The sequence below is a fragment of the Streptomyces sp. SYSU D01066-1 genome (assembly GCF_054956795.1).
In genome coordinates this window covers 1-42,474 of record NZ_JBUDHV010000051.1, presented here as the reverse complement: position 1 = coordinate 42,474, position 42,474 = coordinate 1, and the positions used below count along the sequence as shown (strand labels likewise).

The 42,474-nt window shown below is 74.6% G+C and carries 31 protein-coding genes and 1 pseudogene; 18 read left to right on the top strand and 14 right to left on the bottom strand.

The window, feature by feature from the left end; all coding sequences use genetic code 11:
- The 6 genes from ACY1JF_RS30240 to ACY1JF_RS30215 form a co-directional block, all read right to left on the bottom strand.
- The coding region (locus ACY1JF_RS30240) for a beta-ketoacyl synthase N-terminal-like domain-containing protein (protein ID WP_462708460.1) at positions 1–4,893 on the bottom strand (4,893 nt) is incomplete at its 3' end.
- 510 nt (positions 4,894–5,403) lie between these two features.
- On the bottom strand, positions 5,404–6,597 hold the full coding sequence (locus tag ACY1JF_RS30235) for a cytochrome P450 (RefSeq protein WP_462708459.1): 1,194 nt from the start codon (positions 6,595–6,597) through the stop codon (positions 5,404–5,406).
- A 97-nt stretch (positions 6,598–6,694) separates the two neighbouring features.
- Positions 6,695–7,330: an FMN-dependent NADH-azoreductase gene (locus ACY1JF_RS30230; protein WP_462708458.1), complete on the bottom strand. Its 636-nt coding sequence runs from the start codon at positions 7,328–7,330 to the stop codon at positions 6,695–6,697.
- A gap of 225 nt (positions 7,331–7,555) precedes the next feature.
- Positions 7,556–8,788, bottom strand: coding sequence for a helix-turn-helix transcriptional regulator (locus ACY1JF_RS30225; protein ID WP_462708457.1), 1,233 nt, complete (start codon positions 8,786–8,788; stop codon positions 7,556–7,558).
- Positions 8,789–9,944: 1,156 nt separating this feature from the next.
- Positions 9,945–11,474, bottom strand: coding sequence for a cellulose binding domain-containing protein (locus ACY1JF_RS30220; protein ID WP_462708456.1), 1,530 nt, complete (start codon positions 11,472–11,474; stop codon positions 9,945–9,947).
- A 188-nt stretch (positions 11,475–11,662) separates the two neighbouring features.
- Positions 11,663–12,982 carry a radical SAM protein gene (locus tag ACY1JF_RS30215; protein ID WP_462708455.1) on the bottom strand — a complete coding sequence of 440 codons (1,320 nt, stop codon included), beginning with the start codon at positions 12,980–12,982 and terminating at the stop codon, positions 11,663–11,665.
- Positions 12,983–13,128: 146 nt separating this feature from the next.
- Here ACY1JF_RS30215 and ACY1JF_RS30210 point away from each other — a divergent pair, with 146 nt between their 5' ends.
- Positions 13,129–14,382, top strand: a complete 1,254-nt coding sequence (locus ACY1JF_RS30210) for an FAD-binding protein (RefSeq protein WP_462708454.1) — start codon at positions 13,129–13,131, stop codon at positions 14,380–14,382.
- On the opposite strand, the gene ACY1JF_RS30205 is transcribed toward ACY1JF_RS30210, so the two are convergent.
- From ACY1JF_RS30205 to ACY1JF_RS30190, 4 genes are all read right to left on the bottom strand, one after another.
- Positions 14,351–15,613: an MFS transporter gene (locus ACY1JF_RS30205; RefSeq protein WP_462708453.1), complete on the bottom strand. Its 1,263-nt coding sequence runs from the start codon at positions 15,611–15,613 to the stop codon at positions 14,351–14,353. The two genes, ACY1JF_RS30210 and ACY1JF_RS30205, sit on opposite strands and share 32 nt — an antisense overlap.
- 113 nt (positions 15,614–15,726) lie before the next feature.
- On the bottom strand, positions 15,727–16,248 hold the full coding sequence (locus ACY1JF_RS30200; protein WP_462708452.1) for a hypothetical protein: 522 nt from the start codon (positions 16,246–16,248) through the stop codon (positions 15,727–15,729).
- Entirely contained in the window at positions 16,245–17,951 is a 1,707-nt protein-coding gene (locus ACY1JF_RS30195) for a PHP domain-containing protein (protein ID WP_462708451.1), read from the bottom strand. The genes ACY1JF_RS30200 and ACY1JF_RS30195 overlap by 4 nt, the downstream gene beginning before the upstream one ends.
- Positions 17,952–18,815: 864 nt before the next feature.
- The gene (locus tag ACY1JF_RS30190) at positions 18,816–19,871 is read right to left on the bottom strand and encodes a rhamnogalacturonan acetylesterase (protein ID WP_462708461.1); all 1,056 of its coding nucleotides are present in this window, start codon (positions 19,869–19,871) and stop codon (positions 18,816–18,818) included.
- Positions 19,872–19,988: 117 nt separating this feature from the next.
- Here ACY1JF_RS30190 and ACY1JF_RS30185 point away from each other — a divergent pair, with 117 nt between their 5' ends.
- Together ACY1JF_RS30185 and ACY1JF_RS30180 are read left to right on the top strand one after the other, a co-directional pair.
- Positions 19,989–20,249: a hypothetical protein gene (locus ACY1JF_RS30185; RefSeq protein WP_462708450.1), complete on the top strand. Its 261-nt coding sequence runs from the start codon at positions 19,989–19,991 to the stop codon at positions 20,247–20,249.
- A gap of 135 nt (positions 20,250–20,384) precedes the next feature.
- Positions 20,385–20,924 (top strand): hypothetical protein, encoded by a 540-nt coding sequence (locus ACY1JF_RS30180; RefSeq protein ID WP_462708449.1) that lies wholly within the window; start codon positions 20,385–20,387, stop codon positions 20,922–20,924.
- Positions 20,925–21,122: 198 nt separating this feature from the next.
- Here the strand turns inward: ACY1JF_RS30180 and ACY1JF_RS30175 are convergent, their stop codons facing one another.
- The gene (locus ACY1JF_RS30175) at positions 21,123–21,965 is read right to left on the bottom strand and encodes a class II glutamine amidotransferase (protein WP_462708448.1); all 843 of its coding nucleotides are present in this window, start codon (positions 21,963–21,965) and stop codon (positions 21,123–21,125) included.
- Positions 21,966–22,058: 93 nt separating this feature from the next.
- Between ACY1JF_RS30175 and mmuM the strand changes: the two genes are divergently transcribed.
- The 5 genes from mmuM to ACY1JF_RS30150 all read left to right on the top strand — a co-directional run bounded on the left by mmuM (position 22,059) and on the right by ACY1JF_RS30150 (position 29,295).
- A complete protein-coding gene (mmuM, locus tag ACY1JF_RS30170) occupies positions 22,059–22,973 on the top strand; it encodes a homocysteine S-methyltransferase (protein ID WP_462708447.1) in 915 nt (304 codons plus the stop codon).
- Between the two features lie 801 nt (positions 22,974–23,774).
- Positions 23,775–25,478: a M48 family metallopeptidase gene (locus tag ACY1JF_RS30165; RefSeq protein ID WP_462708446.1), complete on the top strand. Its 1,704-nt coding sequence runs from the start codon at positions 23,775–23,777 to the stop codon at positions 25,476–25,478.
- Entirely contained in the window at positions 25,475–26,620 is a 1,146-nt protein-coding gene (locus ACY1JF_RS30160) for a hypothetical protein (protein ID WP_462708445.1), read from the top strand. The genes ACY1JF_RS30165 and ACY1JF_RS30160 overlap by 4 nt, the downstream gene beginning before the upstream one ends.
- Before the next feature lie 841 nt (positions 26,621–27,461).
- Positions 27,462–28,514, top strand: a complete 1,053-nt coding sequence (locus tag ACY1JF_RS30155) for a LacI family DNA-binding transcriptional regulator (protein ID WP_462708444.1) — start codon at positions 27,462–27,464, stop codon at positions 28,512–28,514.
- 250 nt (positions 28,515–28,764) lie between these two features.
- The gene (locus ACY1JF_RS30150) at positions 28,765–29,295 is read left to right on the top strand and encodes a DUF3291 domain-containing protein (protein ID WP_462708443.1); all 531 of its coding nucleotides are present in this window, start codon (positions 28,765–28,767) and stop codon (positions 29,293–29,295) included.
- 300 nt (positions 29,296–29,595) lie between these two features.
- On the opposite strand, the gene ACY1JF_RS30145 is transcribed toward ACY1JF_RS30150, so the two are convergent.
- The 3 genes from ACY1JF_RS30145 to ACY1JF_RS30135 form a co-directional block, all read right to left on the bottom strand.
- Positions 29,596–30,201, bottom strand: coding sequence for a DUF4232 domain-containing protein (locus tag ACY1JF_RS30145; protein WP_462708442.1), 606 nt, complete (start codon positions 30,199–30,201; stop codon positions 29,596–29,598).
- 533 nt (positions 30,202–30,734) lie between these two features.
- On the bottom strand, positions 30,735–31,421 hold the full coding sequence (locus ACY1JF_RS30140) for a helix-turn-helix domain-containing protein (RefSeq protein ID WP_462708441.1): 687 nt from the start codon (positions 31,419–31,421) through the stop codon (positions 30,735–30,737).
- A 320-nt stretch (positions 31,422–31,741) separates the two neighbouring features.
- Complete coding sequence (locus tag ACY1JF_RS30135; protein ID WP_462708440.1) at positions 31,742–32,884, bottom strand: YihY/virulence factor BrkB family protein; 1,143 nt, start codon at positions 32,882–32,884, stop codon at positions 31,742–31,744.
- A 285-nt stretch (positions 32,885–33,169) separates the two neighbouring features.
- Between ACY1JF_RS30135 and ACY1JF_RS30130 the strand changes: the two genes are divergently transcribed.
- The 10 genes and pseudogenes from ACY1JF_RS30130 to ACY1JF_RS30085 form a co-directional block, all read left to right on the top strand.
- Complete coding sequence (locus ACY1JF_RS30130) at positions 33,170–34,813, top strand: acyl-CoA dehydrogenase family protein (protein ID WP_462708439.1); 1,644 nt, start codon at positions 33,170–33,172, stop codon at positions 34,811–34,813.
- 319 nt (positions 34,814–35,132) lie between these two features.
- Positions 35,133–36,422: a sigma-54-dependent transcriptional regulator family protein gene (locus ACY1JF_RS30125; protein WP_462708438.1), complete on the top strand. Its 1,290-nt coding sequence runs from the start codon at positions 35,133–35,135 to the stop codon at positions 36,420–36,422.
- Positions 36,423–36,880: 458 nt separating this feature from the next.
- Positions 36,881–38,185 carry a hypothetical protein gene (locus tag ACY1JF_RS30120; protein ID WP_462708437.1) on the top strand — a complete coding sequence of 435 codons (1,305 nt, stop codon included), beginning with the start codon at positions 36,881–36,883 and terminating at the stop codon, positions 38,183–38,185.
- A 43-nt stretch (positions 38,186–38,228) separates the two neighbouring features.
- Positions 38,229–38,801 carry a GNAT family N-acetyltransferase gene (locus ACY1JF_RS30115; RefSeq protein WP_462708436.1) on the top strand — a complete coding sequence of 191 codons (573 nt, stop codon included), beginning with the start codon at positions 38,229–38,231 and terminating at the stop codon, positions 38,799–38,801.
- A gap of 127 nt (positions 38,802–38,928) precedes the next feature.
- Positions 38,929–39,012 carry a putative leader peptide gene (locus ACY1JF_RS30110; protein ID WP_310887545.1) on the top strand — a complete coding sequence of 28 codons (84 nt, stop codon included), beginning with the start codon at positions 38,929–38,931 and terminating at the stop codon, positions 39,010–39,012.
- 179 nt (positions 39,013–39,191) lie between these two features.
- Positions 39,192–40,889: a nitrite/sulfite reductase gene (locus ACY1JF_RS30105; RefSeq protein ID WP_462708435.1), complete on the top strand. Its 1,698-nt coding sequence runs from the start codon at positions 39,192–39,194 to the stop codon at positions 40,887–40,889.
- Entirely contained in the window at positions 40,886–41,065 is a 180-nt protein-coding gene (locus ACY1JF_RS30100; RefSeq protein ID WP_462708434.1) for a hypothetical protein, read from the top strand. The genes ACY1JF_RS30105 and ACY1JF_RS30100 overlap by 4 nt, the downstream gene beginning before the upstream one ends.
- Positions 41,062–41,772 (top strand): phosphoadenylyl-sulfate reductase, encoded by a 711-nt coding sequence (locus ACY1JF_RS30095; RefSeq protein ID WP_462708433.1) that lies wholly within the window; start codon positions 41,062–41,064, stop codon positions 41,770–41,772. Before ACY1JF_RS30100 ends, ACY1JF_RS30095 begins: the two co-directional genes overlap by 4 nt.
- Before the next feature lie 23 nt (positions 41,773–41,795).
- Entirely contained in the window at positions 41,796–42,332 is a 537-nt protein-coding gene (cysC, locus tag ACY1JF_RS30090; RefSeq protein ID WP_462708432.1) for an adenylyl-sulfate kinase, read from the top strand.
- Positions 42,329–42,474: pseudogene (locus ACY1JF_RS30085) on the top strand (sulfate adenylyltransferase subunit CysD); the annotation flags it as partial. The gene cysC and the pseudogene ACY1JF_RS30085, both read left to right, overlap by 4 nt.

The following is a 42,474-nucleotide window of genomic DNA, read 5'->3' as shown; positions in this document are numbered from 1 at the left end:
GCGCAGGACCGCCTTCAGGTCCCAGTCCGTCCAGGGCTCCAGAGCCCGGGCACACTCCTCGATCCGCTCCGCGAACACCGGAGAGGACTCCAGCAGTTCACGGCCCATACCGGTCCACTGCGAACCCTGACCAGGAAAGACCAGCACCGTCCGCCCATCGGACTGACCACCCCCGGCCACCAGACCGGCCGTCGACTCGCCCCGGGCCAGCGTCCCGAGCCCCGCCACCGCCTCCTCACGCGAACCGGCCACCACCACCGCCCGCTCCGACAGCACAGCCCGCCGGGAGACAAGCGCACCCGCCACCTCCGCGAGCGGTGCATCGGTGTCGGTGACGAACGCCGCCAACCGCTCCGCCTGCCCCGCCAACGCCCCCACCGACGCGGCCGACACCACCAGCGGTACGTCCCCGTCGGGGACCGCCGGCCGGCCGGCCGGCTCGGGGTCGGGCCCCTGCTCCAGGATCACGTGCGCGTTCGTACCGCTGACGCCGAAGGAAGAGACACCGGCCCGGCGCGGACGGCCGGTCTCCGGCCACTCACGGGCCTCCGTGAGCAGTTCCACCGCCCCCGCCGACCAGTCGACCTCGGTGGACGGCTGGTCGACGTGGAGCGTGGCCGGCAGCACACCGTGCCGCATCGCCTGCACCATCTTGATCACACCGGCGACACCGGCCGCGGCCTGCGTATGACCGATGTTCGACTTCAACGACCCCAGCCACAACGGCCGCTCACGGTCCTGGCCGTACGTGGCCAGCAGCGCCTGCGCCTCGATCGGATCACCCAGAACCGTGCCCGTGCCATGCCCCTCCACCGCGTCCACGTCGGCCGTGGTCAGCCCGGAGTCGGCCAGCGCCCGGCGGATCACCCGCTGCTGGGCGGGGCCGCTCGGGGCGGTGAGGCCGTTGGAGGCGCCGTCCTGGTTGATCGCGCTGCCGCGCAGCACGGCGAGGACGCGGTGGCCCTTGCGGCGGGCCTCCGAGAGCCGTTCGAGGACGAGAATCCCGGCGCCCTCGGCCCAGCCGGTGCCGTCGGCGGCTTCCGCGTACGACTTGCAGCGGCCGTCGGGGGCGAGCGCCCGCTGGCGGGAGAACTCGACGAAGGTGCCCGGGGTCGCCATGACGGTCGCGCCGCCCGCCAGGGCCATCGAGCACTCGCCGCCCCGCAGGGCCTGGGCGGCCAGGTGGATGGCGACCAGGGAGGACGAGCAGGCCGTGTCCACGCTCACCGCGGGGCCCTCGAGGCCGAGGACGTAGGCGATCCGGCCGGAGGCGACACTGGACGCGGTCCCGGTGGTCACGAAACCCTCGAGTTCCGCGGGGAGTCCGCCCCCGGAGCCGTAGCCCTGGCCCATGACCCCGGCGAACACGCCGACGTCCGTGCCCTTCAGCGTGTGCGGGTCGATGCCCGCCCGTTCCAGCGCCTCCCAGGATGTTTCGAGGAGCAGGCGCTGCTGCGGGTCCATGGCGAGGGCCTCGCGCGGTGAGATGCCGAAGAGGTCCGCGTCGAACTGGCCGGCGTCCGGCAGGAAGCCGCCCTGGTCGACGTAGGACGTGCCGGTCTTCTCCGGGTCCTGGTCGAACAGGCCGTCGAGGTCCCAGCCCCGGTCGGTCGGGAAGTCCGAGACGGCGTCCCGGTCCGCGGCAAGCAACCGCCACAGTTCTTCGGGGGTGTCGACGCCGCCGGGCAGCCGGCAGGCCATGCCGACGATGGCGAGGGGCTCCTGGGGGTCCGTGTCCGCGGCCGGCCGCTCGGGACGCGCCGGGGTGTCGTCCAGGCCGAGGACGGCGGTGCGCAGGTGGGCCGCCAGCTCCCGCGGGGTCGGGTGGTCGAAGGTCACGGTGGTGGGCAGGCGCAGGCCGGTGTGCTCGGTCAGCCGGTCGCGCAGGGCGACGACGGCGACCGAACTCAGGCCGAGGTCGCGGAAGGAACGGCCGGCCGGGAGGGGTGCCGCGTCGGGGCCGTGCAGGACGGCGGCGGCCTGTTCGCGCACCAGCCTTTCGAGGAGCGCCAGTTGGGCCCGCTCGTCCAGGTCGGTGAGGCGGGCGCGCAGGGCCGCGGTGACGGCCGTGTCGGGGCGTGCCCGCCGGGTCGGCGGCTCGGTCAGGGCACGGAGGAGCGCGGGCACCGGCCGGGACGGGTCGGGCGGGGCCGGGCGCGGGGCGAAGAGGGCCGGGTGGTGGCCGGCGAGGAGCGCGTCGAATCCGGCGAGCAGGTCGGCGGGCCGGGCCGTTCCGCCGTCAGCGGCCCAGACGAGGTGGGCGGCCGGGCCGCGCGGCCGGCGGGCGCGGGTGACCGCCTCGGTGAGCGCGCCTCGCACCGCCCGGTCCGGGTCGCCGGGAGCGCCCAGGGTCGCGGAGTGGTCGGTGACGGTGATCAGCCACTGGGTCTCGTCGAGGAGTCCGTCGAGCGTGCGGGCCAGGGCGGGGTCGTCGGCGGTGTGCGCCGCCAGGCCGACCGGGGTGCCGGCCAGGGCGGCGGGCAGGCCGGACGCGTCGGTGGTGAGGGTGCGGACGGTGGTGCCGGCGGGCCAGGCGTCCGGGTCGGTGCGGTCGGTCGTGCCGGGCGCGTGGACCAGCAGCAGGTGCGGGGCCTGGTGCACGGTGGCGAGGTGGTGGGCGAGCGCCGCGCCGGCGGGCGTGTCCGTGCCGGTGACGACGACGGCTCCGGCGGGGGCAGCGGGACGGGGTCGGCCGTCCACGGGGGTGGGCAGCAGCCGGGGAACCAGTACCTCGCCGTCCCGGACGGCGGCCTGGGGTTCGCCGGAGGTGACGGCGGTGAGCAGCGCCGCCGCGTCCGGGCCGGTCGTGTCGAGGTCCACGACGGTCAGCTCCCGGTGCCCGGCCGCCTGGAGCGACCGTACGGCGGCCCACAGCGCGGCGCCGACGGGGCCGGGCGCGGTGTCGCCGGCGGGGGTGGCCGCCCGGGTGAGGACCACCAGGGGTCCGGGGACGTCCGCTCCGGTCACCTGTTCGGTGAGGCGGCGGGCCTGGGTGAGGGGGTCGGCGGAGGCGGACGGCGGCAGGAGGAAGGTCGGGCCGGGAACCGGGACCGCGGCCGAGGCCACCTCCGCCGCCGCCTCGGCCTCCGAGGCCGCCTCCGCCGCCGGAACCTCCCCGGCCGCCGCACCAGTGTCCGTACCCGTACCCGTACCCGTCGCCGCACCCGCCACCGACGCCAGATCGGCATGCGGCTGCGCACGCACCCCCGCCGCCCGCAGCGCGGCGACGAGCCCTATGGTGTCCTCGCCGACCACGGCGCACGCGGCCGGGTGCGCGTCGGCGCCGTTGCCGGCCGGTGCGGGCAGCCACGCGGACCGCAGCAGCGCGTCGTGGTGGCCGTCGGCCGTGTGGCGGGGCCAGTACGGCTGATCGGCGAGGAGCCGGCGGACGATCTTCCCGGAGGCGGTGCGCGGGACGTCGGCCACCTCGTGGATCCGCTCGGGGATCTTGTAGGCGGAGAGCCGGGCGCGGCAGTGGTCGAGCAGGGCGGGGATGTCGAGGCCGTCGGGGCCGGGGACCAGCCAGGCCACCGGCACCTCGCCGAGGGTGTCGTGCGGGACCCCGGCGACGCCGGCGTCGGCGACCCCCGGGGCGGTGCGCAGTACCGCTTCGACCTCGTCGGGGTGGATGTTCTCGCCGCCCCGGATGATCAGGTCCTTCAGCCGGCCGCAGACGGTGAAGTAGCCGGCCGCGTCCCGGCGGGCCAGGTCGCCGGTGCGGAACCAGCCGTCGCGCAGCGCGGCCCGGGTCGCCTCGGGGCTGTTGTGGTAGCCGACCATGACGTTGGGTCCGCTGACCCAGACCTCGCCCTCCTGTCCGGTGGGCACGTCCAGTCCGCTGTCGGGGTCGACGACGCGGACGTCGACGCCCGGTACCGGCAGTCCGCAGGAGCCCTCGACACGGGCGCCGTCGGGCGGGTTCATGGTGATCGCGCCGCAGGTCTCGGTGGAGCCGTAGGCGTCGACCAGCGGGACGCCGAAGGTCTCCTCGAAGGAGCGGCGCAGCTCGGAGCCGGTGACGGCGCCGCCGACGAGTCCGATCCGCAGGTGGGGCAGGGACAGGCCGGTACGGCGGGCGGTGCTGACGAGGTGGTGGTAGGTGGTGGGGACACCGGCGAGGAAGGTGGCCCGTTCCGTGCGCGACAGGTCGAGGACGTCGTCGGCGGAGGCCCCGTCCGTGATGCGGGCGGTGGCCCCGACGGCGGTCACGGACAGCACGCAGGCGATGTGGGACAGGCTGTGGAAGAGCGGCAGCGGCCACAGCACCCGGTCGTCCGGGCGCAGGTCCGGGACGGGTACGTAGCTGGCGGCGACCGACCAGAGGCAGTTGCGCTGGGTGGACAGCACGCCCTTGGGCCGCCCGGTGGTGCCGGACGTGTAGAACATCCAGGCCACCTCGTCCAGACCGAGGTCGTCGGGGGCGGGCGTGCCGGGGTCGGTGACCGCGAGCTCGTCGTAGGCGTGGGCGCCCGGTGGCACGTCGGCGGCGCCGGCCACCAGGACGGTCGTGTCCGGGGCGGTGGCCGTCACCACCTCCAGGAACGTTCCCGCACCGCCGGCCGCGGCGAGGACGAACCTCGCGCCGCTGTCGGCGAGGAGGTACTCCAGTTCGGCGGGCGCGGACCGCGGGTTCACCGGCACGCCGACACCGCCGGCGCGCACGACCGCGAGGTACCCCTCCACCATCGCGACCGAGTTGCCGAGGCAGAGCGCCACCCGCTCGCCGCGGCGCAGCCCGAGGCGGACGAGGTGTCCGGCGAGCCGCCGGGTGCGCGCCTCCAGCTCCGCGTAGCTGACCGCGCGCCGGTCGTCGGCGAAGGCGGCCTTCTTTGGAATGCGGCGGGCGTGCTCGTGCAGCGTGACCGCGAGCGGTGTGACCAGGTCGGGACGCACGCCTCGGACTCCTTCCACAGGACGGCAGCGGGTACCGGGAGCAGCGGGTCGGGGTGGTCTCCGGACGCGGCGCGGACGGCTGTACGACGGTGGACAGCCGGCCGTCGTCCGGAACGACGGGAGCAGACGTCCCTGTGCCGCGGTGGTGCGTCGCGGTCAGGCGCCCGGAAGGGCCGGGAGCGGCCGGGTCCGCCGCGCGGGCGGGCGGCGGGCCGTTCCCGTCGCCCCGGACGGCCGGGAAGGCCGGACCGGGGCAGCCGGAGCGGGCGGTCGCGACCGGCCCGGCGCGAGGTCGCGCACAGGGCCGCCGTACCGCCGTACGTGGTCGGAGGGGGGCGGACATGCTGCCGGAACGCCGGCAGGGTCAGGAACGGGCGGTCGCCCAAAGGCTCACCGGGAGACCGGGAGGAACATCGGAGGACCCGGAGGCTCTTCAGAGGACCGGGAGGAACATCGGAGGACCGGAAGGATCACCAGGGTACCGGGAGGATCACCAAGGGACCGGGAGGATCACCAGGAGACCGGGAGGCTCTTCAGGCAGAAGACGGATCCGCGGGTGCGCAGCGGGACCTCTTCGGCCGGCGTGGCCGCCCGCAGGTCGGGGAAGGCCCGCAGCAGCGCGCGCAGGCCGGTGCGGAGTTCGAGGCGGGCCAGGTTCTGGCCGACGCACTGGTGGATGCCGTGGCCGAACGCCAGGTGGCCGGCGGTGTCCCGGCCGAGGTCCAGCTCGGCGGGGCAGCCGTACTTCGCGGGGTCGCGGTTGGCGGCCGGCAGGGACACCGTGACGGTCTCCCCCTTCTTCACCAACTGGCCGTCCAGCTCGACGTCCTCCAGCGCGGTACGGAAGATCTCGTACTGGTTGACGGTGACGTAGCGGAGGATCTCCTCCACCGCCGGATCGATCCGGGTCAGGTCGGCGCGCAGGGCGGCGAGCTGCTCGGGGTGGTGCAGCAGGGCCATGACGCCGACGCTCAGAGCGCTCTCGGTGGTCTCGTAGCCCGCGAAGAGCAACAGGGCGACGATGTTGCCGAGTTCCTCGTCCGTGACCTCGCCCGTGGCCAGGAGCCGGCTGATGATGTCGTCACCGGGCTGCTTGCGCCTGCGCTCGACGCACTCGCCGATGAGCGCGCCGACCTCCTGGTAGACCGCCATCGACTCCTCGGCGTCCCCGTCCGGGTCGTGGCTGATGGCGGGGGCGTCGGCGTACCGCTCGCGCTCCTCGTACGGCAGGCCGACCAGGTCGGACAGCACGCGCAGGACGAGCGGCTTGGCGAAGGTGGTGAGCAGGTCGGCGGGCGAGCCGTGCGCGCGCATCTCCTCGATCTGCTCGGCGGCCACCGACTCGACGAGCGGGGCGAGTCCGGCGATCCGCCGGACGGTGAACTCCCGCGCCAACAGGCGGCGCAAGCGGGTGTGGTCCGGCGGGTCCATGTGGATGAACATGCCGGGCATCGCGGGGAACTGCGGTACGGGAGCGCCGTACTTGGTGGTGGGGAAGTGCCCGATCTCCAGGCTGTGGCTGAACCGCGGGTCGCTGAGGACCTCCCGGACGATCCGGTGGCTGGTGGCGAACCAGCCGATGTGACCGTCCGGGTAGGCCATTCTCGCGAGCGGGCGTTCCTCCCGCAGTTTGTCGAAGATCGCGGGAGGGTCGAAGTGGTGGGTGCGTGACCAGACTTCTTCGAAGGACAGCATCTCGCTCATGGAGCACCTTCCCCACAGTGTGTAAGAACGTGTCTGTCCGCGGAAATCCGCACCCCCGCGCCTCGGATGCGCCCGCCCGCGATGGTGGTGCCGGAGGTCAGACGGCCAGCTTGCGCAGGGTCTCCCGGGCGTCGGCGAGGGACTTCTCGCCGAGCGGCTTCAGCTGCGCCATGGCGGGCACGATCGCCGCGAACGTGAGTTCGGCGTGCACGAACTTGAGGTTGCCGGCGAGGCCGATGGAGCTGAGCACGGCCTTCAGGTAGGGCTCCTGGTGGTCCCAGCCGTCGCGCGGGGTGCCGGGGGCGTAGGAGCCGCCGCGCGCGGTGACGACGATGACGTCCTTGCCGCTCAGCATGCCGGACTCGGCGCCGGGGGGCAGCATGTGCGCCGGGATGACCAGCCGGTCGATCCACGCCTTGACGGACGACGGGATCGTGTAGTTGTACATCGGGATGCCGAGCACGATCGTGGTCGCCTCGCGGACCTCGGCGATGACCGCCTCGCTGAGCGCCTGCTCCTCGGGGGTGACGCCGTGCAGGTCGCCGCTCGGGTCGAAGAGCCACTCCCGCACCGCGTGCGTGATGTGCGGGACCGGTTCGGCGCCGAGGTCGCGGTAGGTGTAACCGGCGTCGGGGTGGTTCTGCCGCCACTGGGTGACGAACTCGCCCGTGAGCTGCCGCGTCACGGATTCACCGGCACGGATGCTCGCGTCGATGTGCAGAAGATGGGTCATGAGGTGACTCCTGGCCAATCGGTATGGCTGTTCCGGCAACCCGCCCGGTTCCGTCCGGCCGGCGCTCGCCGGCGGGACGGCACAACACGGTGAGGAGCGGTGCTTCCTTTGCAGAGGCTATGCGTGCGGGGTGCCGCGGCGGCATCCCTCAGGTTGGTAGGGCGGGGGCGGTGAGCAGCCGTCACCCGCGCCGCCGACCCCGCGTCATCGGCCCCGCGCCGACGGCTACCCGGCCTGCCCGGCCAGGGAGGGGCGGACCAGGAAGTCGGGCTCGGGCTCGGGGCCGGGCTCGCCGGGCCGCCGGCCGTCGCGTTCCTCCACCAGGATGCGGTTCCAGGAGCGGGCCAGTTCCACCCGGGAAGTCACGTCGAGCTTGCGGAAGATCTTCTTCAGGTGGAACGCCACCGTGTGGGGGGAGATGTAGAGCTGGCTGCCGACCCTGCCGTTGGTCAGCCCCTGACTGACCAGCTCGGCCACCGCGAACTCGGTGTCGGTGAGCCGGCTGACCTGGGTCCGGCTGCGGGCCGGCCGGCCGCCGTGGTCGTCGAGTTCACGGAGCCGGCTCTGGACCCGCGCGAGGTCCCTGGAGGCCCCGGCGCCCAGGTAGGCGTCGGCCGCGCGCCTCAGCAGGCCGACCGCGCGGTCGCGTTCCGGCAGCCGCGCGGACCGCACCCGGCTCGCGTCCTCCAGGGCCGACGCGCGGGCCCACGGGTCCAGGTGCCGCTCCGCCGCGGCCTCCAGGGCGTCCGCGTCCCGCTCGTGCAGTCCGGCGGCGTGCTCGGCCGCCGCCTGGACGCTGCGGAAACCGGGGTTCGTCAGGGCGAGCCGGCTCATCGTGGCGAGGGCGCGCTCGGCGAGGTCCGCGTCGCCGAGGCGCTGCCCGGCCCGGACCAGCCACGGCGCCGCCGCAGGCTGGGACAGCAGCAGCTCACGCGTGAGCATCCCGTCGTGGACGATGCCCTTCAGCAGGTGGGCGACGCTCTCCATGCCGTCGCGCGCCTCCAGGGCCTGGGCGGCGGCCCAGACGCACTGGCCCGGCATCAGGTTCTCCCGCCCGAGCAGCGCCGCGTCCCGGAGCCGGTTGGCGTACTGCAGGCCGTTCGTCAGGTCCAGGGTGCGTACGGCGCACAGGGCCATGACCACGTGGCCGCGGGGGGCGAGGCCGCGGTTCCCGGCCCGGCACGCCAGCAGGAGACCGGCCTCGGCCGTCGCCGTCGCCTCGGCGAGCTTGCCCCCGGCGAGATGGATCTCCGCCTCGCACAGCAGCCGCAGCGCGTGCGCCCCGGGTCCGTGCGGCCCGTGGGCGCCGGATCCCTCACCGGCGAGGAGCCGTTCGGCCGGCCGCAGACCCCGGACGCGTGTCAGCAGCGTCGCGTACCAGATGCGCGCCTCCAGCTGCGTGTCACCGGCGGGGTGTTCCCCGGGGGCCGGTTCCGACGCCGCGGCGGCTAACTCCATGCTTTTGCCGAGCTCTCCTTCCATCCATAAGAGAGCTGATTCTGCGACGGAGCTTCCGGGTTCGGAAGAGTATTCCAGAAGAGTTTGCTCGGATATGACTGAGTATCGCGGGAGCACTACAACCTCTGACGTGTTGTGGGGGTGGCATTCTGGACTCGCGGGATATCACTCTGACCCGCCGACCTTTCGTTCCGGACCTCGCACACGTTCTCCCGTCGCCCACGTGATCCGGCCACGGCGGACCAGCGGGGCGCCCCGTCCCCCGGCGCGGTGGTCGAAGCCCTGGCCCGGAGACACCGAAAAGCGACCTGTGTTCGCACGCGTGCGCCGCCTGGCGCGTCGCGCGCCGCCGTCGGCGCGTCAGCGCCCGCCCGGCCACGCGACGGGAACGCGCCCTCTGCGGAACCCGCTTCGCCGAAGCGGCCCCCGACCGGCGCGGTGCGCCCCGGGAGGGCCGGGCACCGCAGGCGCACCGTGGCGGTCCGTCCGCCGTGGCGGCCTTCCGACGGTGCGCCGGCCGGTCCTCGGCCGTCCCGCGCGCCCCGGGCCCGCACCGCCGTGGCCGGCGAGCGGCGACGCCGGCCGGGAGCCGCGCGTCAGCCGTAGTCCGTCCGACGCAGCGCGTCGGCACGAGGCGCCGCGGGAGTCCGCGAACCGCTTCCCGAGAACCACATCAATCGTCCCCCTGACCTGTGACCCAGTTGTCCGTGCTGCCTGCACGTGTGGTGAACCGCGGTCGCGCACGAACGTCACAATGCCGGCGAGCGATAAGGTCCCCGCCGCCCACTCGTCGATCCCCCCGTACAACGATACGCATTCGTTCCGCGAAGTACCACGAATCCCTGTGACGCTGCCGTTAACGCTCCTCGACAACTGATTCGGGTCGCCCGGCCGCGGTCGGCGTCCATCATTGCCCCCACACGAGCCGTACCCGTGTCCGGCGCCGATCCGGCTCGCCGGCCCGCACGCCCCGAGGAGTAGCCATGCCCTTGTCGACGCCCCGCCGAACGTGACCAACGCCACGGTGGACGACCGCCGTTCACCTCCTGTACGGCGTCGCGTTCCGGCCACCGTGGCCGAACGCCCGCGCCGGGCGGGGGACGGGGGGCGGGCCGGCGTCTTCCCTCCCGCGGTCGCGCCTTTCCCCGCTCCGCGCTCATGTCGTGGCGCAGGCGAGCCCGTTGAGCGTGAAGTCGTCCGGCACCGTCGGGTCGTGGTCCTCCCGCGAGGCCAGGAAGCCGAAGGACAGCGTGCCGCCCGCGGGCACCGTGGCGTTGTAGGGGGCGGCGGTGGCGGTGACCCGGGAGCCGGTCCGGGTGTGGGTGGCGTCCCACATCTGGGTGATCCGCCGGCTGTCGGGGAAGGTCCAGGAGACGCGCCAGGTGTCGAGGGCGCGGGTGGTGGTGACGGTGACGGTGGCCTGGAAGCCGGCCGGCCACTGGTTGACCAGGTCGTAGTGGACCCGGCAGGGCGGTGCCGGGGTGTCCGGGCCGTCGTCGGGGGCGGCGGTGGCGGCCGGCGCGGCGGAGGTGGCCGTGGCGGTGGCCCGTGGTTCCGGGTCCCGGCGGACAGCGGCGGAGGCGGTGGCCGTGGCCGTGGCCGTGGCCGATCCGGAGCCGGCGGGAGCGGGCCGCGGGGCCGGCGCGGCAAAGGAGCCGGCCGGGGCGGACGCCGGGGGGTCCGGCACGGGCCGCCGGCCGGCCGTGGCGGACGGGGCGGCGGTGCCGGAGGCGGCGCGGGAGGTGTCCGGGCCGCCGAAGGGGTGCAGGGACGCGGTGAGCGCCAGCAGGGAGATCAGCGCGGCGGTGGCGAGGAGGCCGCCGCGTGCGGCGCGGGCCCGGCGGGCGTCCCGGCCGCCCGGGGTGCCGCCGTCGTCGTCGGCCGGTGCCGGGCGGCCGGCGGCGAGGCGTGCCTCGGCTGCCCGGCGGCGGCGTTCCAGGTAGGCCGGGCCGCCCCAGCCGAGCACGCCGTCGGCCAGGGCCGCGGCGAGGGAGCCGGGGTCGGTGCGCAGGCAGCCCGCCGCCTCGGCGCAGTCGGCGCAGCCGGCCAGGTGGCGGGAGAGTTCCCCGGGCGTGCCGGAGGCGTCCGCGGTCAGGAGGCGGGCGTGGCGGCGGCAGGTGTCGCCGGCCGGGCCGTCGAGGTGGTCGCGGCGGCAGCGGTCCCGGAAGAGGGCGCGTGCCTGGGCGAGTTCGCCGGTCGTGCCGGCCGGGTCGAGACCGAGCCGGCGGGCCACCACCGGCAGCGGCAGGGCCTCCACCTCGGCCAGCCAGAGCAGTTCGGCGTCCGGGAGCTGCATGTCCCGCAGGGCGCGCAGGGCGAGCGGCCGGCGGGCGGGCGGTCCGGTGTGGCGGGCGGCCCTCTCGGAGTGGAGCCAGCGGCGAAGGCTGGGGGCGAGGTCGTCGCCCTGTCCGGTGGCTTCCCAGGAGGCCGCGGTGGCGCGTACGGCGGTCAGCAGGAGCGGGATGCGGGGCAGCAGCCGGACCGGGCGGCGGCCGGGTCCGGGCGCCGTACGGGCGGCGGCCGGGCCGCGTGCCTCGCGCGGGCCCCGGGTGAACGCCTCCGTGGCCAGCCGGGCCGCCGCGGCGGAACCGGTGGTGCACAGGCCGGCGTAGGACAGGACGGCGTCCCAGCACTCGGCGGACCACGCGGCCTCGGCGGCTTCCTCGGGCATCGGCAGGTCGGACATGCGTCTCCCGCGTCACACGGGCGAGACCAACTCCGGCACGCCGACGGTGGAGTTGGTGGTACCTCGCGGCAAGGGGCGAGCTTGTCACGGGTCCGGCACGCCTGACAAGCGCCGCAACCCGCAACAGCGACGGCCCGGCCGCCGGGCGTGCGCCCGCGCGGACCGGGCCGGAGCACCGGGCGCCCCCGTCACACCTCGACGGGCGTGTCCGCCGGGAGGCTGTCCATGAAGGAGCTGACGGAGAAGACCGCGTTGCCGGCGCCGGGCGGGCCGTAGCCGGGGGGCGAGGAGAGGCCGAAGTCCTCCATGGTCTGCCGGTAGGCCTGGAGCAGGCGGATGTGGTACTCCAGCGGGGCGCCCTGCGGGTTGGCCTTGCCGAGCGGGGTGGTCGGCTCGGGGCACCAGGTGGTGAACCGGGGCGTGATGCCGTGCGACATGAAGAAGCGCAGGCCCTCGGTGGTCGACTCGATCGCCTCGTCGACCGTCTTGAAGCCGAAGGGCTCGGCCATCTCCACGCCCGCGACGAAGTTGGGGATCACGTTGCGCGCCCCGAAGACCTCCGTCGAGTCCAGGATGCGCCTGTGCCACTCGTCGCGGCCGACGTAGCGCTCCTTGCCGGGGCAGAACAGCTTGAACAGGTACTCGTCCCACACCTCGAAGTTGGGGTGGTAGATCTGCACGCCGTAGTCCTTGAAGCGCTGGACGTCCGGCTTGGGCAGCGCCTGGGCGACCACCTTGCCGATCCAGCGGCCCGGGAAGCGCTCCTCGATGGCCTTGGCGTAGTGGCCGTAGAAGTCGGCCTCGTCGCGGCCGGAGACCTTCGAGGTGATGGCGCCGCCGGTGAGGGTGTAGGCGGTGGACGCCTTCGCCGTGTCGTAGCGGTCGATGATCTCCAGGGCCTCGAGGACCTCCTCGACGTCCTTGACGCCCGTGTACGGACGGCCGGCCGCCTTGTGCTGGCGCCAGTTGTGATTGATGTCGCAGTACTGGCACTCCTCCTTGGCGCCGAAGTACTGGCAGACCCGGAAGACGGTCAGGTAGATCAGGTAGCCCCACTGGATGGTGGGGGCCACCTCCATGACCGACTTCCCGTTGGAGAGGGTGTGCCGGTAGTACTCCGGCATCGGGGGGACGCCGACGTCCGAGATGCGCTTGCCGTCGAGGTAGAGGCCGAGGACGTCGTGCTCGTCGGCGGCGACCCGGTACGGCGAGGACGGGTTCACCCGGACCGAGACGACGGTGCGGCGCAGGTCGTAGGGGCCGCCGGTGAGGATGATCTCCTCGGGCGGGCGGCGCAGCGCGGCTTCGCCCAGCTCGGGCAGGGTGCCGTGGTCGAAGGAGAAGATGAAGTACGACTTCGGCTTCACCTCGCCGTCCTCGTTGTCCGACAGCGCGGACGGGTCGAAGGCCACCCCGCCGCGGAGCAGGTCCTCCTTGAGGACCGCTTCCCGCGGTACGTGCGGGAAGCGCTCCATCAGATCCTCGACCAGCGCGGTGCGGCTGCCCATCCTGTGTCTCCTCCCGGCTCGCGTTCGACTTCTCACGGTATGCCCCTGCCCGGGCGCCCTCCCCGCCGGGTCCCCCCTCGGCGTGCCGGGTAGGTTGCCGCCGGAGGACTCCGGGTCCTCACGGATCTTCTGGGAGGGGCTGCGGGATGACCGACACCACCGTGACCAACTGGGCCGGCAACATCACCTACACGGCCAAGGAGCTGCACCGGCCGCACTCGACGGGTGCGCTGCGGGCGCTGGTGGCCGGCAGCGCCCGGGTGCGGGTGCTGGGCAGCGGACACTCGTTCAACGAGATCGCCGAGCCGGGCCCCGAGGGGGTGCTGGTGTCGCTGGCGGACCTGCCGCCGGAGATCGACGTGGACCGGGCGGCCCGTACGGTGCGGGTGGGCGGCGGCGTCCGGTACGCGGAGCTGGCCCGGGTGGTGCACGCCCGCGGTCTCGCCCTCGCCAACATGGCCTCGCTCCCCCACATCTCCGTCGCCGGTTCGGTGGCGACCGGCACCCACGGCTCGGGTGTGACCAACGGCTCGCTGGCGTCGGCGGTGCGCGAGGTGGAGCTGGTGACGGCCGACGGCACGGCGGTGACGCTGGCGCGGGGCGACGAGCGGTTCGGCGGCGCGGTCACCTCGCTGGGCGCGCTGGGTGTCGTGACGGCGCTCACGCTGGACCTGGAGGAGGCGTACGAGGTCGAGCAGCACGTCTTCGGCGAGCTGCCGTTCACCGCGCCGCTGGAGGAGGTGCTGTCGGCCGCGTACAGCGTGAGCCTGTTCACCGACTGGCGGGCGCCGGGCTTCCGGCAGGTGTGGCTGAAGCGGCGGACGGACCGGCCGCTGCCCCGCTTCCCCCACGCGGCCCCGGCCACCGAGAGGACCCACCCCGTGCCGGGCATGCCGGCGGAGAACTGCACCGAGCAGTTCGGGGTGCCGGGGCCCTGGCACGAGCGGCTGCCGCACTTCCGTGCCGAGTTCACGCCCAGCAGCGGTGCCGAGCTGCAGTCGGAGTACCTGCTGCCGCGTGCGCACGCCTACGGCGCGCTGCGCGCGCTGGAGGCGATACGGGACGTGCTGGCTCCGGTGACGCAGACCTGCGAGTGGCGCACGGTCGCCGCGGACGCGCAGTGGCTGAGCCCGGCGTACGGGCGGGAGACGGTGGCGGTGCACTTCACCTGGGTCCAGGACACGGCGGCGGTCCTGCCGGTGGTGCGGCGGGTGGAGGAGGCGCTGGACGGGTTCGCGGCCCGGCCGCACTGGGGGAAGGTGTTCACCACGGCGCCGGCCCGGCTGCGGGAGCTGTATCCGCGCCTCGGTGACTTCCGGGCCCTCGTACGGGAGCTGGACCCGGCGGGCAAGTTCACCAACGCGTTCGTCAGCGAGGTGCTGACCGGCCGACCGGCGTGAACAGCGCCCCGGCCGCGATCAGTACGCAGCAGGCGCCGGCCGCCGCGGCCACCGGCGCGGTGCCGTGCCGCTCGGCCGCCCAGGTCAGCAGGGCCGCGCCGAGGGGCGCCGCCGCGTAGTGCAGGGTCCAGAAGGCGGCGGTGACCCGGCCGAGCAGGTGCTCGGGGGTCACCTCCTGGCGCAGGGACAGCGAGCAGGTGCCCGCCATGCCGGCGCAGGCCAGGAAGGCCGCGCTCAGGACGGCGACGGCGGGCACCCCGCGCGCCCAGCCGAGGCCGGCGAAGGCGAGCCCGCACACCGCGACCGCGCCGGTCCAGGTGCGGCCGAAGCCGAGCCGTCGGCGGACCCGGGCGACGAGCAGGGCGCCGGTGACGGTGCCGAGGGCGCCGGCCGCCATGACGACGCCGACGGTGTGGTCGTCGTGGCCGAGGTCGTGCTTGAGGTGGTAGACGACCAGGTCGTTCAGGCCGAGGGTGAGGAAGCTGAACCCGGCGAGCAGGACGGTCAGGGCGCGCAGCACCGGGTGCCGGTACAGGAAGCCCGCCCCGGTCCGCAGGTCCCGCCACAGTCCGGGCCGCTCGTCCGGTGCCGCCTGGGCGGCGCGGGCCCGCAGCCGGACGAGGAGCAGGCAGGCGGCGGAGACGGCGAAGCTGGCCGCGTTCACGCCGACCGCCGCGGCGGGCCCCGACCAGGCGGCCACCACCCCGGCGCACACCGGGCCGAGCACGCCGGCTGCGGCGGCGGTCGCGCCCAGCCGTCCGTTGGCCTCGGTGAGCCGTCCGGTGCCGACCAGGCCGCGTACGACGGTGACGTAGCCGACGGCGAAGAACATGCCGACGGCCTCGCACAGCGGCAGGACGACGTAGAGCAGCCACAGGTGGGGACCGGACAGCCAGACCACGGGGACCACCCCGTACAGGACCATGCGGACGAGGTCGCAGCCGATGAGCAGCCTGCGGTGGTCGACGCGGTCGACGACGGCCCCGGCGAAGACCGCGGCGAGGACGGAGGCGGCGCCGCCCACGGCGGTCAGCAGTCCCATGCGGGCGATCGAGCCGGTGGCCTCCAGGACCAGCAGGGGCAGGGCGATCAGGGCGAAGGAGTCGCCGAGGACGGAGAGGGTCTGCGCGGCCCAGAAGACGCCGAAGTCCCGTTGCCGCCACAGGGGGCGCGGGGCGGTGGCGTCGGGTGCCCGCCCGGTCCCCGGGCGGGGGTGTGCCTCGTACGTCATCCGGTCCCTTCCCCGTCGGGTGACCCGCCTCGGTGTGCCGGGTCACCGTAGGACGGGCGGGGAAGGGACCGGTAACGATTTACGTGCCTCGGTGCCTCAGCGCCTCAGTGCCGTCAGTGGTCCGCGCAGCAGGGCGTCGGGTCCGGGTCCTCGAAGGGGACCAGGGTGCCGCCGACGGCGGGCATCGCGGCCAGGACCAGTTCGCCGTTCTCCCACTGGGGGCGGACGAACTCCCGGGTGACGAGCCGGGTTTCCGGGTCGGGCTCGCCTGGTGTGCCCAGGACGCGGACCCGCTCGATCGCGGAGCGCTCCAGCAGCTCCGCGACCGTGAGGGTGCCGGTCAGGGCGGCGGCGCCCGGGTAGAGCACCGCCCGCCCCTGGTCGTCCCAGGCGCCGTCCGTCACCGGGTGCCCCTGGGCGGTGAGCCGCTCGCGGGCCGCGTCGAGGGCCGCCCGGTCCCCGGCGGCCAGGGACAGCGCCACGCGCCGCCGGCCGCCCTCCCGCACCAGGTGGGTGCAGCCGAACAGGCCGTCCTCCGCGGCGAACCCGGCGGCCAGCTCCCTCAGCAGGTGGTCGGCGTCGCGCAGCGAGGTGACGTCCGTGTCGACGGCGATGACGTACGGCGGCGGGGTCACGACGGCAGGACCCAGACCGGGTTGGAGTAGAACCACAGGTCCTTCCACGGGTCGGCGTCGCCGATGACGTCGATGGCCGGGCCGTGCGGGTCCACGGCCGCGCCCATGGCGCCGACGGCGGAGCGGTTGCCGTCGGTGCCGCGCAGCCGGAGGTAGACGGGGCGGTCGACGCGGCCGAGGTCGTAGGTGAGGGTGACCGTGCCGGCGTTCTTGTTGACCTCGTAGGACTTGACGACCTTGGCGGACGGGGCGGTGAAGGTGTCCTTGTCCGCGACCTCGCCGGTCACGTCGCCCTGGATGACGTCGACGCGGGCCAGGGTGGGCTGGAAGCCGGCCCAGTTGGGGCCGCCGGCCAGCGCCACGTCGACGCTGAGGGTGACGCGGGTGCCCTTCTTGACCTGGAGGGCGCCGCCGAGGGTGGCCCAGCGGCTGCCGCCAAGGACCCGGACGTCGAGGCCGGAGATGAGCTGGCCGTGGTCGACCCAGACGCGGCCGGCGCGGATGCCGGCCATGACGGCGGCGTAGGAGAAGTCCTCGGCGCCGACGTGGGTGCGGCTGTAGTAGCCGGGCCAGTAGTCGTTCTCGGTGATGTCGATCGAGCCGCCGTAGACCGGGTCGTCGTAGCGGCCGTTGGCGTCGAAGTCACCGCCGCCGCGGGCCGCGGTGTCGCCGTAGACCTGGTGGGAGTCGGAGTTGGCGGTGATCCACCAGGGCTTGCCCTCGGCGAGGAGGCTGTCCCACAGGCCGCCGACGGTGGCGGTCATCCAGTCGAAGCCGCCCCAGGTGCGGTAGGACTCCAGGGGGTAGTCGGCGAAGGAGTTCGAGCCGGGGCTGTTGTCGTAGATGCCGCGGGCGCCGCCGGGGCCGAGCGGCGTGGGCAGGCCGCCGGCCTGGTGGCCGGGGGCGCCCTCCATGCCGACGGCGATGCGGTGGCTCGCGGAGGTGGCGTCGCGCCAGGCGCGGATCTCGTGCGGGGAGTCGATGCCCTTGCGCGCCGGGTGGTTGGCGAGCATCAGGGCGTCCTTGACCTTGCGCCGCTCGACCTGGTCGGCGAGGAAGGCGAGGCCCGAGATGGCGAGCGCCTCGTTGGCGGGCGAGGAGCCGGTGGCGGCCTTGACCGCGCCGTCGTAGCCGGTCTCGAACTGCTTGAGGACGGAGACCTCGTTCTTGCCCGGGTGGACGAAGACGGTGCCGTGCTCGGCGGCCGGGATGTTCCACTCCAGGCCCTGGAAGACGAGGGTGTCCTTGTGGGCGCTGCGGGCGTCCTGGATGTCCGGGTTGACCTTCTCCACGCCGATCTTGGCGTGGGTGGCGCTGCCGTGGTCGGTGATGACCAGCCAGTCCATGCCGTGCCGGGCGCCCTGGCGGACCTGGTCGATGACGCGGTACTTGCCGTCGCTGCTGTACTGGGTGTGGATGTGGTGGTCACCGGCCAGCCACAGGAAGCCCTTCTTGCTCCGTCCGCCGCCGGAGCCGGCGAAGGCGGGCGCGGAGGCGGCGCCGGCCAGCACGCTGCTCGCGGCGAGGCCGGCGCCGAGCAGGCCGGCGCGGCGCAGCAGGGTGCGGCGGGACCGCTGTTCGGGGCTGAGCGCCTCGTCGGGTACGGAGGTGTCGAACGCGGCGGGCAGGGGCGCCGTCTCGTGCGCGTGGTCGTGACCGTGGTCGTGGTGGTGGTGATGGCCGTGTCCGTGCCCGTGACCCATGTCGCTCCTCGTGGATGGCCGCCGTCCGCGCGGCTGCTTCGCTGCGGCCGCACCCGGGGTGCGTGGGGCCGCGTGAGGAGAATCGATGCGCGAGGTGACGCCGGGACGACGTCCGGGTGAGCGGCGGACGTAGTCGACACGTCCGGTCGGCCTTTGCGCCGTCGGGACGCCGGCGGGTGTGGTAACGCGGGAATGCGCAGTTGCCGCGCGGACTCACCTGCGCATTACTCGCAGACTTACGGAGAGCGTGGACGGCGTTCCGACCTCGATGTTCCTGGGCGAACGGCATCACGCCGGGGTCCCGGCCCTGTCGCGTCGGACTCTCACGGCCCGACGTCAGGTGATCGGCCGGATGGATTCCGGGGAAGGCCGACCGCGAGGCCGCTCTGCGGTTTCCCGGCCTATGCGGCCGATGCGGCCGATGCCCTGCCCGTCACCGTCGTGACTCGTCGTCATCACCGAATGCGGGACAGAGCCGGTCGGTTTCTACACCCCCCCCCGGGAGAACCGCGCCTCCGGACCGGCGCGATGACCGTCGGCCAGGTCCGCTCCCGGGTCCTCGGCAGCAGCTGAGCCACCCGTCTCCCCTGTCCTCGCCGGCACGGCACTCCGGCGTGGTGGACGTGAGCGTGCACGCGTACGTCGGCGGGGTGCGGGGAGCGCGCGTCCGGACGGTGCCGCGGCCCGCCCCGGAGCGGTGACCTCGGCGTGTCCGTCGCGGCGGTGGCCCGGAAGGCCGTGCCGTACCCGCTCGTCCGCCGGCCGGAGCCGGTGCGGCGGCGCCCGGTCCCGCCCAGGAGGCGGAGGGTCCCGCGCGGTGCCCTCCGCCTCCTCGGCGGCCCGGCGCCGAGCCGCCCCGCGCGCCTACCGCCTGATCTTCCCCGCGGGCAGGAGACGCAGGTCGGCGAGCGCGTCCCGGACCAGCTCCGCGTACACCGTGGCGCCGTACTCGGAGGTGTGGGTGTTGTCGCGCTTCTCGTCCGTGAGGTAGAGCGCCTTGGACCCCTCCACGCCCAGGGACTCCACCAGCGCCTTGGTCCGCGCGGTGAGGTCGATCAGCGGGACGCGCCGCTCGGCGGCGACGGAGCGGACGACGGCCGGGTGGTCGACGCCGAGGCCGTTGACGAGGAGCGCGGTGCCGTTGTCGAGGGTGCCGTCGGCGTTGAACCAGCGCCGCACGATCGGCGTGACCAGCACGGGCCGGCCGCCCTGGGCCCGCGCCTGGTCGACGAGGGTCTCCAGGTTGGTCCGGTAGGTGGCCTCGTCCGTCGTCTTGTCGTTGTGGGCGAGCTGGACCAGCACCAGGTCGCCGGGCCGGATCAGCGGCCGGACGGTGTCCCACATCCGCGGGTCGGCCAGGTAACTGACCGTGCTCTCCCCGGAGTCGGCGTGATTGGCGACGGACACCCCCGCGCGCAGGTACTGCGGCAGCCGCTGCCCCCACCCGGTGTACGGCTCCCCGGGCTGGTCGCAGACGGTCGAGTCGCCGACGAGGAAGACCTGCCGGGCGCGGTGGGCCGGGGTGACCCGGATGTCGGCGAGGGCGGGCGCCGCGCCGCCGACGACCAGGTCGAGCCCCGGGCTGCCGTCGGCCCCGGCGGGCTCGCCCTCCGGTGTCCGCACGTCGACGGTGAAGGAGCGCGTCACCCGCTCCCCCGCCCCGACGGCCGTCTCCGGCAGCAGGGCCCGCCGGGTCTCCCCGCTGATCGCGGTGCGCGAGGCCGCGTCGCCGCCGAGCCGGACCCGTACGTCGTACGTGCCCGGCGCCACGTCGAAGTGGCAGGTACCGGCGACGCAGTTCTCCGCGCCCCAGGACGGCCGCCCCTCCCGTGCCTGGGCGGGCGCGGCCGTGACCGCCCCGCTCCCCAGGGCGGCCGCCAGCGCCACGGCGGCCAGTGATGTTCCCGTACGCCTCACCAGGCCCTTGTACACCGCTGTCCCCTCCCTCACATCCCTCACGCCGCGTCCGCGACCGGGATGCCGGAGTCCGGTGTCCCGTCCCGTTTCCGGCCGAGCCGCCGCACACGGGCGCGCGGTGTGCCGGTCGAGGTGCGGGTCGGCACGGTCGCGGACGAGCGGGTCGGCGTACGCGACGGCCGGCGCGGCGGCGTGGGTGACGCCGGGAACGGCCGCGAGGGCGCCCGCGGCGGCGGCGCCCTTCAACAGCGGTCCGCGGTCGGGGGCTTCGAGGTCTTCTGGGGCATCGTCGGGGCGGCGGCTCATGCGGTGCCTCTCGATATTCGTTCGGCATTGCGAACGGCATCTGACATGACGAACGCCGACAAGGTAAGGGGGTGACGGGAGGAGGTCAACGGGTCGCGCGGGAGGCGGCGCCGTATGCGCGCCGATCGGGCGGGTACCCGGTCGGTCACGTGGCGTCACCGCTTTCGCGACCGGCTCCCCCGGAGGGAACCGGCTCCCCCGAGGAGGGACATGGCAAGCAGCACACAGCACGACGAGCACCGTCCCGCCCGGCAGCGCCGGGACAGCTTATGGGCCATCGGCCTGGGCGCCCTGGTCATGGGCTTCCTCGTCCATGTGCTGATCAATGGCGCGGCGGCCTGGCCAGGAGCCGTTCTGGCCGCCGTCGCGATGGCCTGCTGCACCCCGTGGCTCATCCAGCGCGTCCGCCGCCGCGACGCGAAGAGCGCGGGTACGCGACCGGACGACATACCCGCCATGGAACGCCGGATCCTCAAGGGCGGACAACCGCCCGAGGACCCGCGACGCCGACGGGAGATGGCGGCCCTGGTCGACTCACGACAGCGCCGACTGCGCCGCAACCGCTGGTGGGCGTTCCCGCTTCTGGCCGTCCTGTTCTTCGGCACGTCGATCCTGTGGTTCACGTCGGGTTCCGTGATGACGGGCGGCTGGACGCTGGCCCTGGCGGTGGTGTTCATGACCTGGATGACCTGGTCCCACGTGCGATTCGACCGGCGGTTGTCGCGGATGCGGCGGCGGTTGCGGAGCTGACGGCGTTCCACGACGGCCCCTGGCTCGTGGTCGCGGTCACCGCGGTCCCGGACGGCGACGGCGAGAACCATCTGCCGGGCTGCTGGAAAGACGCGGACGGCAAGCCGGCCCTGATCGCCCACGGCGGCGACGTCCTCGCGGGCGGTGGCGTCGGCGACCAGCGAGCAGGCGACGACGAAGCCGGCGTCCGGCTGACGTCTACGGCGCCCGGGGAGCGAAGTCGAACAGGGCGTCGCCCTCCGGACGCACCACCCCGTACGTGCTCTCCGGGACCTCGTTCCACACGCCCGGCAGGTCGCCCAGGGGTTCGGAGACGACGAGGCGGGTGTCGTCGGAGGCTTCGCGCAGGAAGTCCAGGCCGGGGTGGAGGGAGCGGAGGGTCTCGACGCGGGTGCTGTAGAAGAGGGAGCGGGAGGCGCCCTGGCTGGAGTAGCGGAAGGACCACAGGCGCAGCCCGTCGGTGACGGCGACCGTCATCTGGAGCGGGTACTCGATGCCGTGCTCGTGGCCGACCCGTTCCACCAGCCCGGCCATCCGGGCCACCGCACCCGGCGGGTCGTCCTCGAGGCCGTAGGTGAGCGCCAGGTAGAACATCACCTCGGAGTCGGTCGAGCCCTCGACGTGCAGGAAGAGGTCCGGGTCGACGGCCAGCACCAGGTCGCGCCGTACCCGCTGGAAGTCGGCGACCGCGCCGTTGTGCATCCACATCCAGCGGCCGTGCCGGAACGGGTGGCAGTTGGTCTGCTGGACGGCGGAGCCGGTGGAGGCCCTGATGTGGGCGAAGAACAGGTGGGAGCGGACGTGGCCGGCGATCTCCCGCAGGTTGCGGTTGCTCCAGGCCGGGCCGATCTCCCGGACGACGGCGGGGGTGTCCTCGGCCGTGCCGGACGTCCGGTACCAGCCGACGCCGAAGCCGTCGCCGTTGGTCGTCTCGACCCCCATCTTGGCGTGCAGGCTCTGGTCGATCAGGGAGTGCCGCGGCCGGTAGAGGATGTTCTCCAGCAGGACCGGGGTGCCCGAGTAGGCCAGCCAACGGCACATGGGTCGGTCACCGCCTCGTCTCGGGTACGGACGCTCCTGCCTCCAGGATCGCAGGGCGGGGTGGGGCGCGCTCGGTGGCGTTACGGTCGTCGCATGAGCGACAGCACCACCGGGTTCCTCCGTGCCCTGGCCGCCGCCTCGTCGCCCCTCGTCCTGGACGGCGGCCTGTCCAACCAGCTGGAGGCCGCCGGGCACGACCTGAGCGACGCGCTGTGGTCGGCGCGGCTGCTCGACGAGCGGCCCGAGGCGATCACCGAGGCGCACCGCGCCTACTACGCGGCGGGCGCGGACGTGGTGATCACGGCGAGCTACCAGGCGACCTTCGAGGGGTTCGCGGCACGCGGCACCGGCCGGGCGCGGGCGGCCGGGCTGATGGCCCTCGGCGTGGAACTGGCCCGCGAGGCCGCCCGCCGGTCCGGCGCCGCCCGTCCGCTGTGGGTGGCGGCGTCGGCGGGTCCCTACGGGGCGATGCTGGCCGACGGGTCGGAGTACCGCGGCCGGTACGGGCTCACGGTGGCGGAACTGGAGCGGTTCCACCGCCCCCGCCTGGAGGTGCTGGCCGCGGCCCGCCCCGACGTCCTCGCCCTGGAGACGGTCCCCGACACCGACGAGGCGGCGGCGCTGCTGCGGGCGGTGCGGGGCCTTGGGGTGCCGGCCTGGCTGTCGTACACCGTGGCGGGCGACCGCACGCGGGCGGGCCAGCCGCTGGAGGAGGCGTTCGGGCTCGCGGCCCGGGCGGAGGAGATCGTCGCGGTCGGTGTGAACTGCTGCGCCCCGGCGGACGTGGAGCACGCGGTCGCCGTCGCGGCGCGGGTGACGGGCAAGCCGGTCGTGGCGTACCCGAACAGCGGGGAGTCCTGGGACGCCGCGGCCCGGCGGTGGACCGGGCCGTCCGCGTTCGACGCCGGTCTGGTGCGGGGCTGGCGGGCGGCCGGGGCGCGGCTGATCGGGGGGTGCTGCCGGGTGGGGCCGGGGGCGATCGCCCAGGTGGCCGAGGCACTGGCCTGACCCGCCCGCTCTCGGCCGGCCCGCGCGGTCGCCTCCGGGGTCGGCCGGGGTCGGCCGGGGTCGGCCGGGGTCGGCCGGGGTCGGCCGGGGTCGGCCGGTGATGGCGCCTGCCGGCGCCGGGTGCCTGGCCGCCGGGAGGGCCTCCCCCTTCCGGGCGGCCGTGGCCCGCGTACCGGGGCCGTCCAGTCGCTCGGCGACGGCGGTGCCGGTCCGGATACGCGGGTGAGGGCCGCCGCCGGCGGTGCGGCGCGGGATCTCCTCCGGAACGCGGTCGAAGTGCCCGTGGGTGACCAGGACCGCGTCGGCGCCGTCCAGGGCACGCGGTCCGGCCGGGCCGCCCGGGCGGCTGCGGGAGTGCGCCGGCCTGCCGTCCCGCCGACCGGACCGCCTCACCGGATCGCCTCACCGGGACCGCGGCGCCCGGACCACGGGGACCGGACCACGAAGCCCGGACCACGGAGGCCGGACCACGGAGGCCGGACCACGGAGGCCGGACCACGGAGGCCGGACCACGGAGGCCGGACCGCGGAGGCCGGGCCGCGGGGCTGAGGCGGAGGTCGTCACCGCACCCTGCCTTGCACGTCAACCCCCTGGTGGGAGATACTCCGCTTCCCCCCACACTCGCTGATCACAGCCGTCCGTGAGCCGACTCCCACCGGCCTCGATCAGCCGCGTCGCTCCGGCGCCGCACCGACGCCGTCCGCCTCACCCTGATCCACCCCGTTCCACGTCACGTCATTCCTTCTCATCACGTCTCATCCCAACCCATCGCCCGGACTTCCCGTGGGGGGACCCTGCCCAATGGGCGCGACCTCGCGCGCGCTGCGCGCTCTCCTGCTGCTCGTCGGCTTCCACCTGCTCGGCGTGCTGCTGCTGGCCGCCCTCGCGGGCGCCGACTTCCTGCTGTACCTGTACGCCCCGTCGGGTGTCGCGGCCAAGCTGTACCTCGTCTCCGTGCTGCTGGCGATACCGCTGATCCGCGGCATGGTCATGCTGCGCACGCCGAAGGCCGAGGAGATGCCCGGCCTGCCCGTCACGGAGGCCGACGAACCCGCGCTGTGGCACACCGTGCGGGAACTGGCCGGCCAGGTCGGCACCCGCGCGCCGTCCCGCATCCTGCTGACACCCGACGTCAACGCCGCCGTCTCCGAGGACACCCGCCTGCTCGGCCTGCTGCCCGGCCCGCGCCGCCTGTACCTCGGCGTACCGCTCCTCCAGGGGCTGACGGAGGCCCAGCTCAGGTCGGTCCTCGCGCACGAACTGGGCCACTACTCCAACGCCGACACCCGGCTCGCCGCCCTCACCGTGCGCGGCCGGGCCCAGATCCTGCGCACCATCGGGCACTTCGAGGAGCGCGCCGGGAAGACCGCGGCGCGCGAACAGGCCCGGCAGGAGAAGAAGAACGCCAAGGCCGCGGCCAAGGGCAAGGAGACCGGCGAGGTCGACACCCGGCACGCGGGCGTCACCTACCGCGCGATGGCCCGGATCTACACCGCCTACGCCAAGCTGTACATGCGCGCCACGCTGACCGGTGCCCGTGCCCAGGAGTACGCCGCCGACGCCGCGGCCGCCCGCATCGCCGGCCAGGCCGCCACCGCCTCGGCCCTGCGGGAGATCCCGGTGCTGGACGCCGCGTTCGACTACTACACGCACCGCTACCTCACCCTGGGCCGGGATGCCGGGCTGCTGCCGCCGCGCGGTGAGGTGTTCGGCGGCTTCGGACGGATGCTGAGCGCCCGCCAGCTCGAACTGGCGGGCCTGCGCTCCGATCTGCCCACGGCTCCGGTCTCGCCGTACGACTCGCATCCGCCGATCGCCGACCGCGTCCAGCGCATCGAGGCGCTGCCCGCCGACGACCGTACCGACGAGGGCGGGGGCGCCGCCCTCGGTCTGCTGTCCGACCCCTGGCGCACGCTGACGGCCCTGGAGGAGGCGGTGCTGACGGAGGAGGTACGGCGTTTTCGGCGTACGGCCGACTGGCCGGAGCTGCTCAACGGCTCGATGACCGACCGGCTCGCGGGCCTCGACACCCCCCTCCACCGGGCCCTGGCCGCGTACACGGGGGCGCGTCCTACCCTGCCCGCGCTGCTCGGCCTGATCGACGACGGCGGGCTGTGGCAGCTGGCGCGGCGGCTGCCGCTGTCCGAGGAGGCGACGGCCGCGACGGGACGGGTCTTCCGGGAGTTCGCGCGGCCGGCCCTGTCCGAGTCCCTGTACTCCATGGCGCTGGCCGAGTTCAGCGCACGCGCCCGGCTGCGGTGGGAGTTCTCCTGGGAGCGGCCGGCGACCCCCCGGCTGCTGCCCGCGCCGGACGGATCCGCGCCGTCGTCCACTGCGGCCCTGACCGACCTGACCGACCTGCCCGACCTGCCCGACCTGCCCGACCTGATCGGCCCCGCCGTGGCCGCCGCCGTCGCCGACCGCCCGGACACCGGTCCGCTGCGCGCCCTGCTCTCCTCCGCTCCGACCGACCCCGCGAACCGAGAAACGGACAGCCCCCGATGACCGTAGTGCTGTGGATCCTGGCGATCCTGGCCGTTCCCACGCTGATCTTCTTCGGGTGGCTGGCCTGGGTGTTCCTCAAGGAGTTCTTCTCCGCCAGCTCCGAGGAGGACACCACCGCCGCCGACACCGCCGAGGCCGCCGAGGCCGCCGAGGCCGCCGAGGCCGCCGAGAAGCTCGGCCTGCTGCCCGCCGAACGGCAGAACACGAGGAACGCCGGTCCGCTGCCTGCGGGCTGGGAGGCGGCGATGGGCCGCGTGGCCGACGGCGACTGGCAGGCGGCGGCCGAGCTGCTGGGCGGCATCGGCCGGGACTGGGACCGGCGGTCGATGGCCGTCTCGTTCCTGGGCGGACTGGCCGTGGAGGACGACGCCTGGCTGCTCTCCTGGGAGTCCGCCCGCCCCGACGACCCGGACGCCGCCGTGGTCCGGGCCGCCAGCACGGTCTCCGTCGCCGGGCAGCTCCGCGGCGCCAAGCGCGCCGAGTACACGACCGAGGAGCAGTTCGCCGGCTTCCACCGGATGCTGCACCGCTCCCGTGAAGAGATCGCCCGGGCGGCGGCCCTCAACCCCGACGACCCCACGCCGTACATCACGGAGATCACGGTGGCGCTCGGCCTGGGCTACCCGCACTCGGAGATGGACAAGCTGTGGGCGGAGATCACCGCCCGCGCCCCGTACCACTACGAGGGGCACTGGCGAGCGCTCCAGTACTGGTGCGCGAAGTGGCGCGGCTCCGAGGAACTGGCCATGGAGTTCGCCGAGCGGGCCGCGGCGAAGGCGCCGCTGGGCAGCCTGCTGACCGTGCTCCCGCTGATCGCCCGCTTCGAGCACGACGACTCCGACGACACCGAGGGCGACCGTACGCCCGAGATGGTGGCACGGGTGGACGCGGGTCTGGCCGACGCCGCCGCGGCCGACCCCGACCATCCCCGGCTGCCCGAACTGCGCCACCTGCTGGCCTACTACCTCTCGCTCCAGGACCGGGACGAGATGGCCATCGAGCAGTTCCGGCTCGTCGACGGCCATGTCAACGCGCTGCCCTGGCGCTACCGGGGCAGCGGGGAACGCATGACGGCGTACTACTGCGCGATCCGTGACTCGTCGGCACAGGCGGTCGTCGCAGGCGCCGGCACCACGGCCTGACCGGGCGGGCACCGGGCGCCGGGGACCGGAGACTGGGCACGGGGGACCGGGCGCCGAGGACCAGGGACCGGGGACCGGGGGCCGGGGGCCGAGGACCGGGCGCCAGGGACCAGGGGCCGGGGGCCGGGCGCCGAGGACCAGGGACCGGGGGCCGAGGACCGGGCGCCAGGGACCAGGGACCAGGGGCCGGGGGCCGGGCGCCGAGGACCAGGGACCGGGGGCCGAGGACCGGGCGCCAGGGACCAGGGACCAGGGGCCGGGGGCCGGGCGCCGAGGACCAGGGACCGGGGCCGGGTGGGAACTTCGGTTTCGAGGGTGGGGTGCCACGAGGTGTCCACGGGGCCGGCATCTGGCGGAGACGCCGCGGAGGGAGCGGGCAGGGCACAAACGGATGACAGTGTCGCCCCGAGTGCCACCTATCCGCTCGTCTGAGCGCCCCGAGGGCAGCTGAAGCGCTTCTGTCATCCGTTTGTGCGTGGACCACTCCTTCCCGGTTCCCTGGACCGACCCAACCCGACCCGAACCGGCCGGGCCCGCGCGGTCCGCAGGCCTGGCGGAACGCAGGGGCGATGAACGCAGGGGCGATCAAGGTCAAGGTGACGGCTGGAGCGGGTGCGCCGCCATGGCGGCGGGTGGCCGGCGGCAGCACCGCGGCCCTGGCGGTGCCCGTCGTCGCGGTGACCGCGCCGTACCGGGCGCACCGCCGACCACGGTATCGGCACGCCCGGCGCATCCGGGGTCTTCCCGCCGGGGTCGGGCCGATCTACATTGGGGGCGTTTAGGAAGCGCTTTCTACAGCCTGCCGCGGCCTCACGGCCCCGGTCTCGGAGGTGGCTGCCCCATGGTCCGTACGGCACGTGCGAGCACCGCGGCCGGGCCGACACTGGCGGTGGTGGCCCGCGAGGCGGGGGTGTCGGTGCCGACCGCTTCCAAGGTGGTCAACGGCCGGGAGGACGTGGCGCCGGAGACGCGGCGGCGGGTGTCGGAGGCGCTGGACCGGCTGGGCTACGTACGCCGGCCCCGGTTCGACCCGACGGTGCGGACGCCCCGGATGATCGACCTGGTGGTGCAGTCGCCGGCGGACTCGGGTGCGGGCGCGGTGCTGCACGGGGTGGAGGAGGCGGCGTACGACGCGGGCCTGGAGGTGGTGGTCTCGGCGGGGCTGGAGCGGCGCCGGGGCGGGACCGTGGAACGCGGCGGCTGGCTGGACAAACTGAGGGCGCGGGGGTCGGCCGGGGTGCTGTTCGACCTGGCGGAGCTGACCGGGCCGCAGTACGCGTGGCTGGAGCGGCACCGGGTGCCGTTCGTGCTGATCGACCCGGTGGCCGAGCCGCCGTCGGGGGTGGTGTCGGTGGGCGCGGCGAACTGGCGGGGCGGGGTGACCGCGACCGAGCACCTGCTGGGGCTCGGGCACGAGCGGATCGCGGTGATCGCCGGGGAGCGGGGTACGGCGGCCAGCGGGACGCGGGTGGCCGGATACCGGTCGGCGCTGGCCGCGGCGGGGGTGCGGCACCGGACCGAGTACGTGCGGCACGCGGGGTTCGACCGGGGCGGCGCGCGTCGGCGGATGCGGGAGCTGCTGGAGCTGCCGGTGCCGCCGACGGCCGTGTTCGTCTGCTCGGACGCGATGGCGCTCGGGGTGTACGAGGCGCTGGCCGAGCGGGGGCTGCGCGTGCCGGACGACATGAGCGTGGTCGGTTTCGACGACTTGCCGGAGGCACGCTGGGCCACGCCCGCCCTGACCACCGTCCGCCGCCCGCTGGCGGAGATGGCGGCGACCGCGCTGCGGCTGCTGCTGCGCCTGATGGACGGCGCCCGCCTGGAGAGCACCCGTACCGAGCTGTCGACGCGGCTGGTGGAACGGGCCAGTACGGGCGTGCCGGGAGGGCGCTGACGGCGCCCCGGTCCGTCCGGAGCGCCGGCCGGCGTACGCGGCGGCGCCGAACGGGGCGCCCGCGCGGGCGCCGAGGCCACTCGGACAGGGAAAGCGCAACGTCGACATCGCCCGCACCGGCAGCTACCTTCACCTGGTCCTCGGCGATCGCCCACGGCCGCACGGGAGCTCCCTCGGGCCGGGCCGCCCGCGACGGGACGCGCCGGCCGCGCCGCACGGCTCCTCGCCACCTCCGACCAGGGAGAGACGCATGCCCCATCTCGCGCTCTACACGTTCGGCGTCCTGAAGTCACCTCTCACCGACCCCGCACCTCTCACGCGCGAGTTCCACGACCTCGGTGAGGCCGTCTACCGGAAGACCGGTCAGCGCCCCGGGTACCTGGCGCGTGCCGAAGCGGCAGACGGTGACCGGGGCGTGCTCTTCGGGGCGGAGTGGGGTGCGTGGGGGGAGTTCGCCGTACCGGCCTGGTACGACAAGGGCCGTACGGTGGAGACCACCGCCCTGGCCACGACCCTCTCGCTCTGGACCGGCCTGCGCCCCGCCTTCGACGCCGTCTGCACCGGCCCGCACCGTGAGGCGCTGAACAGGCGCCACGACTGGTTCGAGAGGACCGGGCACCCGAACCACGTGTCCTGGTGGGTCACCGACGGCGAGACTCCCACCTGGCAGGACGGGGTCTCCAGGCTGGAACACCTCCACGGCCACGGCTGCGCGCCGCACACCTTCACCTTCCACCGTCCGTTCGCCCCGGACGGAACGGCGACCGGCCTTTGGCGTTGAGGACGTCAGCGGCGTTCCCGTCCGGCCGCGGTGCGTCGAAGGCGGGGAGCCGACCGGACTCGTCTGCGCGCGGAAGCCGGCCCGCCGCCGTCACCGGCCCGAGCCGGCCGCCGACCCCGGTCGCCGGGGAGCGGTGCCTGGTACGCCGGTGAGGCGCGGCGGGACGCGGAGCGCGGAAAGCGCGGGTTAGCTGTCATCGCCGTCCCGGGCGGGGACGATCCGCTGGGGGTGCCGGGTGCCCCGGCGGCGCGGCGGGGACGGGCCGGCGGGCGGGGGCGGGCGTCGCCGCCGGGCCCTCGCTCACTTGCCGGTGCCCACCGGGTCCACCCGCAGCGTCGACGCCGAGCTGTCGGAGGCGGCGAGGTTGACGCTGACGGGGACCGACAGGGAGTGGGTCTCGTCGGGCGGGGTGACGATCAGGGTGTCGAAGGTGACTCCGCTGCCGCCGGAGGTGTTCGGCGTGTAGTGGAGGGTGAAGCGGGTCTCGTCGCCGGGGGCGACGGTGACCAATGGGGCGTCCAGGTCGGTGCGGACGGCGCTGACGGAGCCGTCGTCGTTCTTCAGGTCGACACCGGGGAAGCCCTTGAGGGTGCAGGTGGTGTCCGACGTGTTCTTCAGGTGGACGACGATGTCGCCCTCACCCATGCCGTGGTTCTGGTCGGCGGTGAGCTGGTCGGAGGAGCAGGCGCCGGTGCTCCCGGCGGAGGCGGTGGAGGCGGTGGAGGCAGCGGTGGTGGCGGCGGGCGTACCGGCGGTCTTGTCGCCCTCGGCGGACGAGGTCGCAGGCGCCGAGGACCCGGGCGCCGAGTCCGCCGTCGCCGTCGCCGTGTCGTCGCTCTGGCAGGCGGTGAGAAAGAGGCCGGCGGCCACGGCGGCGGTCAGGAGGGGGAGGTGCTTGACGTGCATGTCGCTCCTTGGATCGGTGCGCTCACGTTCGCGTGTGAGCCTTTCCGCCCCGTAGGACGACCGGCGTCACCCAGCCCGTTGCGCTCCCGCCCGCACATGTACATGGCTGTTACACAGGAACTGTCCCGTCACCGCGTCCGCCCGGTCCCTTCACGACCGGCCGTTCCCGCGCTGCCCGCACCGGCCGCGCAACCGCACGGCTCCGGGGCCCTCTGCCGCCGCCTCGGGCTCCCCTTCCCGAGGGCGTCGAGGAGCGGCCGCATCCCGAGGCCGGGCCGCCGGGCGGCATCCGGCCGCCGCTCGGCACCGAGGAGACCGCCGGCTGCCTGTGTCCCGGATTCCGGCCGCCGGCCGGTGGGGGCCGGGCCTCGCCGGCCCCGCGGTGCGAGACGGCGCGGAAGGCGGATGCCCTGTACGAGGAGCCGGTCGGGGCCGGGTGCCGCGGTGAGCTGAAGCCGTGGGGCGCGGTCCGGGGGCGGCGGTACGCCGTCGGGCGTGATCCGGACGGCAACGGCGTGGACCGGTGCGCCGCGCTACCCGGTGCCGCCGCCCAGGAGCGCCGTCGGCGGCAGGCCCGTCAGTTCCCGTACGTCCCGGGTGAGGTGGGCCTGGTCGGCGTAGCCGGTCCGGGCGGCCGTCTCCGCGAGGCGGACGCCGGTGCGGGCCAGGTCGAGGGCGCGGCGCAGGCGCAGGACGCGGGCCAGGGTCTTGGGACCGTAACCGAAGGCCGCCAGTGAGCGGCGGTGCAACTGGCGGGCGCCGATGCCGAGCACGTCGGCGGTACGGGCCACCGGGCGGCCCGCGTCCAGGGCCGCCACGAGCCGGATCAGGAGCGGGTCGGGCGGGCCCGTGTCCGCCGCCCGGGACAGCGCCGCCTCCTCCAGGCCGCGCGCCGGGTCCGCCGCCGCGTTGACCCGGTCGGTGAGGCGGCGGGACGCGGCGGCCGGCCAGAGGTCCGCGAGCGGCACGCGCCGGTCGCGCAGTACGGGGGCGGGTACGCCCAGGAGGGCCGGCGCGGTGCCCGGGTAGAAGCGGACGCCTGCCCACCGGTCGCCGGCGGCCCCGGGGGTGTGGGCGCGGGTGTCGGGGCCGGCGACCAGCAGCCGGCCGTCGTGCCAGAGCAGGTCCATGCAGCCGTCGGGCAGCACGCGTCCGGTGCCGTCCGGGGTGCTGGTCCACACCACCGCGCCGGGCAGTCGGGACGGCCGTTCGGTGTACACGGGTGCCAGGCTACGTCGCTGCGCCGCCCCCGCGCGCGGTGGTCCCGGGGGCTGGCGCCGCGGGCCGTGCGGAGGCGGCGGACGGGGCGCACGGGCTGCCGTGCCCCACTCGGCGGGCGACCGCGCCGTCAGGAGCGTCGGTGCCGTCGGGATCGTCGGTGCCGCGCCACCGGTCGGCGGCCAGGGCGAGGCACCGTCCGGCGGCGTACGGCTCCTGGGGCGGGAGCCGCGGGACGCGCGCGCGGGAGGCGGCGCGGCGGGCGCCTGGCAGGGGCGGACCGGAGCCGGAGGAGGGCGGGGACCGGGTGTCTTGGAGGGGATCAGTCCTCGCCGCTGCGCGGCCCCTGCCCCTCCTCCCCCCGCGGCGTCGACTTCGCGTGGGCGCGCAGGCGGGAGGTGACGTCCTCCGGGGGCAGGAAGCGGGACCAGCGTTCGGGGAACTCGGAGGGCATGTCGGGGTCGGCCTCGCCCTGCGCGGCGGTGCGGGCGACGTACTCGGCGACCTGCGCCTGGCGGACCCGCTCGTTGGCCTCGCGGGCGGCGGCGGTGGCGGCGGCCGGCCAGACCCGGTCGATGGCCGCGTTGACCGCCGCCCCGACCAGTACCGCGAACGCGGACACGCCGATCCACAGCAGCACGGCGACCGGCGCGGCGAGCGAACCGTAGATGGTGGGGCCCTCGACGGTGCTGGTGAGGTAGATCCGCAGCAGGAAGCTGCCGCACACCCACATGGCGAGGGCGACCAGCGCGCCGGGGACGTCCTCGATCCAGGGCGAGCGCACCGGCACCGACACGTGGTAGAGCGTGGTCAGGAAGGCGACCGACAGGACCAGGACGACCGGCCAGTACAGCACCTGCACGACCGTCGTCGACCACGGCACGATCCGCACCACCGCGTCCGGGCCCGCCACCATCAGCGGCAGCGCGACCGAGCCGATCAGCAGCGCCACGATGAACAGGCCGAAGGCGAGCAGCCGGGTCTTGACGATGCCCCGGACGCCGTCGAGGCCGTACATCACGGTGATGGTGTCGATGAAGACGTTCACCGCTCGGGAGCCCGACCAGAGCGCCAGCAGGAAGCCGAGGGAGATGACGTCGGGCCGGCCGCCCTTCATCACGTCCTCCAGGATCGGCTCGGTGATCTCCTTGACACCCCGTTCGGAGAGGACCGCGCGGGAGGCGTCCAGGATGTTGGCGCGCAGGCTGTCGGTGGTGTCCGCGCCGATCCACAGGTCCACGTAGCCGAGCAGGCCGACGAGGCTGAGCAGCAGGGGCGGCACCGACAGCAGGGTGAAGAACGCCGCCTCGGCGGCCAGTCCCAGGATGCGGTACTCCATGCAGGAGTTGACGGTGTCCTTGAGGAGCAGCCAGGCGGTCTTGCGCTTGGAGACGTTCCGGTAGAGGGCACGGGCGCGATGGAGCCGTCCGGACGGCCGCTCGGGAGGTTCGCTTGCTGGCTGCACGACCTAAAGGTATCCGCCGCGACCGGCGCCGCTCATCCCGCGGTGGCTCGCCGCACGGCGGACGCGCACCGGAACCGCCTGGCATGTCCGCGTTGACCGAAAAACATCGGTCCCGGCACGCTCCTGGAGCCGCCCCTCCCGGCACGGTCCCGGAGCCGCCCCTCCCGGCACCCGATCCAGCGCCCGGCCCGGCGCCGGATCGGCCTTCCCCCCGGCGCCGGACCGGCGTCCGATCCGGTCACGGGAACGCGGTGCGAGTGCCGGTCCCCGGGTAGGTTCCACTCCATGACAGGCAGCACCCACACCGTGACGAACCAGGTCCCGCCGCTGGTCGGGTACGACGTCTTCGCCGCCGACCGGGCCCTCACGGCGGCGGTCGACCGGCACCTGGCGCCGGACCTCGCCGAACAGGCTCGGGCGGAGCTGTCCGGCCTGGGCCGCAGCTGCGGGTCGGCGCAGGCGCGGGAGTGGGGGGAGCAGGCCGACGCGAACCCTCCCGTACTGCGCACCCACGACCGGTACGGGAACCGGCTCGACGAGGTCGACTTCCACCCGTCCTGGCACCGGCTCCTCGGCAAGGGCGTCGCGGCGGGGCTGACCGCCGCTTGGTCCCGGCCGGGCGGCCACGTCCGACGGGCCGCCGCTTTCCTGATGTGGACGCAGGTCGAGGCGGGCAACGGGTGCCCGCTGTCGATGACGCACGCGGCGGTGCCCGCGCTGCGCGCCGACCCCGCGCTCGCCGCCGAGTGGGAGCCTCGGCTGACCTCCACGATCTACGACCGGGAGCTGCGGCCCGCGCACCAGAAGGCCGGCGTGCTGTTCGGGATGGGGATGACGGAGAAGCAGGGCGGCAGCGACGTGCGGGCGAACACGACCGTCGCGCGGCCACTGGCCGAGGAGGGCGCGTACGAGCTGACGGGACACAAGTGGTTCTGCTCGGCGCCGATGTCGGACGGCTTCCTGGTCCTCGCCCAGGCCCCGGCGGGACCGACCTGCTTCCTGGTGCCGCGGGTACTGGCGGACGGCACCCGCAACGTGTTCCTGCTCCAGCGGCTGAAGGACAAGCTGGGCAACCGGTCCAACGCCTCCGCGGAGGTCGAGTTCGCCGGGACCTGGGCACGCCGGGTCGGCGAGGAGGGCCGCGGGGTGCGCGTCATCATCGGCATGGTGGCGGCGACCCGGCTGGACTGCGTACTGGGCTCGGCCGGGCTGATGCGGCAGGCGGTGGCGCAGGCCGTGCACCACGCCACGTACCGGGAGGCGTTCGGCGCGAAGCTGGTCGACCAGCCGCTGATGCGCAACGTCCTGGCCGACCTCGCCGTCGAGTCGGAGGCGGCGACCACGCTGGGGCTGCGGCTGGCCGCGGCGTACGACGCCGCGGCCGGCGGTGACGAACGGGAGCGGGCGCTGCTGCGGCTGGCGGTGCCGGCCGCCAAGTACTGGGTGACCAAGCGCTGCGCGCCGGTGACGGTCGAGGCCGCCGAGTGCCTGGGCGGCAACGGGTACGTCGAGGAGTCCGGGATGCCCCGGCTGGTGCGGGAGTCGCCGCTGAACTCGATCTGGGAGGGCGCGGGCAACGTCCAGGCGCTGGACGTGCTGCGGGCACTGCAGCGGGAGCCCGCGGCGCTGGACGCGTACCTGACCGAGGTGGGCCGGGCGCGCGGCGCCGATCACCGGCTGGACGCGGCGATCCGGGACCTGCTGGCCGGACTGGCGGATCTGGCGCACGCCGAGGCGCGGGCGCGACGGCTGGCGGAACGGCTGGCGCTGGTGCTCCAGGGGGCGCTGCTGGTCCGTCACGCGCCCCCGGAGGTCGCCGACGCGTTCTGCGCCGCGCGGCTGGGCGGCGACGGGGGCGCCGCCTTCGGCACCCTGCCCGCCACCCTCGATCTGGCGTCCATCGTGGAGCGGGCGCGTCCGGTGGCTTGATCCGGACGGTGGCACGAGGGGGCACGAGGGGACACGGGGGCTGCACCGCAGTGGTACAGGGGTGGTACGGGGGGTGGTGCTGCGCCGACACGGCACCACCCCCCGCGCACCGGCCCGTTTCAGGCGGGTGCGCGTCGCTCGGGGCGACGCGGGTCAAGTCTGGGGCACCGCGCGGCGCTCCACCAGGGTTGCAAGGGGGTTGCAACCTCGCCGCCCGCTGTGCGCGGACTGTGTCCGCGACACCGGGGCAAGCGGTCAGAATGAGACGCACAGGCCGGACGACGCGCGAGCCCGTCCCCCGGAAGGAGGCCACAGGGCGGTGACGCTCTCGCCGATGGACGTGACGCAGGTGGCGGCCGTGGACGCGGCGCACGCGGCACGGACGCCGGACGCGGTCCGGCCCGCCCGGCCCGCCGACGAGCGGCCCCCGGTGGCTCCGCGGCCGGTGACCGAGCGGTCCTGGGAGCTGATGCCGCACAGCGGTACCGGCACCGACCACGACTCCCACGCCGGTCCGCTCCCGCGGGAGGAGGTGGAACGGCGGCGGGAGGCGTCGGCGCTGCGGCACGTGCTGCCGGTGCTGCGCGAAGGACTCCTGTCCGCCGTGGACGGCGCCCACCACATCATGGCGGTCGCGGACGACGAGGGCCGGGTGCTGTGGCGGGAGGGCGGCCCGCAGGCGCTGCGCGCGGCCGACGGGCCCGGGTTCGGACTCGGCGCGGACTGGCGGGAGGACGTGGCCGGGACCAGCGGCATCGGCGCCCCGGCGGTGGTCCGGCGGCCCGTCCAGGTCTTCGCCGCCGAACGCTTCGTCCGCCCGCACCCCGCCTGGACCTGCGTCGGGGCGCCCCTCACCGACCCGCGCGACGGGCGGCTGCTCGGGGTGGTCGTCGTCAGCGGGCCGCTGACCGCGCATCCGGCCGCCCTCGCCTGGGTCGGCGCGGTGGCCGAACTCGCCGAGGCCCGGCTGCGCGACCTGCACGTACGGTCGCTGGAGCGGCTGCGCGCGGTGGCGGCGCCGGTGCTCGCCCGGACCGACGGGCGGGCCCTGGTGGTGGACCAGGACGGGTGGACCGCCGCGGTGACCGGGATGCCGTACACCGAGCGGATCACCCTGCCCGGGTCTGTGTCGGCGGGGGTGCTGCCGCTGCCGTCGCTCGGGGCGTGCGCGGTGGAGCCGCTGGCCGACGGCTGGCTGGTGCGGGCCGCCGAGGAGCCGGGGCCGCGGGGGGCCACCCGGATCGTGCTGGACCTCCGTCAGCAGCGGCGCTGGTCGGTGCGGGTACGAAGCGTCACGGGCCCCTGGATCCACGACCTGAGCCCCCGGCACGCCGAGCTGCTCTACCTGCTCGCCGTCCACCGGTCCGGACGCAGCGCCGCGGGCCTGGCCCAGGACGTGTTCGGCGACCCGGCCCGCACGGTCACCGTACGGGCCGAGCTGTCCCGTGTCCGGCGCTACCTCGGAGGCCTGCTGGCCCACCGGCCGTATCGTTTCTCCGAGGGCGCGGAGGTGGAGGTCCTGCTCCCGGACGACCCCCGTGAGCTGCTGCCCCACTCGACGGCCCCGGCGGTGACGGAGCACCGCCGCCGACCGGCGCCGACGGGCTGACGGGTACGGTGCGGACACTCCCGCGGACCGCCACGGCGGAGCGGCGGAGGCGACGGGGCCACCGGAGCGTGGAGACGACGGAGGCGTGGAGGCGACGGAGACGCGTCCGCATCAGCGGCACGACCCGCGCGGGCCCGTACACACTCCCGTTCGACATCAGCCGCGGCGGACCACGGACCGGACCGACCCGGACCACGCCGACCGGACGAGCCCACACACAACACACGACACACCGCACGCCCCACACCGGCGACCGGCGACCGGCGACCGGCGACCGGCGACCGGCGACCGGCGACCGGCGACCGGCGGGCAAGTGTGACCCAACTGGTGGGCCACGAGGGCGCGAGTGGGGTTTCTTCCACTCTTTTACGGGACCCGCGTCCACGGAAGACCCCGTCTGCCGTAGAGTCAACGATCGACTCATCGGGCGTAGTTGGTCCGCTGCCTGTGGAGGTTTCATGACGCATCGCGGCAGACACCGCCGGCGCAGGCGGAGCAGAGCACTGCGCGCGACCCTGACCGGAGCCGCCCTGGCGCTGACGGCCGCCGCCACGATGATCAGCGCCTCGCAGGCCGAGGTCGCCGACGGCCCCGGCGGTCTGAAACGGCTCACGGCGTCCGCCGACACCACCCGGCTCGGGCTGACCGAGCGCCAGGTGCCCCGCCGCTGGCTCGGCCGGCTGTCCGCGTCGATGGGCTCCCCCGTGGACGTCCGCACCGTCCTGGCCTCCGCCGACCGCACCCTGCGCCCCACGGACGACTGCACGGACGCCGAACGCGAGTCCCTGCCGATAGTCCCCGCGGCCACCCGCGCCTACTGCTGGGACGGTGCCGACACCAGCGGCTGGTCCCCGGGCGCGGTGACCACCTCGGCCGACGCGGACGACGGCCGCTGGGGCGCCGACCAGGTGATCCTGTCGGCGTGGTCCCGTGCCGAGACGGCCACCGGGCGGCGGATGACCCGGGTCTCCTTCGTCGACGCCGACGGCACCGGCCGGCCGAGGTACACCTCGGTCCTGCTGGTCCTCCCGGTCGACGGCGGCCGGGACTACCGGCCGCTGGCCTCGCCCGTCTCCGGCATGGTCTGGTACCGGGACAAGCTGCTGGTCACCGCCGGCGCCGGGGACCGCAACGCGCTCTACGCCTACGACCTGGACCGCATCCAGCGGACCACCGCCGACACCGGCGCCGTGGGCCGGGTGACCGGCGGCTGGTCGGCCGGCGGCCACCGCTACGTACTGCCCGCCGTCGCCTCCTACGAAGCGGACGACAGCCCCGGCGCGGGCCGCCCCGACGTCCTGTCCCTGGACCGGGGCACCACACCCGACAGCCTCGTCGCGGGCGAGTCCGTGCCCATGGACGACGACCGCCCCTCCCGGCTGTGGCGCTACCCCCTCAGCACCGACCCCGGCCGCGCCGGCCTGCCCGCCACCGACCCCACCGGCCGGGCCGGGGCGCGCGAGGTGTACGAGACCCGGGCCCGCGGCATCCGCGGCGTGCTGTCCTACCGCCAGACCGGCACGGGCCGCACCGAGTGGTACCTGGGCGGCACCGCCGGCAGCCCGGACGGGCGCGGCACGCTGTGGCGGACGGACGTGGAGGGTGCCCGCGCCACCGAGTGCGGTGCCGACCGCTCGCGCCTGTGCTGGAGCGGCGAGCCGGGCTCGCTGTCCTACTCGCCCCGCACCGGCGAGGTGTGGTCGCAGTCCGGCCGGACCCTGTTCGCCCTGCCCCTGGACGCGGTCGACGGCGCGCTGGGGTAGCCGCCGTCGACAGCCGCCCCCGCCGGATGATTTTCTGACCGGCATGACCACCATCCCCGTGACCACCTGGTCCCTGGAGCAGACGGCGCCGTCCGACCTGCTGCCCTCCGACGCCCCGGAGGGGGACGTCCGCGTCGTCCGCGCCGAGGTGCCCTCCCCCGAGTTCAGCCGCTTCCTCTACACGGCGGTCGGCGGTGACGTGCGCTGGACCGACCGGCTGGAATGGACGTACGCGCGCTGGCGGGAGCACCTGGCCCGGCCGGGCGTGGAGACCTGGGTCGCCTACGAGAGCGGCACACCCGCCGGGTACGCGGAACTGGTCGCCGGGGGCGACGGCACGGTGGAGATCGAGTACTTCGGGCTGATCCCGGCGTTCCGGGGCCGCCGCATCGGCGGATTCCTGCTGTCGTACGCCACCGCCCGTGCCTGGGACCTCGCCGCGCGTCGGCCGCAGGTGCCGCCGACCAAGCGGGTGTGGCTGCACACCTGCAGCAAGGACGGCGGGCACGCCATGGACAACTACCAGCGGCGGGGCTTCCGGCTGTTCGACACCAAGGTCGAGGAGGAGACCGACGTGCCCTCCCCCGGGCCGTGGCCCGGCGCTTTCCCCTCCTGACCTGCGCCGAAACGGCCAGAACCGGCCCATGTGACCAACGACACCTTCGTCTCGCTCTGCGAGACAATGGTGTCCACATCCCGGATGAAGCTGGACTGTGTCCAGAACGCCGTGCCACGCTTCCGTCATGCCTGGAACTGGAATTGCCTTGGTGAGTCGACGCCACGTCGACCTCGGCCGCATGTCCAGCGCCATCTGTCCGGCGCGCTGAGAGCCACTCCGGCAGCACCGGTCTCTCCCCCCGCCTGAATTCCCCGCGCGGCGTCGCGCCCGTGTGCCCGTACGCCCGCCGCGCAGGTCAGCGCCACCCTCCCGCCAACCGACCACCACCCCTCAACGACGGCGCTCCGCGCCGCCCCCATCCACCGCTGTCTGAAGGACGTGTCCACGATGGCCGCCACCCCGTCCGAGCCTGCCGCCACGACTCCCCGCCGCAAGGTGAGCCGTCACCGCGGTGAGGGTCAGTGGGCCGCGGGTCACTTCACCCCGCTCAACGGCAACGAACAGTTCAAGAAGGACGACGACGGTCTCAACGTCCGGACACGGATTGAGACGGTCTACTCCAAGCGGGGCTTCGACTCGATCGACCCCAACGACCTGCGCGGCCGGATGCGCTGGTGGGGGCTGTACACCCAGCGCCGCCCCGGCATCGACGGCGGCAAGACGGCCGTCCTGGAGCCGGAGGAGCTGGACGACGAGTACTTCATGCTGCGCGTCCGCATCGACGGCGGTGCGCTCACGACTCGGCAGCTCCGCGTGATCGGCGAGATCTCGCAGGAGTTCGCCCGCGGCACGGCCGACATCACCGACCGGCAGAACGTCCAGTACCACTGGATCCGGATCGAGGACGTGCCGGCGATATGGGAGCGGCTGGAGGGCGTCGGCCTGTCCACGGTCACCGCGTGCGGCGACACGCCCCGCGTGATGATCGGCTCCCCCGTCGCGGGCATCGCCGAGGACGAGATCATCGACGGGACGCCGGCCCTGGAGGAGATGAAGCGCCGGGTCCTGGGCAACCCGGCGTACTCGAACCTTCCCCGGAAGTTCAAGACCGCGATCTCCGGCTCGCCGGTGCTGGACGTGGTGCACGAGATCAACGACGTGGCGTTCGTCGGCGTCCGCCACCCCGAGCACGGCCCGGGCTTCGACCTGTGGGTCGGCGGCGGTCTGTCCACCAACCCCAAGCTGGGCGTGCGGCTGAACGCCTGGGTGCCGATCGAGGACGTGCCCGACGTCTACGAGGGCGTCATCTCGATCTTCCGCGACTACGGCTACCGGCGGCTGCGCAACCGCGCCCGGCTGAAGTTCCTGGTCGCCGACTGGGGCCCGGAGAAGTTCCGGCAGGTGCTGGAGGACGAGTACCTGAAGCGGAAGCTGACCGACGGCCCCGCGCCGGACGAGCCGGTGGCCCGCTGGCGCGACCACATCGGGGTGCACCGGCAGAAGGACGGCCGCTACTACGTCGGCTTCGCGCCGCGCGTCGGCCGGGTCGACGGCACCACCCTGACCAAGATCGCGGACGTGGCGGAGGCGCACGGCTCGGGCCGGGTGCGCACCACCGTCGAGCAGAAGATGATCATCCTCGACGTCGAGCAGGACCGGGTCGAGTCGCTGGTCGAGTCCCTGGAGGCCCTGGACCTCACCGCCCGGCCGTCCACCTTCCGGCGCGGCACCATGGCCTGCACCGGCATCGAGTTCTGCAAGCTGGCCATCGTCGAGACCAAGGCCCGCGGCTCCCAGCTCATCGACGAACTGGAGCGCCGCCTGCCGGAGTTCGACGAGCCGCTCACCATCAACCTCAACGGCTGTCCCAACGCCTGCGCCCGTATCCAGGTGGCGGACATCGGTCTCAAGGGGCAGCTCGTCGTCAACGACGCGGGCGAGCAGGTCGAGGGCTACCAGGTCCACCTGGGCGGCGCCCTCGGTCTGGAGCCCGGCTTCGGCCGCAAGGTGCGCGGCCTGAAGGTCACCTCGGACGAGCTGCCCGACTACATCGAGCGCGTGCTGAAGCGCTACCAGGCCGAGCGGGAGGACGGCGAGCGGTTCGCCACCTGGGCGGCGCGTGCCTCCGAGGAGGCCCTGAAATGAGCGAGCGCGCCGCTCCCTTCTACTGCCCTTACTGCGGTGACGAGGATCTTCGTCCCGGTGAAGAGGGCCACGGCGCCTGGGAGTGCGCGGCGTGCAACCGCGCATTCCAGCTGAGGTTCCGCGGGCTGCTGGCCCGCGGGCTTCGGCCCGACCCCTCGGGAGGGGAAGCGATATGACGGCGACACAGGAAGAGCGTACGACCGAGGACCTCAAGGCGCTCGCCGAGCGCGCGGGCCGCGACCTGGAGGACTCCTCCGCGCTGGAGATCCTCCAGTGGGCCGCGGACACGTTCGGCAAGCGGTTCTGTGTGACCTCCTCCATGGAGGACGCGGTGGTCGCCCACCTCGCCTCCCGCGCGATGCCCGGCGTCGACGTGGTGTTCCTCGACACCGGCTACCACTTCCCCGAGACGATCGGGACCCGGGACGCGGTGGAGGCGGTGATGGACGTCAACGTCATCACCCTCACGCCCCGGCAGACCGTCGCCGAGCAGGACGCCGAGTACGGGCCGAAGCTGCACGACCGCGACCCCGACCTGTGCTGCGCCCTGCGCAAGGTCAAGCCGCTGGAAGAGGGCCTGGCGAACTACGTGGCCTGGGCGACGGGGCTGCGCCGCGACGAGTCCCCGACCCGGGCGAACACCCCGGTCGTCGGCTGGGACGAGAAGCGGCGGAAGGTCAAGGTCTCCCCCATCGCCCGCTGGACCCAGGACGACGTGGACGCCTACGTCGCGGAGCACGGCGTCCTCACCAACCCCCTGCTGATGGACGGCTACGCCTCCGTCGGCTGCGCCCCCTGCACCCGCCGGGTGCTGGCGGGCGAGGACGCGCGCGCCGGCCGCTGGGCGGGCCGCGCGAAGACCGAGTGCGGGCTGCACGGATGACCACGATCATGGAGGAGTCCCCAGTGACGACCGGAGCCACCGTCTGGCTCACGGGTCTGCCGAGCGCCGGCAAGACCACCATCGCCCACGAACTGGCCGGCCGGCTGCGCGCCGAGGGCCACGGCGTCGAGGTGCTCGACGGCGACGAGATCCGCGAGTTCATCTCGGCGGGCCTCGGCTTCAGCCGCGAGGACCGGCACACCAACGTGCAGCGCATCGGCTTCGTCGCCGAACTGCTCGCCCGCAACGGCGTCCTGGCCCTCGTCCCGGTCATCGCCCCGTACGCGGACAGCCGCGACGCGGTCCGCAAGCGCCACGAGGCGAGCGGGACCCCGTACATCGAGGTGCACGTGGCGACCCCGGTCGAGGTGTGCAGCGAGCGGGACGTGAAGGGCCTGTACGCCAAGCAGGCCGCGGGTGAGCTGACCGGGCTGACCGGGGTCGACGACCCGTACGAGGAGCCCGTCGCTCCCGATCTGCGCATCGAGTCGCAGGACCAGACCGTGCAGGAGTCCGCGGCGGCGGTGCACGCCCTGCTCAGCGAAAGGGGACTGGCATGACGACGACCGTCGAGACCACCGAGGAGGGCACGGGCAGCCCGTACGCCCTCTCGCACCTGGACGCGCTGGAGTCCGAGGCGGTGCACATCTTCCGCGAGGTCGCGGGCGAGTTCGAACGGCCGGTGATCCTCTTCTCCGGCGG

Coding starts and splice junctions, on each gene's coding strand:
- ACY1JF_RS30195 (WP_462708451.1), bottom strand. CDS start 17,951: ATGGGTCACGGGCACGGACACGGCCATCACCACCACCACGACCACGGT.
- ACY1JF_RS30150 (WP_462708443.1), top strand. CDS start 28,765: ATGCCCCATCTCGCGCTCTACACGTTCGGCGTCCTGAAGTCACCTCTC.
- ACY1JF_RS30175 (WP_462708448.1), bottom strand. CDS start 21,965: ATGTGCCGTTGGCTGGCCTACTCGGGCACCCCGGTCCTGCTGGAGAAC.
- ACY1JF_RS30165 (WP_462708446.1), top strand. CDS start 23,775: ATGGGCGCGACCTCGCGCGCGCTGCGCGCTCTCCTGCTGCTCGTCGGC.
- ACY1JF_RS30110 (WP_310887545.1), top strand. CDS start 38,929: ATGCCTGGAACTGGAATTGCCTTGGTGAGTCGACGCCACGTCGACCTC.
- ACY1JF_RS30100 (WP_462708434.1), top strand. CDS start 40,886: ATGAGCGAGCGCGCCGCTCCCTTCTACTGCCCTTACTGCGGTGACGAG.
- ACY1JF_RS30215 (WP_462708455.1), bottom strand. CDS start 12,982: ATGGGCAGCCGCACCGCGCTGGTCGAGGATCTGATGGAGCGCTTCCCG.
- ACY1JF_RS30115 (WP_462708436.1), top strand. CDS start 38,229: ATGACCACCATCCCCGTGACCACCTGGTCCCTGGAGCAGACGGCGCCG.
- ACY1JF_RS30180 (WP_462708449.1), top strand. CDS start 20,385: ATGGCAAGCAGCACACAGCACGACGAGCACCGTCCCGCCCGGCAGCGC.
- ACY1JF_RS30105 (WP_462708435.1), top strand. CDS start 39,192: ATGGCCGCCACCCCGTCCGAGCCTGCCGCCACGACTCCCCGCCGCAAG.
- ACY1JF_RS30235 (WP_462708459.1), bottom strand. CDS start 6,597: ATGAGCGAGATGCTGTCCTTCGAAGAAGTCTGGTCACGCACCCACCAC.
- ACY1JF_RS30205 (WP_462708453.1), bottom strand. CDS start 15,613: ATGACGTACGAGGCACACCCCCGCCCGGGGACCGGGCGGGCACCCGAC.
- ACY1JF_RS30145 (WP_462708442.1), bottom strand. CDS start 30,201: ATGCACGTCAAGCACCTCCCCCTCCTGACCGCCGCCGTGGCCGCCGGC.
- ACY1JF_RS30220 (WP_462708456.1), bottom strand. CDS start 11,474: ATGTCCGACCTGCCGATGCCCGAGGAAGCCGCCGAGGCCGCGTGGTCC.
- ACY1JF_RS30225 (WP_462708457.1), bottom strand. CDS start 8,788: ATGGAGTTAGCCGCCGCGGCGTCGGAACCGGCCCCCGGGGAACACCCC.
- mmuM (WP_462708447.1), top strand. CDS start 22,059: ATGAGCGACAGCACCACCGGGTTCCTCCGTGCCCTGGCCGCCGCCTCG.
- ACY1JF_RS30230 (WP_462708458.1), bottom strand. CDS start 7,330: ATGACCCATCTTCTGCACATCGACGCGAGCATCCGTGCCGGTGAATCC.
- ACY1JF_RS30160 (WP_462708445.1), top strand. CDS start 25,475: ATGACCGTAGTGCTGTGGATCCTGGCGATCCTGGCCGTTCCCACGCTG.
- ACY1JF_RS30155 (WP_462708444.1), top strand. CDS start 27,462: ATGGTCCGTACGGCACGTGCGAGCACCGCGGCCGGGCCGACACTGGCG.
- ACY1JF_RS30210 (WP_462708454.1), top strand. CDS start 13,129: ATGACCGACACCACCGTGACCAACTGGGCCGGCAACATCACCTACACG.
- ACY1JF_RS30120 (WP_462708437.1), top strand. CDS start 36,881: ATGACGCATCGCGGCAGACACCGCCGGCGCAGGCGGAGCAGAGCACTG.
- ACY1JF_RS30095 (WP_462708433.1), top strand. CDS start 41,062: ATGACGGCGACACAGGAAGAGCGTACGACCGAGGACCTCAAGGCGCTC.
- ACY1JF_RS30130 (WP_462708439.1), top strand. CDS start 33,170: ATGACAGGCAGCACCCACACCGTGACGAACCAGGTCCCGCCGCTGGTC.